At 59.7% G+C, this 57671-nt stretch carries 52 protein-coding genes (1 of these 52 running past the window's edge); 35 read left to right on the top strand and 17 right to left on the bottom strand.

Annotated elements, in window-relative coordinates:
- The 9 genes from F812_RS0105120 to F812_RS0105080 all read left to right on the top strand — a co-directional run.
- Positions 1–576: the end of a tyrosine-type recombinase/integrase gene (locus F812_RS0105120; protein WP_020084888.1), read on the top strand. 795 nt of this gene lie to the left of the window's left edge; only the last 576 of its 1371 coding nucleotides appear in the window; its start codon lies beyond the left edge, outside the window; the stop codon is at positions 574–576.
- Positions 577–662: 86 nt separating this feature from the next.
- Positions 663–1142 (top strand): helix-turn-helix transcriptional regulator, encoded by a 480-nt coding sequence (locus F812_RS25975; protein ID WP_083929080.1) that lies wholly within the window; start codon positions 663–665, stop codon positions 1140–1142.
- 65 nt (positions 1143–1207) lie between these two features.
- On the top strand, positions 1208–2242 hold the full coding sequence (locus F812_RS0105110; protein ID WP_020084886.1) for a DUF2493 domain-containing protein: 1035 nt from the start codon (positions 1208–1210) through the stop codon (positions 2240–2242).
- Positions 2243–2329: 87 nt separating this feature from the next.
- A complete protein-coding gene (locus tag F812_RS0105105; RefSeq protein WP_020084885.1) occupies positions 2330–3379 on the top strand; it encodes a hypothetical protein in 1050 nt (349 codons plus the stop codon).
- A 129-nt stretch (positions 3380–3508) separates the two neighbouring features.
- Positions 3509–3910: a hypothetical protein gene (locus tag F812_RS0105100; protein ID WP_020084884.1), complete on the top strand. Its 402-nt coding sequence runs from the start codon at positions 3509–3511 to the stop codon at positions 3908–3910.
- A gap of 761 nt (positions 3911–4671) precedes the next feature.
- Entirely contained in the window at positions 4672–5340 is a 669-nt protein-coding gene (locus tag F812_RS0105095) for a ParA family protein (protein WP_020084883.1), read from the top strand.
- Positions 5341–5351: 11 nt separating this feature from the next.
- Positions 5352–5771, top strand: a complete 420-nt coding sequence (locus F812_RS26400) for a hypothetical protein (RefSeq protein WP_156827269.1) — start codon at positions 5352–5354, stop codon at positions 5769–5771.
- A 75-nt stretch (positions 5772–5846) separates the two neighbouring features.
- Positions 5847–6905 (top strand): hypothetical protein, encoded by a 1059-nt coding sequence (locus tag F812_RS0105085; RefSeq protein WP_156827268.1) that lies wholly within the window; start codon positions 5847–5849, stop codon positions 6903–6905.
- A gap of 846 nt (positions 6906–7751) precedes the next feature.
- Entirely contained in the window at positions 7752–9209 is a 1458-nt protein-coding gene (locus F812_RS0105080) for a replicative DNA helicase (protein ID WP_083929078.1), read from the top strand.
- Here the strand turns inward: F812_RS0105080 and F812_RS0105075 are convergent, their stop codons facing one another.
- The 3 genes from F812_RS0105075 to F812_RS0105065 form a co-directional block, all read right to left on the bottom strand.
- Positions 9210–9629, bottom strand: a complete 420-nt coding sequence (locus F812_RS0105075) for a hypothetical protein (protein ID WP_198011141.1) — start codon at positions 9627–9629, stop codon at positions 9210–9212.
- 168 nt (positions 9630–9797) lie between these two features.
- Complete coding sequence (locus F812_RS0105070) at positions 9798–10265, bottom strand: hypothetical protein (protein WP_020084878.1); 468 nt, start codon at positions 10263–10265, stop codon at positions 9798–9800.
- A 9-nt stretch (positions 10266–10274) separates the two neighbouring features.
- On the bottom strand, positions 10275–10814 hold the full coding sequence (locus tag F812_RS0105065) for a hypothetical protein (protein WP_020084877.1): 540 nt from the start codon (positions 10812–10814) through the stop codon (positions 10275–10277).
- Positions 10815–11210: 396 nt separating this feature from the next.
- Here F812_RS0105065 and F812_RS26395 point away from each other — a divergent pair, with 396 nt between their 5' ends.
- From F812_RS26395 to F812_RS25970, 4 genes are all read left to right on the top strand, one after another.
- Positions 11211–11360, top strand: coding sequence for a hypothetical protein (locus tag F812_RS26395; protein ID WP_020084876.1), 150 nt, complete (start codon positions 11211–11213; stop codon positions 11358–11360).
- Positions 11357–11791 carry a hypothetical protein gene (locus F812_RS0105055; RefSeq protein ID WP_020084875.1) on the top strand — a complete coding sequence of 145 codons (435 nt, stop codon included), beginning with the start codon at positions 11357–11359 and terminating at the stop codon, positions 11789–11791. The genes F812_RS26395 and F812_RS0105055 overlap by 4 nt, the downstream gene beginning before the upstream one ends.
- Positions 11792–12366: 575 nt before the next feature.
- Complete coding sequence (locus F812_RS0105050) at positions 12367–12624, top strand: type II toxin-antitoxin system CcdA family antitoxin (RefSeq protein ID WP_020084874.1); 258 nt, start codon at positions 12367–12369, stop codon at positions 12622–12624.
- A gap of 3 nt (positions 12625–12627) precedes the next feature.
- The gene (locus tag F812_RS25970) at positions 12628–12936 is read left to right on the top strand and encodes a CcdB family protein (protein WP_020665364.1); all 309 of its coding nucleotides are present in this window, start codon (positions 12628–12630) and stop codon (positions 12934–12936) included.
- Between the two features lie 176 nt (positions 12937–13112).
- Here the strand turns inward: F812_RS25970 and F812_RS22630 are convergent, their stop codons facing one another.
- Both F812_RS22630 and F812_RS22625 read right to left on the bottom strand, forming a co-directional pair.
- On the bottom strand, positions 13113–14405 hold the full coding sequence (locus F812_RS22630; protein WP_020084872.1) for a type II toxin-antitoxin system HipA family toxin: 1293 nt from the start codon (positions 14403–14405) through the stop codon (positions 13113–13115).
- The gene (locus tag F812_RS22625; RefSeq protein ID WP_040497922.1) at positions 14398–14691 is read right to left on the bottom strand and encodes a helix-turn-helix transcriptional regulator; all 294 of its coding nucleotides are present in this window, start codon (positions 14689–14691) and stop codon (positions 14398–14400) included. Before F812_RS22625 ends, F812_RS22630 begins: the two co-directional genes overlap by 8 nt.
- 556 nt (positions 14692–15247) lie before the next feature.
- Between F812_RS22625 and F812_RS0105030 the strand changes: the two genes are divergently transcribed.
- Both F812_RS0105030 and F812_RS0105025 read left to right on the top strand, forming a co-directional pair.
- Complete coding sequence (locus tag F812_RS0105030; protein WP_020084870.1) at positions 15248–15553, top strand: hypothetical protein; 306 nt, start codon at positions 15248–15250, stop codon at positions 15551–15553.
- 85 nt (positions 15554–15638) lie between these two features.
- Positions 15639–15848: a hypothetical protein gene (locus F812_RS0105025; protein WP_020084869.1), complete on the top strand. Its 210-nt coding sequence runs from the start codon at positions 15639–15641 to the stop codon at positions 15846–15848.
- 205 nt (positions 15849–16053) lie between these two features.
- On the opposite strand, the gene F812_RS26390 is transcribed toward F812_RS0105025, so the two are convergent.
- Positions 16054–16269: a hypothetical protein gene (locus tag F812_RS26390; protein ID WP_156827266.1), complete on the bottom strand. Its 216-nt coding sequence runs from the start codon at positions 16267–16269 to the stop codon at positions 16054–16056.
- Between the two features lie 253 nt (positions 16270–16522).
- On the opposite strand from F812_RS26390, the gene F812_RS26385 reads away from it, so the two are divergent.
- Positions 16523–17116, top strand: a complete 594-nt coding sequence (locus F812_RS26385; protein WP_156827265.1) for a hypothetical protein — start codon at positions 16523–16525, stop codon at positions 17114–17116.
- Here F812_RS26385 and F812_RS0105020 read toward each other — a convergent pair.
- Positions 17113–17538: a hypothetical protein gene (locus F812_RS0105020; protein WP_020084868.1), complete on the bottom strand. Its 426-nt coding sequence runs from the start codon at positions 17536–17538 to the stop codon at positions 17113–17115. The two genes, F812_RS26385 and F812_RS0105020, sit on opposite strands and share 4 nt — an antisense overlap.
- Positions 17539–17807: 269 nt before the next feature.
- Between F812_RS0105020 and F812_RS0105015 the strand changes: the two genes are divergently transcribed.
- The 3 genes from F812_RS0105015 (at position 17808) to F812_RS0105005 (ending at position 24481) form a co-directional block, all read left to right on the top strand.
- Positions 17808–22124 carry a strawberry notch family protein gene (locus tag F812_RS0105015; protein WP_020084867.1) on the top strand — a complete coding sequence of 1439 codons (4317 nt, stop codon included), beginning with the start codon at positions 17808–17810 and terminating at the stop codon, positions 22122–22124.
- A gap of 84 nt (positions 22125–22208) precedes the next feature.
- Entirely contained in the window at positions 22209–23234 is a 1026-nt protein-coding gene (locus F812_RS0105010; RefSeq protein ID WP_020084866.1) for a DUF7146 domain-containing protein, read from the top strand.
- 305 nt (positions 23235–23539) lie between these two features.
- The gene (locus F812_RS0105005) at positions 23540–24481 is read left to right on the top strand and encodes a DUF2493 domain-containing protein (RefSeq protein ID WP_020084865.1); all 942 of its coding nucleotides are present in this window, start codon (positions 23540–23542) and stop codon (positions 24479–24481) included.
- 317 nt (positions 24482–24798) lie between these two features.
- Here the strand turns inward: F812_RS0105005 and F812_RS0104995 are convergent, their stop codons facing one another.
- Positions 24799–25590 carry a hypothetical protein gene (locus F812_RS0104995; RefSeq protein WP_020084863.1) on the bottom strand — a complete coding sequence of 264 codons (792 nt, stop codon included), beginning with the start codon at positions 25588–25590 and terminating at the stop codon, positions 24799–24801.
- Between the two features lie 552 nt (positions 25591–26142).
- Here F812_RS0104995 and F812_RS22620 point away from each other — a divergent pair.
- The 4 genes from F812_RS22620 (at position 26143) to F812_RS0104970 (ending at position 29958) form a co-directional block, all read left to right on the top strand.
- Complete coding sequence (locus F812_RS22620) at positions 26143–28557, top strand: ParB/RepB/Spo0J family partition protein (RefSeq protein ID WP_083929076.1); 2415 nt, start codon at positions 26143–26145, stop codon at positions 28555–28557.
- 157 nt (positions 28558–28714) lie between these two features.
- Complete coding sequence (locus tag F812_RS0104980; protein WP_020084860.1) at positions 28715–28960, top strand: hypothetical protein; 246 nt, start codon at positions 28715–28717, stop codon at positions 28958–28960.
- 10 nt (positions 28961–28970) lie between these two features.
- Positions 28971–29369 carry a hypothetical protein gene (locus F812_RS22615; protein WP_020084859.1) on the top strand — a complete coding sequence of 133 codons (399 nt, stop codon included), beginning with the start codon at positions 28971–28973 and terminating at the stop codon, positions 29367–29369.
- A 175-nt stretch (positions 29370–29544) separates the two neighbouring features.
- Positions 29545–29958 carry a hypothetical protein gene (locus F812_RS0104970; protein WP_020084858.1) on the top strand — a complete coding sequence of 138 codons (414 nt, stop codon included), beginning with the start codon at positions 29545–29547 and terminating at the stop codon, positions 29956–29958.
- Positions 29959–30067: 109 nt separating this feature from the next.
- Here the strand turns inward: F812_RS0104970 and F812_RS26380 are convergent, their stop codons facing one another.
- Positions 30068–30337: a hypothetical protein gene (locus F812_RS26380; protein ID WP_156827264.1), complete on the bottom strand. Its 270-nt coding sequence runs from the start codon at positions 30335–30337 to the stop codon at positions 30068–30070.
- A 1419-nt stretch (positions 30338–31756) separates the two neighbouring features.
- Between F812_RS26380 and F812_RS26375 the strand changes: the two genes are divergently transcribed.
- From F812_RS26375 to F812_RS22605, 7 genes are all read left to right on the top strand, one after another.
- Entirely contained in the window at positions 31757–32047 is a 291-nt protein-coding gene (locus F812_RS26375; RefSeq protein ID WP_156827263.1) for a hypothetical protein, read from the top strand.
- Between the two features lie 738 nt (positions 32048–32785).
- On the top strand, positions 32786–33181 hold the full coding sequence (locus F812_RS0104945; protein WP_026867856.1) for a FixH family protein: 396 nt from the start codon (positions 32786–32788) through the stop codon (positions 33179–33181).
- Between the two features lie 10 nt (positions 33182–33191).
- A complete protein-coding gene (locus tag F812_RS22610) occupies positions 33192–34751 on the top strand; it encodes an efflux RND transporter periplasmic adaptor subunit (protein ID WP_020084853.1) in 1560 nt (519 codons plus the stop codon).
- Positions 34748–37900, top strand: a complete 3153-nt coding sequence (locus tag F812_RS0104935) for an efflux RND transporter permease subunit (protein WP_020084852.1) — start codon at positions 34748–34750, stop codon at positions 37898–37900. The genes F812_RS22610 and F812_RS0104935 overlap by 4 nt, the downstream gene beginning before the upstream one ends.
- Positions 37901–38043: 143 nt before the next feature.
- Positions 38044–39240 carry a TolC family protein gene (locus tag F812_RS0104930; RefSeq protein ID WP_020084851.1) on the top strand — a complete coding sequence of 399 codons (1197 nt, stop codon included), beginning with the start codon at positions 38044–38046 and terminating at the stop codon, positions 39238–39240.
- A gap of 29 nt (positions 39241–39269) precedes the next feature.
- Positions 39270–39707 carry a DUF411 domain-containing protein gene (locus tag F812_RS0104925; protein ID WP_020084850.1) on the top strand — a complete coding sequence of 146 codons (438 nt, stop codon included), beginning with the start codon at positions 39270–39272 and terminating at the stop codon, positions 39705–39707.
- Positions 39708–39820: 113 nt separating this feature from the next.
- On the top strand, positions 39821–40153 hold the full coding sequence (locus F812_RS22605; RefSeq protein WP_020084849.1) for a DUF305 domain-containing protein: 333 nt from the start codon (positions 39821–39823) through the stop codon (positions 40151–40153).
- 57 nt (positions 40154–40210) lie between these two features.
- On the opposite strand, the gene F812_RS0104915 is transcribed toward F812_RS22605, so the two are convergent.
- The 6 genes from F812_RS0104915 to F812_RS0104890 all read right to left on the bottom strand — a co-directional run bounded on the left by F812_RS0104915 (position 40211) and on the right by F812_RS0104890 (position 47872).
- Positions 40211–40993 carry a formyl transferase gene (locus tag F812_RS0104915; RefSeq protein WP_020084848.1) on the bottom strand — a complete coding sequence of 261 codons (783 nt, stop codon included), beginning with the start codon at positions 40991–40993 and terminating at the stop codon, positions 40211–40213.
- Positions 40990–41382 carry a hypothetical protein gene (locus F812_RS0104910; RefSeq protein WP_020084847.1) on the bottom strand — a complete coding sequence of 131 codons (393 nt, stop codon included), beginning with the start codon at positions 41380–41382 and terminating at the stop codon, positions 40990–40992. Before F812_RS0104910 ends, F812_RS0104915 begins: the two co-directional genes overlap by 4 nt.
- Positions 41383–41399: 17 nt before the next feature.
- Positions 41400–44522, bottom strand: coding sequence for an efflux RND transporter permease subunit (locus tag F812_RS0104905; RefSeq protein WP_020084846.1), 3123 nt, complete (start codon positions 44520–44522; stop codon positions 41400–41402).
- A gap of 10 nt (positions 44523–44532) precedes the next feature.
- Entirely contained in the window at positions 44533–46011 is a 1479-nt protein-coding gene (locus tag F812_RS0104900) for an efflux RND transporter periplasmic adaptor subunit (RefSeq protein WP_198011140.1), read from the bottom strand.
- Positions 46012–46310: 299 nt separating this feature from the next.
- On the bottom strand, positions 46311–46652 hold the full coding sequence (gene copM, locus F812_RS22600; RefSeq protein ID WP_425337461.1) for a CopM family metallochaperone: 342 nt from the start codon (positions 46650–46652) through the stop codon (positions 46311–46313).
- Positions 46653–47596: 944 nt separating this feature from the next.
- Positions 47597–47872 (bottom strand): metal-sensitive transcriptional regulator, encoded by a 276-nt coding sequence (locus F812_RS0104890; protein WP_020084843.1) that lies wholly within the window; start codon positions 47870–47872, stop codon positions 47597–47599.
- Between the two features lie 74 nt (positions 47873–47946).
- Here F812_RS0104890 and F812_RS0104885 point away from each other — a divergent pair, with 74 nt between their 5' ends.
- Positions 47947–50328, top strand: coding sequence for a heavy metal translocating P-type ATPase (locus F812_RS0104885; RefSeq protein WP_051113769.1), 2382 nt, complete (start codon positions 47947–47949; stop codon positions 50326–50328).
- A gap of 48 nt (positions 50329–50376) precedes the next feature.
- Here F812_RS0104885 and F812_RS0104880 read toward each other — a convergent pair whose 3' ends face one another.
- Complete coding sequence (locus F812_RS0104880; RefSeq protein ID WP_020084841.1) at positions 50377–51504, bottom strand: acyltransferase family protein; 1128 nt, start codon at positions 51502–51504, stop codon at positions 50377–50379.
- A gap of 386 nt (positions 51505–51890) precedes the next feature.
- A complete protein-coding gene (locus F812_RS0104875; protein ID WP_083929074.1) occupies positions 51891–52553 on the bottom strand; it encodes a tetratricopeptide repeat protein in 663 nt (220 codons plus the stop codon).
- Positions 52554–53224: 671 nt separating this feature from the next.
- Between F812_RS0104875 and F812_RS0104870 the strand changes: the two genes are divergently transcribed.
- The 4 genes from F812_RS0104870 (at position 53225) to F812_RS0104855 (ending at position 57664) form a co-directional block, all read left to right on the top strand.
- Positions 53225–54673 (top strand): TolC family protein, encoded by a 1449-nt coding sequence (locus tag F812_RS0104870; protein ID WP_020084839.1) that lies wholly within the window; start codon positions 53225–53227, stop codon positions 54671–54673.
- 23 nt (positions 54674–54696) lie between these two features.
- The gene (locus tag F812_RS0104865) at positions 54697–56112 is read left to right on the top strand and encodes a multicopper oxidase family protein (protein ID WP_026867851.1); all 1416 of its coding nucleotides are present in this window, start codon (positions 54697–54699) and stop codon (positions 56110–56112) included.
- A 39-nt stretch (positions 56113–56151) separates the two neighbouring features.
- On the top strand, positions 56152–56721 hold the full coding sequence (locus F812_RS0104860; RefSeq protein WP_198011139.1) for a DUF305 domain-containing protein: 570 nt from the start codon (positions 56152–56154) through the stop codon (positions 56719–56721).
- Between the two features lie 436 nt (positions 56722–57157).
- Positions 57158–57664: a cupredoxin domain-containing protein gene (locus tag F812_RS0104855; RefSeq protein ID WP_040497921.1), complete on the top strand. Its 507-nt coding sequence runs from the start codon at positions 57158–57160 to the stop codon at positions 57662–57664.
- Positions 57665–57671: the final 7 nt, after the last annotated feature.

The raw sequence follows: 57671 nt of genomic DNA, 5'->3' as shown, positions 1-57671 counted from the left end.
GGCGAAGTCGTCGGCATGCGGTGGGAAGAACTTGATTTTGCCGAAGCAATCTGGACCATTCCCGGTACGCGCACCAAAAACGGCGAGCCAAACATCGTCCCGCTATCTACGCTTTCTCTCTCAATTCTTTCCGAGATCAAGCGCATGACAGCCTTGTCACGCGATCAGGCCGCCGGCACTTCGGAAACCTCACTCCGCGACCTCTATACCTATTACTGCCCGGCGCCCTCGCCCTACGTTTTCCCCTCGAAAATAAACCCTCGCCGGCCATTCGCCGGCATCAACCGCGCTAAAAGGCGCATCAACAACGGCGCACAAATCGATCACTGGGTGATCCATGATCTGCGCCGCACCACCACCACGCAATTGGGAAGCCTGAACGTTCCTAAAGACATTCAAAAGCGGATAATCAACCATAGTCAAAACAGTGACGTCACCGCCATCTACGATCTGTACCGATACACCGAGCAACAACGAAAAGCGTTGCAAAGCTGGGCCGACAAACTGCTAACTATCATCGAGCACCAGACCAAAGACGAGAACGAAACCTTGCTTCTACCCTTCGATACTCCCTGACCCTTCGGCCCCCGCGCTCAACCAGCCGGGGGCCATTTTTTGATTCAGAGCTTGATGAGGGAGATTGGGTTCTCAAAAAGCTCTTCATGAGCAACACAGATAACATCTTGCCCTCTGAAGCGCTGTCACCCCCCACAGCGTTGTTCATTCCCGCCAATCTCATTTCATCGTTCGTCGTTTATTCCTATCCCAACATCCTGCGACTCGAGGCCCAAGGGCTATTTCCCGCCCGGATACGATTGAGCCCCCGTACATCTGTCTGGTCCGCCGACGAAGTCGTTGGCTGGATGCAATCAAAAATCGACACTCGAGCAGGCTATACTTCTCCAATCCTTACCATTCACGATCGCTTCCTCGACCTGAAGCGGCTGCGTCGCTTGGTTCCCTATTCACGAACCCATCTCGACCGGCTCGAAGCCGCGAAACGCTTCCCCCGCCGCCTCTCGCTCGGAGAAAAGCGCACCGTCTGGCTCGAGCGCGAGGTACGCGAATGGATTGCTTGTAAAGCCCACCACGATTCGCCCCAGCGTCCGTTTTGCCATTGTTCGCCACACCCCGAAACTTGAGCCTCGCGAGGCGCGCCTTTTCTACGACGACGAAGACATCCCCTGGCATGGGAAAGGAACTAGCCATGCGCCTCATCGTCTGCGGTGCCCGCGATTTCGACGACTATCACGCCGTCAAGGCCGCCATCGCGCAGATAAAGCCGACCGTAATCGCCCACGGCACCGCCAAGGGCGTCGATAGCGTTGCCGACGAGGTCGCCAAGCACCTGCGCATCACGGTCCGCCGCTATGCACCAGACGGAAAGCGGCACGGCCGCTTCGCCAAGCACATCCGCAACGGCCAGATGCTGAAGGAGTTCAATCCCGATGCCGTGCTCGCCATTCTCGGAAAGCCCGCCGTGCCCGGAGCCCTTGACAACCCCGACGACCCCGGCATCCCGAGCGACGCCGGCAACTATGGCGCAGCAACGATCGCGCTGCGCGCCCTCAAATGCGGCGTCCCCGTCTATACCGTCGACAAGGACCGCCAGCTCCTTAAACTGCCCACGCTGGATCGCGACCGCCTCAACAACGCCAGCTCGCCGCGCAACGTCAGTCCCGAAAACGTCATGCGCGGCCTGATCGCGCGCGCAAAGCCGGCATCATCGGCCCCTGCCCCCGAAGCCGCACCATCCGCCGCCAAGGCGCCTGAGCTAAAGAACGTGATCGGCGAGCCGCCATATCTCGAAACCGGCCCGCATGGCCGCGGAGAATTCAATCCTTATACCGCCCGGCTAGAAAGCCACCAGGGCCGCTCGATCCACGAAGCCTTCACGGCCGCCAAAATCTTCGAGAACGGCGCCACCGGCCAGACGCCCGAAAAAGCCCAGGGCCGCACGGCCATCAACCGGGACGAACTCAGCGATATTTACACCGCACTTTGGGGCCAATGGCTGCGCGAGAACCCTAAACAAATGGACGCCCTTCTCTCCGCACGCGGCATTGCCAACGTCAATGCGCCCAAAGAAGACGTCTGCCCGGCACAAACCCTTTGGCGCATCCGCCAGGCCGAGATCCGCCGCCGCCATCTTCTCAGGTTGGCGATCCCGCAGCACAGCCTATCGCTCGCCCCCTCGTTCAACACCAACCACGGCGCCGAGCCCGAAAACACGATGGAATGATTTCGACTAGGTGTGAATGAGAGAACTCTTGAGACACCTTCCCTACACCACAACAGCATGGGAAGCACATATTCAATCGGATCAGCTATGAAACCCCTGCTGCTCTACGACATCGAAATCATTCCGCCTTTCGGCGACGAGCTCGAGATCGTTCTGCCCGGCCGCACCTACGAGCACGCCAAGCGCGCCGCCGAAATTCTCCTACTCACCCGAGGCGAAGCCCCATTCGATCCTCTCGACATCTCGCCCAACCGCAATCTGAGAGACATCTACGCGCGCAAAGCCGATAAACTCCTGCATCACCTTTTAGCCGCCTACGATTCGGTCTACGACAAGGCGCAGGAGCGCCGTTTCATGACGGAGATGTTCGATCACCTGGAATACCAGATCGAAGCCGCCTTCCCCTTCTCGCGTAACGTTGATCGCAGACTGCTGGAAAAATTCATCATCCAGCGCACCGCGCGCCAGCTCCCCGATCAGGTCATCGAAGCCGATCCCCTCAAGCGCAAAGCCAACAACGCCAACACGCCTTCGCCCGCCTCGAAAGACAGAGGCCTCCGCGCCGCCAAGCGGCTGATCGAAAGCATCGAAACCGACCTTCACGAAACCGTACAGCTTATCAATCAGGTGAAGCACGAGCATATCCACACTCGCATCGCGATTTCCCGGGCAGCCAGGGACCGAGCCACCTCCGTGCGCGCCTGCGTCAATATGGATTTCGACCAGCACTATCGGGAGGTGAGACGGCTTTACGCCGGCAAAACGCAATCGGGCGACAATGACCACCAGGGTACGCTAAAAGCCGTCGTCCGGTCCCATCAGACCGTGCTGCGACAGACCCTCAAATCCGTTCGCGATCACAAGCACGAAGCACTCGCCACCGCCGACAAGGTGCTATCGGATTTTCATGCCCGCAACCGGCAACTCTCCAAATGGGAACACGACTGGCTGCGCCAGCAGTGGCGCGAACTCTCGGCCACGCACTATCGCGAGAAACACGCACCGGACCAATCCGCCCAGACCAAAAGACCCGCCGCCCAACCGTTCATGGAACGGCTCGCAAGCCGCGCCCGAGAGAGCGCCGCGCCTGCGCCGTGCCGCGAGCAGAACAATGGGCACGAGCCTGAACCATCTTGAGGCTGACCCGGGCCGGTATGCCAGCAATCCCCTAACGCGCAGAGGAAAAGCGGTCTTCGGATGCGAGTGATCGGGCACGCCCTCTCAGAGAGAGGGTGAACCCCGCCTGCCGCAACAAAAGGAAGACCCATGCTAGATTTCCCGAAATTAATTGCCGCCGCCAAACTGCCCGCCCCCTTCGATTGGCAAAAGCCCACCCAATACGACGATTATCAGAAAGCCGCGTTCCACCGCGCCGCTTCCAGTCGGCTAAAGCTCTTGGCCGCCCAGCTTGACTGGCCAAAGGCCGATTTCGACCTCCGCAGCAACAAGGCCGGCATCGCCGTCTCGGGCGAAATCACCCTTCATCACGAGCGGGTCTACATCAGCGTTTCCCAATCCGGCATGGGCAGCCAGCACGGCATTCTCATCCGCACCTGCAAAGGACGCCGCGACTTCACCGGCGGACGAAACCACTTCGCCACGCTCGCCCTTCTAGATGACCCCCCTGCCCTCGCCGAACGTGTGATAGCCGTAATGGCCGGAGGCTGACCGCATGGCCGATCTGTTCCCTCCCCGCGCGGAAACCTCGGCCTCAAACTAAACCGTCACTTGGCTTGACGAGCAGCCCGGCACCTGAACTCCAACCTACAAGCGAGGAGCATTCCCACGATCCCCGCCTTCGACAACGTCGATGAAAAAATCAAGCGAATCCGCCTTGAGGCCCGCAAAGCATCCGGCCCGCGCAGCGGCGACCTCGTCCAGTTCCCACTCACCCACGCTCGCTTCTTGCCTTGCCCCCTCAAGCCGCGCCGCTTTGCGCCCTTATCCGATCCCATCATCCGGATGTCGCCTCGCCTATTGCCCGTTTGCCGTTTTGCCTCTCTGCCGCATCGCCTTTTTTTGGCCTTCATGCCTTTTATCCCAGCCTCCTAACGCTCAGGCTCGCCAACCACGCACAGCGGCATCGCGTACGGCGCAACCCCGGCTTCGACACCTCCGGAACTTTGCCATTTCTTTCCGCTTCGCCATTTTGCCCCTTTGCCAACTGCGCCGCATGACTCATTGCCCATTTGCCTTCTTGGCGTATTGCTCTTTTTCCTTCTCTCCTATTTGTTTATTTTCCCATTTACCATTTTTTCTCTTTTTCGTTTGGCCACCATTCCACTCAGCCCACGATACAATTTGCCGTTTTGCCAAAAATACTCTTTGCCGATTAAATTAGTGTGGTATGATTCCAATGTGTCGTTCGACATATTCAATTTTTCTACGGCGAACCCGCCAAACCAGAAAAGGAGCTGGCCACCGCTTTTATGATTCTTGTCTTTGCATCCTCAAAAGGGGGCGTCGGAAAATCGACAATCTGCGCATCCCTTGCCGCAGCCCTCGCGCTCCGCGGTCAACGCGTCATCATTCTCGATCTCGACCAGAACCGCACCATTCATAGATGGGCAACAAAGATTGCAATCGCGGGCCTGACAGTTGAAGCATTGCCAGCGCAAGACATATCGGCCCGGCTGCGGGCCATCACGGCAAGCCAGAACTACGATCACATCCTGATCGATCTGGCAGGGGCCCGCGAAGTCAACCTATTCAAAGCCATCGCGCGCGCCGATCTGGTCATCATACCGGCGCAAGCCTCCGAGCCCGACATCCGCGAAGCGATCGTCATCTCGCAAGACGTCAAAGACGTTGAGGAGACCGCGGCCCGCAAAATCCCATACCGGATGCTGCTCACCAAAATGCACCCCTTGCGCACACACGTCACCGATTTCGTGTTCTCCGAACTCAAACGCAAGGGAATGCCGATCTTCCGCAGCGTTACTGTCGAGCGTACCGCTTACCGCGAGATGTTCCTCAACGGCGTGCCGCCAACAAAGGCCGAGCCAACCAAAGGCGCAGGCCTCGAGATCAATAACCTTCTCGGCGAGATCGAAGACATCCTGACCGCCACCGCAGCAAACCCCTCACAAGCAGCATGACGACGACTCCGATGACCAAAGAACCATTCCAGCCCTTCAATCTAGACCTCGACGATCAATTAGAACGGATCGCGCAAGCCAAAGGCGTACCGGCTCTTACCACCAAGCCGGCCATCGCGGCTCAAGCAACGACGCTGAACCACACCGCGGAGGAGGGGGCGCAGCAGACCTTGCCCCCCGCATCGCAAGGACCGCCGACCTTACCCGCAGAGCCGCCGCCAAGCGAAAGGATGGAGGCCCGCGTGAAAGTCCCAGATTACCTGATGACGGAACTCAAAATCGCAACCATTCATCGCCGCGTCTCCCTCAATCACCTTTTCCTGTCGGGACTTCGCGCCATTGGCTTTACAGTCCACGACGAGGATATGATCGAAGATGGGCGCCGCCTTCGCGGCAAAAACAGCCCTAATCATACGAGCAGAAGTCCATAGCTTATTGCTGCGGATAACTTTGCCTAACGCATTGACCTCGCCTGTCTAAATCCCCACCATGAATTTATGTTGGAGTTGTCCCATTCCATTGTCGCGCCCAATAAAAAGGTTCTTCCGTCCGCCGATAGAAGTCCCCAATACGACCTCTTCGCCACTTTCTTTGGAAACCCCCGCGACCTGTCGAATTCGATCGAGCTCTGGGATGCGATCCCCAAATATTCAGTCAGCGCTCGCGCCCAAAATATGCTGCGCGACGACAACGGCCGGCTGCCTGTGCATAAGCACAATTTTCACTATCATCCCGCACCCAAGGCAGCCAATCCGACCTTCAAATGCACCATGTCGCTGCAGCCGGCCAGCATCGAAACCGAGCACGGCCGACAGGACTTCTTCCCGAGCGCCGACGAAGAGCTGGTCGAGGAGATCATCAAGAAAATCTTTTCCGATCAACACTACGGCCTTCACGACGTCACCAACAAGGAAAGCTGGGTGCGCTTCTCTCTCAACATGATCCGCAAGGAGCTCAAAGCCCGAGGCAAGACACGCTCGATCCAGGAAATCAAGCAATCGCTCGAAATCCTGACCAGAACAGTCCTCGAGGTCGAAATCGAAGGGCAGGGGAACCGGAAAACCGCCTATACCGCGCCTATCCTCAACGATATGACGCGCGTCAAGCGCTCAGACTGGCTTGAAGACCCCGACGCCATGTGGACGGCCCGCCTGCCCGCGCTCCTGAGCCACGCCATCAACAATCTGAGCTACCGCCAGTTCAATTACCGCGTCCTGATGCAGCTGTCCTCGCCTATGGCCCGCTGGCTGCACAAGCGCCTCAGCCACGAATACACAAACGCCTCCATTACCACGCCGTACCAGATCCTCTTTTCCACCGTATCCCGCGACAGCGGCCTCCTGCACCACAACCGGACCTCCTCGAACATCCAGACCCTCGACCGGGCTTTGACCGAGCTCGTCGAGCATGAAGTCCTCCATTTCTTCCAATCCAAAAAACGAAATTCTGGCCGCGCCATCACAGACGTGCTCTACACCCTCACCCCACATTCCAACTTTGTCAGCGAGATGAAGGCGGCCAACGCCCGCGCGCGCGACGCCCGCACCAAGCTTGCCCACAACTGAGCCTTCTGGATTCCCGTTACGATAGTAGGCGGATGATGCAACGAACCCAAAAGCGCGGCCTGCCATGGTAGGCAGTTCGTGCAGATCGCCATCGGCCCTCCGCCACATGGTAGGCGCTAGCTGCAATACCCCTGCAAAGTGCGTTTCCACGCCACCTGCTCACCGCTTGATTCCTCATCAAGAGATCAAATCCTGCGATTTTAGGAGCATAGTAGGCGCAAGCTGCATTACGCTCTCACACCAAGCCATCCGCCCCTTTGCCAATTTTCAATGTATTTTCGCCGTTTTCGAAGTTTTTCCGCCCGTAGTAGGTGGACGCTGCAATAGATTTACTCTGTTCCTTGACATGGTAGGTGGAGGCTGCATTTCCCCAACCCTAGGAGATAGGCGGACGCTGCAATGGTTGGTAGGCTAAGCCTGCAACAACCGAAATTCCGCACAGCCAACCCCGGCTTTGCAGGTGTCAACTCAGTAGGTGGATGCTGCAATGGACGCCCAACATGGAAGGTAGACGCTGCAATGCCCGGCTTTTCGGACGGGTGCACGCCTCAAATATAGGAGGCGGAAGCTGCAATACCCTTGTGGTTGATAGGTAGACGCTGCAATGCCATTCCCGAAACAACGCACTTTTCCTCAGAGTCGCACAGGATTCGACTCGCCCTATTCTTTTCCCTATTTATAATTCTTTTTTCTTTCCCTATCCCACAATGAATCACGCGCGGCTGCTTCCACAAAAAATGCTGACAGGTGGGTGCTGTCCGAAAACGCATCACACAAAGCAGGTCTCGTTTTTTTTGGAGAGCTTTTTAAGTTCTATTCCCAGAAGAATCTGATAGTCTGAAATTCATGTTGCGTGCTTTATCCTCTGCCCGATTGCAAAATCAGGATCTCACCACCGTCTCCGCGTTGCCGCTGCCGCACAATATCGAGGCGGAGCAGGGGCTGCTCGGCGCGCTGCTGGTCGACAACAACGCCTACGACCGCATCGCCGATTTTCTCGTCCCCGAGCACTTCTACGCCCCGGTTCACGCCCGCATCTTCGAAGCCATCTGCAATTACCTGCAAAAGGGCCAGAATGCATCGCCCGTCACGCTGAAATCGTTCTTCCAAGCCGACCCCGACCTCGAAAATCTCGGCGGAGCAAGCTATCTCGCCGACCTGGCTGCCAACGTCGTCTCCCTGATCAATACCGTTGACTACGCAAAAACGATCCGCGCCTGCCACCAGCAGCGCTGTCTCCTCGATATCGCTGACGACATGACCCTGGCCGCGCGCGGTCACGATATCAATGCCACTCCCGCTCAGATCATAGAGGAGGCCGAGCAGCGCCTCTATTCGCTGGCCGAGACCGGCACCGATAGCCACGGCCTGAAACCGTTCTCGCACTATTCGCTCTCCGCCCTCGAGGAGGCGGAACGCGCCATCACATCATCCGGCAAGATTACCGGCATCACGACCGGACTTCCCTCCATCGACCGCAAGCTCGGCGGGCTTCAACGCTCTGATCTCATCATCCTCGCTGGCCGCCCCTCGATGGGCAAAACCTCTCTCGCCCTCAACATCGCCTACAATGCCGCCCGCGCGCGCCTTGAAACCGCAGGCGAGCAGGGGGGTATCGTCGCCTTCTTCTCGCTCGAAATGTCGGGCGATCAGCTGACTACCCGCATTCTGGCCGACCAAGCCCAGCTGCCTAGCGATTCCATCCGGCGAGGAGCCATTGACCAGACAGCCCTCAAAGCCTGCATCGAGGCCGCCCAATCCAACGACAGGCTGCCGCTGTTCATCGATCAAAGCGGAACGCTCTCGCTGGCAACACTCAGAAGCCGCGCCCGCCGCCTCAAACGCACCCACGGCCTACATCTGATCGTCATCGACTATCTGCAGCTGATGCACTCGCCCTCCCGCCGCAGCAGCGATAACCGCACGACCGAGGTGTCCGAGATCACCCGCGGCCTCAAGCAGATCGCCAAGGATCTCGATGTTCCCATCCTTGCCTTGTCCCAACTCTCCCGCGCCCCCGAAATCCGCGAGGATAAGCGCCCGCTACTCTCGGATCTACGGGAATCGGGTTCCATCGAACAGGACGCCGATGTCGTCATCTTCGTCTACCGCGAGGAATACTATCTCGCCCGCACCGAGCCCCAGCCCGGCACAGACGATCACCTGACTTGGCAGCAGGCCATCGAGGCGGCCGCCAACATCGCCGAAGCCATCATCGCCAAGCAGCGCCATGGGCCGATCGGAACCATCAAGCTCAACTTCGAACCGGCTTTCACACGCTTCACCGACATGGGCGATCTTTGATCAGCGCTCGCGATTGCGCTCACGCTCAAAGCCCCGAAACGGCAGCGGATCATCACGCTCTGCCAGCTCCTTTGCCCGTGCCCTCAGCCCGGCCATAAACGCACTTTCCTGCCGATCCTCTCCATCCCGCTGCAAAGAGTCCCCGGAAGTAGGAGGAGGGGGGGTGTGCGGTTCGGCCCTAGCGCGCGTGGCGTCAGCTTCCTGGCGCTTATCCGCCCGCCCCACATACCTCAAGGCGGACTGAAATTCCGGCTTCACGGACCGCAGCCTGTCAATCGAGGCGATCTTCACTGGGCGCTTTTCGATAACCCCTTGCACCCAGCGCGCCTCCGCCAGTTTCACCCGATCCCAGTCACTGCGCATCATATCCGGCATGCCGCGCGCCTCTCCCCGCACCTGCGCTTTCGTCACTTCGCGCAAGAACCGGCGTTCGACATCGCTGCGCGGCTCGATCCTGTAGCCCTGAACGTGCGGCTTCCCGCCCGAAAACCCCGGAGGATGCAACTCCGGAGCAGGGGCCGCGCGCGGCCGCCTGCGCTCCCGCGATCTCGTCCAGCTGGCCGAGCTTCTTAGCGTTGCCATGGACCTCTACCCCTCAAACTGGCCATTACCGGCACCGCAAAAATCCTGGCAGACGACAGTCGGCGGCTCTGTTCTTTCAGCAACGATCCAATACATCCCGTCGTGCATCATCCAGATGTCGAACAAAAATGTCGCGTTCAGACAGTGATTACAGCTCAGCACTTGGCGCAATGACAACCACGTCGCTTTCACGTCCGTTGCAAGCTGCTCCTCAAGCACGCCGCGCCGATCTCCCTTCAACTTCAGCGCCGGCTCGCCAGCATGCGCTTTGACAATCACATCGAGCACGTCACTGTAGGAAAACTCGCAATCCAGGGCATCGCTTCCCAGCTTCTCGCCCATCGCCCGGAACAAGGATTGGACGGCGGCCGCTGCGCAGGTTTTGCAGCCATAGAGTTCGACCGCCGTGAACCAGACGCGCTCCGCGCCCCTGTCATACGCCGCGCGCGCCGATCCAATGTCGTCATGACCCATGGCAGCTTCCTACACCAACCCCTGCACATCCGTTCGGCAACGCTTGCAGACGCGCCGATAGCCGTGCCGGCCGCCACCCGCCGGAATATGCGCCCGCGCCTGGTCGCCGAATTTTCGCACCTGCCCTCTAATCAATGCCCGCGCGCAATCCTTGCACCCCACCATCAGCATCGCGGCTTCCCAGGCTTCCCCCAGACAAACCGAAATATCGAGCAGCAGCCTCAGATCAGCAGACTTTTCCGCCTTCGGCCCAACACCCGAAACGCCGCCCACGCCCGCCACTTCGCGCGGGCCGACCGCCCGCAGCACCAGTGAGGGATCGTCGCAAAATTCAAGGCACTCACCCAGATGGGGCGCTTCCGCCTCCCAGTTAATCGCGAGCTTTTCTTCGATATCCCTGACCGCGCAGGCCACGCAGCGATGCAGCCTGAAGGCCTGTATCCAGGCCGCCATTGTGCTCTTGACCACCTCATCGACTCTGGTCTCGAGGAACGCTTTCTCTTCGTCATGTGAGCTCATCGAAATCCCGGCTCCGACCCGCGGCAGCATTGCCAATCCTCCAATCCTGAGAAAGCCAGCCTTGAAAATCAGCCCGGCCTGCGCAAATTTTCGCGCCGCGCTCCGGCACTCCCTCAGAGAAGAGGCCTGCCGGAGCGGCCCCGGGGGTGCAGAAAGAGAGTAGTCAGCCCTCAGGGACGCCCCTCACAGGCTCAGACCACGCGCCCGCAGCGCAAGCCTCATCGCGCCCATCTGCGAAAACCGCGCAGCGAGCTGCCGTTGCGATTGATGTTCGATTTCAATCTTCCAACAACTTTGAATAGCCGCCGCATACAGCCGATATCTGCAACGGCAACCCCCGGCACGCACTGCTTTTCGATCGGGACCGTACATCGTCGTCCGGCCGAAAACCCGGGACGCCAAGCCCCTCATCGCTCCGGAGATCGAATGATGCAGGACCTGTCCGATCACCCGAACCCGCCAGATCCCAAGCCGCCGGCTTCGTTGCAAACGCACTGGATGCGCCTTGCTGATGCCGAGCGCCCCACCATCAAAGCCCTCATGACGCAATACAGCGATTGCGAGCCCCGGCCATGAGCACCAACGAGAAAGTCAAAGGCATCCTGCGCACCTATCTCGAGCTGCCGCCGATCGAGCGCCATCCCGTGCTCGACCGCTTGGTCAGGCCTCAGCTTCTCGAGATAGCCGCGCAGCCCGAGGCAACGCTGCTCTCACGCCATATCCGCCTGAGCCTGCTGGTCGGCGATCTGTACGACGAGCTCGGGCATTACAGCGCGCCCGAGAATCAGGACAGCGCCGAATATTTCCACGACGGGTATGGGCGCACCAAAGGTAGGCTGGACCGCGCCCACGCGCTTCTGCGGGAAAACGCTCGCCGCGCCGAGCAGCTTCTCGGCGAGCGGCAGGACGGCGCCCCCGGAAGCTTCCTTGAACGGCTTCGCCAGCAGGCCAACCAGCGCGGTCAGCAGCGTGCGCCCCTCTACATCCCCGAGCTGGAGGTCGACTGATATGCCCATCGCTATCGGCACTCCCGCCGGACACTGGTTCGCGCTTCTCGAACAGTGCCGCATCGTCGAGATCCGACAAGATCATTGTCCGGGCTTTCTATGCGGAGGAGGGGGCTCGGCCCTCATCTGCCATCTTCAATCGCATCATCGACCCGCACCATGCGCACTTCCCGAGCTTCAAACACACCGCTCTCATCAATCTGGCACGATATCTAGCCGCGCATTTTGACGGATCGCCCTTTGCCCGAGAAACACTTCGGGAGCTCACCCGACTAACCCAACCGAACTGAGCAGGCCCCATGAGCCCCAGCGAAGAACAGCGCGCTGCCACCGAGGCGTTCCAAACCACCCAGCCAACGCCAGATCACGATAGGCACCGCGCACAAAGCCAAAGGCTGCGAATGGAACAGCGCAAGTTTCAACGCACACAGCGGCTCCCAAACCCGAGCGCAAAGCTGTTTCATGAACACCCTGTTCAACAAGACGTCCAGGCGCAGGGCCAACGGATCGCTTGCATTATGTCATGACCGCGCCAACAACTTGCTATTTATTCTTTATACTGATATTATATACGTATGAGTGCTGAAATAGACATCATCGCAAAGCCGCGCCGCAAACCCGTCACCCTTACCATCCGCGAAGACATCATGCGGGAAGCCAAGATGCTCGCACTCAACGCCTCAAAAGCTGCCGAAGCGGGGATTTTCGAAGCCGTGCGCAAGGCCCGCGCCGAGGCCTGGCTCGCCGAAAATGCCGAAGCAATTGAAGCCCACAACCGCAGGGTCGCAGAACGTGGCATCGCCATTCCCCCGATCTGGACCACCCGCACGTAATCCATGGCTCAGTTCGATGTCTATGAAACGCCCTACCCCTACGCTTCAAAGGTGCTCAACATCCAGACCGACCTGCTGCGGCATCTGAAAACCCGCGTGGTCATCCCGCTCGAGCCCATAGACATCAACCAAGGTCCCCTCATATCCCGCCTGCATCCGGTCATCGCCATACGAGGGATAAATCACGTTCTCAATACCGCCGAACTGGCAGCGATCGATGTAGCTCAACTCAACGGTCCGATCGCTTCCCTTGACACAACACATCGCCAGATCATCGTCGAAGCTTTGGACTTTCTTGTTCATGGCTATTGAACAAGTCGATTCTAATCCCGGATAGATCTCAAAACCGGTTTAAAGATGCCGCTGCGAAGCCCATCTCATAAGACCCGCTCGCCGCAAGCAGCGCCTGCTGAACCGAACCGCCCACCGGCCGCCGCGCACCCTTTACCGACCTCACGTGCCAATCCCACAGCTCCAATACGTGTTCACTACCCGTAGAGCTTGCGCAAAGTCTCGCAGCGTTTCGTTAAGCGATCAGTCAAAAGCGTTATGGTATCGAGCGCAAGCCCGCCGGTACGGCACTCCGCCAACACTCCCTGCGCTGCGTCCGGCAGGGCGGCGATATAGTCGCGCACGTGCTGGACGGCCTTCTCGGCATCGTAACGGCACTCAGCGGCCGTCTTTTCCCAATGGCTCGGAAAGATCTTGCCGTGCTTGCGCTCTCCGCCCACTGCCATCGCTAATCGATTGTAAGTCTCGCGATCATAGGGCAACGCGCTGATAATGTCGTAGAACGGTGCGAGCCGGAACCGCCCTCCGGCTTCCATCAGAAGACTATAGTTCTTGCCGTGTGCGTCTACCCCTTCGATCATGTAGTTGAAGGCGCAAGCGCGCATGAATCGCTCGCGGTCAACGTCCGGGTTGCCCGAGCCTTCCAGCAACCGCATCACCTGCTTCATGCCGGGGCCGCCCTGATGCTGATACTTGTTTGCCGGATGCACCGATAGAGCCGAGCACACGTCTTCCTGATGGATGCGGTAGACCTTGCCGCCGGCGGCATCAAGCGGCAACCGCTGCCGGCCTTTCAGGCGCACGCGGTCATAGCGCGGGACCACGATGGTCTGAAGAGCGCCGATCCGGACAACTTCGCTCTTGATGACGTGCAGGCCCACAGCCTCAGCAAGCCGCAGGCAAAAATGTTCGTTCTCCACCTGCTGCTGAAGATCGGGGATTGAAGGCTTCACAATATGGGTGGAAGGCGTATAGCCGCGCTGCTCGTACCAGCGTCCGCCGACCCGGCAGACCGCCACTTTCGGCTGCGCCCCGGCGAGGCTAAAGAAACCGCTGTCCTCGCCGATACGCGTCTTGCCCGAAGCGCGCTGACGATTGCGCAAGACCTCCGCGAGCTGTTCCTCGCTTACTCGCGCAATGCGTTCGCGTTTGCGCAGACTTCCGATGCGCTCCGGCGGAACGATCTGCACTGAACCCGGAAGGTCTTCCCCGCGCGCGCCTGCCAGCGCGAAGGGATTGCGATGCGAAATGTCATGCTCCGCAGCAATCTGCCGGAGGGTCTCTTCGCGGTCGGGAAGCAGGTTCCAAAGATACGGCTCGATGGCCTTGTGCGAGTGTTCCTTGGCGGTAAGCGGCATCGATAGCGACAGCGGCACGGCATCGATCCGGTTTCGCCACGCATCGTCATAGACAAAGCGCAACTTCCCAGCTGCACCCGGAAAAATGGAGCCAACCTCTTCTTCGTCGATCAAAACCCGCAGCTCACTCATCGACGATCTCATCGATGCTGATGCGCGGGCGTGATTTGCCCTCCGCTGACTTGGTAGGAGCGAGTTCCGGGGTAGAGGTGTCATCATCAAGGACGAGCGACAGCCCGAGCACGTTTAGGGCCCGCAGGACAATGCCGAGCGTGATGCCAGGATCGCCTTTTTCAAGGCGCGATACCGATTCGCGGTTCACCTCGAGCCGCGCAGCCAGTTCGGTCTGGTTCATCCCCCGTTTGCGCCGGGTTTCTCTCACCGCCGCGCCAAGGTCGTTGGGTCGCCTGATATTCATTCTGTGTCGGCCGATCTTCGCTGGATATATCCGACATCAATATACTGTCGGATATATCCGACGTCAAGTATTTGTCGGATATTTCCGGCACACCGTCGTTGGCGCATATATCCGCCAACGAACTCCGGGTCGACGGCTAGTACCTTTTATCAAGTTTCGGGCAGTAACCCGCGGAGGTAAAAACATGCCGGACCAAACATTAAGTGGCCACGTCGCTCCTGAACGGAAGCCCGGCGAGCCTCCAGGATTCTTCACGGTCGCATCGCCCGAGGCGTCTGCAGACTAGTTTCGCGACGTAGCGGCGAACAGCACATAGATTGCGAGAGCCTAACTAGGCGCAATTTTATTTGCCGAACCATCATCTTCCGGAAGCAACGCTATCGCGTGCTCTCGTAAAAAAGGTATCTCGACCAGCGAGGTCGCACGGTTCTACGACGCCTTACACGCAGCCGTCACGCGCGGCTTCAAGCGGGCACGGCTGGGATGGATGCATTGATAGCAAGCAGATGTTATTGTCCAACGGCACCAACTCGCGCGAGTTCAAGGGGGGCACAACATGTACTGGAAGCAGATCGGGCTAGGCCTGTTCGCAGCGGCAGTTTACAGCTCTTTTTCTTTTCTCAGCCTTGCGGACCGCGCACCTTTAATTCCTGAGCCGTTTTTATCAATTATCATGATTGGTGGAATTGCCGCCCTGCCGGTTCATTTTATTTTACGACTATTCGTCCAGCGAGCCGGTTGGACAATCGAGGACAACGGCGTTATCCAGTTTGCGCTGGCTGCGACTCTCGTCTGGGGAGTTGCTGTTTTTACTACGCTTATTGTTTGGCTGATTGCGATCAATGTTTTCGGAACCAATTAGAACTTTCCGCCATTGAAATTCACTATTGACAATGATAATCATTTTCAACTAATTGAATAAAATTCACCTAAATGAGGAGATCTAATTGTTTTATGAAAACGTCAAGCAAACCGCAAAATATGTTGGCGTGGGACTAGTTGCGTCCTTCGCCACCGTAGCCGGCATTCAGGATTCTGCTTACATTGATAAAAATTTCCGTGGCAAAGAGAGCAGCACCGCATGTGAGAAGCTAGAGGCTGATCAATTGCCTAGGGGGCCACGGCTGCTCTTGGACATGTGGTTCGATAAGAAATAGCCGATGCTAAATTTCCATCGGCAGCCGGAAGGAAAAAAGATGCCTTAAGGTGTTCTGCAAAGCGCAGCAAAGACTAATAATTGTTCAGGAGCTTGGGCAGCAGTACTTCATTGTTGTGCTTAGCGCAAAAGAGCCCCGCATAATAAGAGCATTGATTTATCGCTTATCAAATCCACCCGGACTCTTTTGGCCTCGCCGTAGGTGTCTAACCCAATGCATTTATCAACTTAGACGCCGCCCTCGCAATCAATGCACTGCCAGCTGCAAGAGTAGGACTTACCGCCGCCCCAATTGCTGCGGTGCTGCTGAATGGAAAAACGGCTGCTGAAAGACAGAAAATAAAAGCCAAAGTATTAGGATTGCTGGCGAACTTTTGCTGCTCGTCTGCAAATCGTAAAAAGGTATTGGATAGTTTTTTCAAAATTACACCTGCGCAATTAAATTGTTAAATAAAGTAATCAAAATTATTGCAGTTATGTGCTTTCGTCAATTGGAAAGTCGCGAAGGTTTTCACATATCGGGGCATGCAGGCGATCAAAGCCGCAGCAGGCTGCCTGAGAAAAGCTCCGCTGTAAAAACTTTGTAGAATCAATTTCAGGATGAAAGGGCTGAATTGACATACCGAGCATCTGTTACTCTAAGTGTGATAATGTATCTTATGGAAATTATGTTGTTTGGGCTTTTTATTCACGTTTCTGAGCCCGTTCTATCAGACTGCCGCCAGTAACGGCACACACAAAGTCTGGCTTGCGTCTTGTCGTATCGCGCGCTGGCAATGGACCAATCTGCGCCTTTCAGACAAGGCCAAGCCTTGCTGGATCCGAATTGACTTTAGTCTTTACGCTGATCATAATCAGACTATGCAGTATGACGACTTAAGCAGTGAAATACTTGAGAGCGCATTTTTTGTTGCCGGTGTTCCGTCATTTTTTCGAAGTGACGAGGACGTGTTGGCCCGTCGTGCTGCTGAAACGGCGATTGCATTTTTATCGCTGATTGACGATGCGTCCGGCAGACCGGTTGTTTTTAGCGGAACGCTTGCGAGGCCCGAGGCCATCATCAGCCTCGTTTGGACAGGGTCCGAGGGGATGGAGGACCAGACTGTGATCGACTTTCTTTACGATGGTACATGGATGGCGCATTGGCAACTGGCGGGTACTCGGGCTTCATGCGCCGGTAGAGATTTAGAGACACTGAAGGTACTAGGGCTGCCCTTGGTTTTTAGAAATCATGCACCTCCGTCTGCCTTCGGCCCGTCAGGGCCTTAGTCCCTGCACCGGTAAGACTTCCAATAGTCATTCAAGAGCTTGCTGTCGGGCAAACTCCCCCCATTATAACGCTTGGTATCGCGCAAAACGCTGCACATGCACTGTGCGGCTTCGATGTCGGCATCATCTTTATCCGTGTGACCTTTAGCCTTTTTCCGGTCGCCAATGTGATTGCGCTCGCATTTTCGGGCTTCGCGAGTGAGCTGGTCCAGAAGGTCATTGGAAATCACAGTCTGAGCGAGGAGGAGAACTGCCTCTCGCGTGTCCGGATCGGCAAGGATCTCGCGAGCTAAGCCGTCGCTACCAGAGAGCTGATCAACGGCAGCCCCTGCAGTTGCGCCGCGCGAGGCCATCAGCTCCTTCACCGATGCGGCTATGCTAAGGATCGACGAAAGTATGGATAGAGATTCCCCGATGGCCATTCAGAGCTTCCCTCGACAGAGCTGCAGACAGTGACCTGAGAGCCTTCCTTCTTTCACTCAGAGGTAGAGTCCTGGGCTGCAAGGTCAATGATTAAATGGCTACCTCAAAATAATCCCTGCTGGTTCTTCCCCACAGGACGCGGACCCAACGGCCCTACCCCAAACGTTCTCCCCGAAAAGAAGAGGATGGCATCGCATGCGGCGCCGCAGAGCGGCTTTGCAGAGGGCAAGGCAGCTCCAGCGGCTCAAACCGCAACGATGGAGCCATCATGCAAAATTCCAACATCCTTCAGGAGAGCCCTGCACGCACCCAGTCCAACACACACGCCCCCGCGCAAGCCAAAGGCACCCGCATCCTTGAGGCGGCCCAGCTGCTTGTCCCGCTCCTCGAGAAGGGGACCAAGATCGAAACCCACGCCCTGCGCGATACGATGCGTAGCGTATTTCAGGCAAACGACAATGAAGGCCTATGGCAATGGAAGGATGCGTACGAGGCCTGCGAAGCCGCACTCGTCATCTTCCTGCAGACGTACCTTCCCGCCATGCGTCAAGGCGCAGGCGCGCCGCGCAATGTTCTGCCGATGCTGCGCTCCCTTGCCGATCTCATCCCAACGCACACCCGCCGCTCGGAAGACAGCCAGGCCTTCCAGCAATTCTCCACACCCCTCGAACTCGCCTTCATCACCGCCGAAGCCGCCGCCATAACTGAGACCGACAAAGTGCTCGAACCCTCAGCCGGAACCGGCATGCTGGCTGTTCACGCGCACGCCCTGCAGGCCAAGCTCGTCCTCAACGAGCTTGCTACCACACGCGCCGATATGCTGGCCGCATTGTTCCCCAACGCCCACCTCTCTCGCTTCAACGCGGAAAACATCGACGACTACCTGCCCCGCGCGCTGCGCCCCAGCCTCGTGCTCATGAACCCGCCATTCTCGGCCAAGGCCAATGTCGCAAGCAAACATCAGGGCATCGACGCGCTCCATGTCCATGCCGCCCTCAAGCGCCTCGCCCCCGGCGGACGCCTGGTCGCCATCACGGGCCGCGGATGCGTTCCAGCAAACCCCGCGTATCAACATATCTTCGGCAAGATTGGCGATCTCGGCCAGATCCTGTTTTCAGCCTCCCTCGACGGCCGCTTCTTCGCCAAACACGGCACGGCCATCGAAACCCGCATCACCGTCATCGAAAAGGACTCCGCGCTCGCCGCGCCCCCTACCTATCATAACGACATCACCGATCCGGCCCTGCTCCTCGATCTCATCCAGAACTGCCTTCCACCGCGCAGCGTCCCAAACATTCCGGCCCTTAGCGAACCTGCCGCTTCCCCGATCGCGCTGCTCTCCACAACAAAGCCCCGACCCGCACCGCACGTGCCGGCCGCCAAAACCCCCGAACCGCAGAACATTGTCGAACTCGACTACCACGAGCGCGCGGACGCCGCCGAAATCCGAGCTACCAGCGACACTATTTACGAGCCGTACCGTCTCGATTCCATCGCAATACCCGGCGCCAAACCACATCCCTCCAAGCTCATGCAATCGGCGGCGATGGCCTCCGTTAAGCCCCCTGTTCCCACTTACCGTCCGCATCTTCCCGCGAAGCTGATCGAGGATGGCATCCTCTCCGATGCCCAGCTTGAAACTATCATCCTGGCCGGTGAGGCCCACAGCCACTATCTCTCCGGCAAATGGCTCCTGGGCGATAATCCCCACACCCTTCAGTCCGCCAAAGACGATGACGCGGCGGCCATCACCTACCGCAAAGGATTCTTCATCGGCGATGGCACCGGATGCGGCAAGGGCCGCGAGGCCGCCGGCATCATTCTCGACAACTGGCTTAAAGGCCGCCGCCGCGCGCTCTGGATCTCAAAAAACGACGCACTTCTGGAAGACGCCCAGCGCGACTGGTCCGATCTTGGGCAGGAGAAGTTGCAGATCGTCCTGCAATGCAAATTCTCACCCGGAAAGCCCATCGTCCTCGATGAAGGGATCCTGTTCACCACATACGCTACGTTGCGATCCGCTGGCACCAACAGCAAAGGCTCCCGCCTGCAGCAAATCCTCAACTGGCTTGGTCGCGATTTCGATGGGCCAATCATCCTCGATGAAGCCCACGCTCTTGCCAACGCCTCCCCCGGCGAATCCGATCGCGGCAAGATCGAAGCCTCGCTACAAGGCATCGCCGGCCTTTCCCTACAAAACGCCCTGCCCCACGCCCGCATCACGTACGTGTCAGCAACCGGCGCAACCGTCGTCGAGAATCTCGCCTACGCTTCCCGCCTTGGATTCTGGGGCGGGGCCGACTTCCCGTTCGTCACCCGCGCCGAATTCATCCAGGCCATGCATGCCGGCGGCATCCCCGCCATGGAAGTCTTGGCACGCGATGCCAAAGCTCTGGGCCTTTATACCGCCCGCACGCTCTCGTTCGAGGATGTCGAGGTCGACATACTGGAACACGCGCTCACGCCCGAGCAGATCCGCATCTACGACTCGTATGCCGAAGCCTTCCAGATCATTCATCACAATCTGACCGACGCGCTCGATGCCGCCAACATCACAAGCCCGGTGGACGGTACCCTCAACGGCCAGGCCAAGAGCGCAGCCAAAGGCGCCTTCGAATCAAACAAGCAGCGCTTCTTCAACCACCTGATCACGGCCATGAAGATCCCGTCCCTAATCAGGGTTCTGCAGGCCGATCTCAATCACGGTAACGCTCCTGTTATCCAGCTGGTCACAACATCGGAAGCCCTCTTGAAGCGCCGCCTAGCCCTCATTCCGCCCTCCGAATGGGGCGATCTCGATATCGACATCACCCCCCGCGAATACGTGCTCGACTATCTGCATCATGCTTTCCCAATCACGCTGTACGAGACCTTCTCCGACGACGACGGCAAGCTCCATTCCCGCCCCGCCATGCACGATGGCCAACCCGTCATCTGCCGCGAGGCCGAGCGCCTGCGCGATGACATGATCGAAAGCCTCGCAGCCCTGCCGGCCGTCCAATCGGCCCTCGATCAAATCATCCAGCACTTCGGAACCGATATCGTTGCCGAGGTCACAGGCCGCAGCCGCCGCATCGTCAAAAAGACCGGCGCTCAGGGCCGGTCCGTGCTCGCCGTCGAAAATCGCTCCGGCTCGGCCAACCTCGCCGAAACCGCCGCCTTCATGGACGATCGCAAGCAGATCCTGATCTTCTCCGACGCCGGCGGCACCGGGCGCAGCTATCACGCCGCACTCACCGCCAAGAATCAGCGCCGCCGCATCCATTATGTGCTGGAACCCGGCTGGAAAGCCGATGCCGCCATTCAGGGCCTCGGGCGCACCAATCGCACCCATCAAGCCTCTGCTCCCGTTTGCCGCCCCGTGGCCACAGACGTGCGCGGTGAAAAGCGCTTTCTCTCCACCATCGCCAGACGCCTCGATACCCTCGGCGCTATCACCAAAGGCCAGCGCCAGACCGGCGGCCAGGGCCTGTTCCGCCCGGAAGACAATCTGGAAAGCCCCTACGCCCGCACCGCCCTCAATATCTTCTACCAGCAGATCATCCTCGGCAAGATTCCGGAGTGCTCGCTCGAAGACTTCGAAGAGGCGACAGGCCTTACGCTTTCACTCGACGCCGGCGGGATTCGCTCCGAAATGCCGCCCATGCAAACCTTCCTCAACCGCATGCTGGCGCTCAAAATCGAGATGCAGAACGCGCTCTTCGCGCATCTGGAAAACATCCTGGCCGGCATAATCGAACACGCGATCTCCGAAGGCCGCTACGAAATCGGCCTCGAAACTATCACCGCGCACAGCCTTCTGATCACCAAACGCCAGATCATCGACCGTCACAAGAGCGGGGCCGAAACCCTGCTCTATGAGGTTGAGCGCAAGAACCGGACCGCGCCCATCACCCTCGAGCGCGCTATCGAGATTGCCATCGACGCCAAGGCCAAATTCGTCCGTAACGAAAAATCCGGCAGTGCCGCTCTTCTGGTCAACGCCCCCTCGCGCACAATCGACGACGGCTCGGTCGAACGCCGCTATCGCATCCTGCGCCCGCTCGAAACCGATTACCTGAGCGAAACCAGCCTGCACCTCTCTTCCTGGAAAGAATGCGGCCGCGAGACGTTCGAACATCTCTGGGCGGCCCAGCTCGCTAAAATCCCCGAGTTCGTCACCTCTCGTCTGTTTATCGTCACGGGCCTCCTGCTCCCGATCTGGAACCGCCTGCCCGCCGATCACTGCCACATCTATCGCTTCACCACCGATGACGGCGAAAAAGTCATCGGCCGCCCCGTGAACCTGACCGATCTTGCCAATCTCGGGCTCACGCCCACCTTCGAACAGCCGGGCGAAGCCTACGACCACCTGATCACCGGCGGCATTATCGACCTGGCCGAAGGCTTGAGGCTGCGCAAGGTCAGCGTCATGTACGCCCCGCGCATCGAACTCACCGGCTTCAACGACATCAGCCTGCCCGGCCTCAAGGCCATGGGCCTCACTACCGAGATAATCGCCTACAAACTGCGCCTGTTCGTGCCTATGGGCGATGACACGAACGACGTCCTCGACAGACTCCTCAAACGCTATCCCCCGCGCTGATCCCTTCTCGCTGCCTACCCGCGCCTCTCTCCGGCCGAAGCCGCGGAGGGGAGGAGGCCACATGGCGCTCGAAAGGACACGCGTATGAGCAAAGATGCCAATGAAATTGCCAGGCTGCTTTCCCGCCATGCCTTGGCGGTCTGCCAGACCTATCTCCCCAATGGCCGCAAGACCGGAAATCACTGGATCATCGGCAACCTCGCCGGCGCCAAGGGCCGCAGCATGCACGTGCGCTTGCAGGGCCCCGATTACGGACCCGGCGCTGCCGGGAAATGGGCCGACAAAGCGACAGGCGAGCATGGCGATCTTCTCGACATTATTGCCGCCGCCAACGGCAGCATCTCCTTCCCCGAAACCCTCGAGGAAGCACGCCGCTTTCTGTCCCTTCCCCAACCTCTACCCGCGCGAGAGCCAACACCTTTCACGCCCTCCAATAACGCCGCGAAGGCCATGCGCCTTTTCCACTCGGGCAAAAACCTCCACGGCACCCATGCTGAACGCTATCTGCGCGGCCGTGCCATTACTGCATCGCTACAATACGAGGCGTTGCGTTTTCATCCCCATTGCTACTATCGCGAAGACGATGATGCGCCCCTGCAATCCTTCCCCGCTCTTCTCGCCGCAATCACCGATCTGTCCGGCACGCTGACCGGCGTCAATCGCACCTGGCTCGATCCGGCAACGCCCGCCCTTGCTTCGATACTCGATCCGCGCCGCGCCATGGGTCGCATGATCGGCAACGGCGTGCGTTTCGGCCTTGTCCGCGACGTCCTTATCGCCGGCGAGGGCCTTGAGACCGTTCTCTCCATCCGTACGCTTCTGCCCTGGATCCCTGCCGTATCGGCCCTGACAGCCGACCACCTCGCCCTTTTACACCTGCCGCTCTCATTGCGCCGCCTCTACGTCGCCCTCGACAACGATCCCGCCGGCGACATGGCCTGGGCCACCCTTTCGCGCATCGCTCGTGCCCAAGGCACCGCCGCCTTTCCACTCGTCGCCGCGCTCGATGACTGGAACGGCGATCTGCGCCGCCTCGGCTTTGCCGCATCGCGCGATCGGGCCCTCGCACAATTGCGCCCGGAAGATATCGCCCCGGCCCTGTCCCTTTGAGTCGATCACCCCCTGCGAGCCAAGCCCGATCCGTGCTCGCCTGTCGGCATAGCCACTGTCGGCATCCGCACCGACCGCGCGGGACTGTTCTCCCAGCAAAGCAGCGCACGTGGGACCACGGCCTTTTGAAGACGCGATCATGCCAGAGCCAGCGCGGGGTCAACCCAGAGGGTCGGCGCGTTGCGCCGCCTTGCGCGCGGACAAGTCCGCCGCGCTGCGGTGACACCCGCTTACTGGCTCAGGCAAGAGGATCGCGAAAGGCCGTGGTGGTCCACGGCTCACAACTTTATCCAAGGAGAAATGTCATGTCCCACTACGATCATTCCGAGCTTGCCTCCTACGAAGGCTCCGCTACCGCCGCCGTTATCGAAGGTCTCCAGACCTTCGGCTACACCCCCTCGGCTGACGAAATCGACCACCGGCCTTTGCCGGAAACCGAGGATATGGACCAGGCGATTTCCGCAATGTTCCAGATCATGTCCGATACCCTGCAGGACACCGCCTTGGAGCCCGATCTCGAAGATCTCCTCTGGTCGCTCGCCAACCTCTTCCACCGCAAAGCCGGCACCGTGCAGCGCCAGCTCGATGATAACGAATCCCGCCAGCGTTACTCGCAAGACCAGCAAGACGGCTCGGAAGTCCGATCCGTCGAGCTCGAAAACCTCATCGCGCACGGCCTGGCCATCCTGCAAAAGCGCGACCTCTTCGAATCCTGCCGCGATCTTGCAGGCGCGCATTTCGAAGCCATCACCGGAAGCGCATGGCGCCCCAAGGCCGGCTCGCTTGCCAACCGCAAGGCCATGACCGCCGCCGTCATCGACTCTAAGGACTTCATCAAAGCGAAGAAATACAAAGAGACCAACACGCTCACCCCTCCCGGAACGCTCTTCGCCCTCTCTGGCGGAATCGACTTCAACAACGTCGCGCTCATCTACGAAAAACTCGACGTGCTCCTGCAGCGCTTCCCCGACATGATCCTGATCCATGGCGGCGCCTCCAAAGGCGCAGACCATATCGCCGCCACCTGGGCTTCGGCCCGCGGTGTGACACAGCTGCCGTTCAAGCCCGACTTCACCCGCTGGGGCAAGAGCCGCGCCGGCTTCATGCGTAACGATGAGGTCCTCAAGCTAGAACCGCGCGGCGTTCTTATTTTCGACGGCACCGGCGTCCAGCACAACATGGCCGACAAGGCCAAAGCCGCCAAAATCCCGCTCAACGATTACCGCACCCAGAAGGTCGCGCGGTGAACGATGAGCGCCCATGCCCTGAGCGCTTCGCGGCGCTCTGGGTTTTTCAGCAGACGTCTGCCGTGGGCCGGCTGACTTCCTGCAAATCGCGATGATCCGTTCCTCGGTGAACCTGCTCTTACGCATCGTCCGTCACCTTTTCGGAGGCTACGGACTCTACCTAAATCAGCAGGAGAGCGAGAGTTTCAGGTCGCAGTCAGTGCTCGCAATCTAACCCTGCCCGTTTAAAGTCGCGCGTGACGGCTCTATGCGAGACTTCATAGAACACCTTTTTGCCGTCACACACAGATGCTGCCGGAACACTTTAGGCGTCTTTTTTAGTTTCGGCTGTCGCTGGTCAGCAGTTGATTGAACAATTGTTTGGATCGCGTTTTGTAGGCTTGCTCCACACAAGCATCTTCATGTGCCCCACCTGCGTTTTGGCACATTACGAAGTCCTGCAGGATCAGCAGGCGCTCCCGCGCAACCGTTGGCACATCGGGCATTGCCGGGAGTACTATATCGCCGGCGGTCGGGCCGTTCGGGTTCAGGCTGCAGAGCGTGCGATAGGTGTCGTAGACCGCGAGGCTTACGGGCAGGCGTGACTTGTGCATGTTATCGCTTGCAAGACGCTCTGCTTGGGTCCGTGTGGCTTCATCTTGAGCGCATTGAGCGGATGTTTGGACTCCGCGCATGCGTTCGTATGCAACGATCATATCTATGGCCGGGCCTATGGCGGGCTTGCCCACCTCCAGCAGGATGGATTCGGTTGCGGTGCGCAGCCAAGTTTGGCGGTCGGAGGCTGTTATCTCGGGCGAGGCTTGGGAGCAGGCCGATTTGGTGACTTCGAGAAGCGAAGGCGCAAAATCTCTGCTCGGGCCGTTCCAGACTTCCCACAGCGTACGTCTCAGCAGCAAGGGCGAGCCGAAATAGCGGTCGTGCATGCATTGGGCGAGCGTATGCTGTCCCGAGGCTGCCGTGAGGACGACCAACATTCTGGCGTATGTCTCGGCTGTAAAGTCTTTACGTTCGAGCTGGGCCCGAACATCGGTCGCAAGCGTCACCTCGATGCCGAACACAATGAAGCATCCGACAAGAGCGGCACAGGCAATGCGCTGTCGCAGGTTCATGGCGTGGCCCCGATGCTAGTCAAAGCGGGAGTACCATTGGTCGGCACCACGCCCAAATTTAGGCTCGACGGTTCATCGCGTGGTATCTAACAACGAAATTAACATTGGCCTCGAACTGCCAACATGCGACCCCCGGCGAGTTTAACACCCCATGAACGCTGCGCCACTCGATCTCGGGCCCGAATCGCCGCTCCGCTTCAAAAAGAAACATGCCGCCTGAAAACGATCCAACGCCGAACTCCGCGTCATCTCTGCAGGCCGACACCTAACAGCACCGCATACGCCGGTGTGCCCCCTTTTCCTGTGCGTTCGGATACGTCACACTCTGTATTGTGAAATCAGGCTTTCCGAAAAATTCTCGAAGCTCGTCTGCCCGTCGGCGATCCCCTTCAGTCTATTCTGAGCCCCTCAAAATCAAGATTGCTGGCAAGGATGACGCTCCGCTGTCCATATCCCAGCTCAGGGACGGCGTATATGAAGCCGTCCGCCAGCTCCTACCTTATGACAAGCATTACCGCGTCAAGCGCGTTGCGCTCTATCTGACCGTCATCGATGAAAACGGCCAGCCTGTGCAGATCTCGCCGACCGGTGAATGGACCATCTATCCCTACCAGTGCGCCGCCGAGGACTTTGACGACTAACAACCCCTTACATCGGCGTCTGGAAACCGGCCCAGCCCGCACTATTTGCTCCGAACCTGACCAGCCAACCTCCAATCATCACACAGCAGAGGTCGAGCCCGCCCCCGAGGGGGCGAGCCGGAGGCTGCGCCAGAGAAGAGACTCGATCGCCTTGCTCCCGGCACCCCCCACCCCAACCAGGAGCTTTTCCATGACCAAACCGAAGACCCCCGACGCCGCGGAGCCCGTGCAGATCTATCCAATCCGTATGATCCCGCTCAACCTCCTCGATGTCGATGAGGCCAACGTCCGCCAGACCAAAAACGGCGTGACCATCGACATGCTGGCCGACGACATCGCCCATCGCTCGCTGATCCAGTCGCTCAACGTGCGGACCGCCAACGATGCCGATGGCAACCCAACCGGACGCTTCGGCGTCAAAGCCGGCGGTCGCCGCCTCAAGGCGCTGCAGATCCTGGTCAAGCGTAGCCACATCGAGCCCGACCAGCCGATCCCCTGCATCGTCAAGGACAGTGGCAACGCCACCGATGACAGCCTGGCCGAGAACGTATTCCGCGAGCAGCTGCACCCGCTCGATCAGTTCAAGGCATTCAAGGAACTCGCCAACCAGGGCATCGCCGATGCCACCATCGCCAAGCGCTATCACGTCACCGAGCGCTTCGTGCAGCAGCGCCTGAAGCTCGCCAAGGCCAGCCCCAAGCTGCTCAAAGCCTTCCAGGACGAGGACATCAGCCTGGAACAGTTGCAGGCTTTCTGCATCACCGACGACCACAAGCGCCAGGACTCTCTCCTCAAGCTGATCAAGGGCGGCCAGCGCTACGGCGCCTATGACATCAGAAGGACGCTGACCGAAGATTCCATCGAAGCCGACGATCCGCGCGCACGTTTCGTGGGGCTTGACGCCTACAAGGCCGCGGGCGGCACCCTGATGCAGGACCTCTTCAAGGAGGAAAGCGGCCCCTGGCTGCAGGATCCTGTCTTGCTCGATGAACTCGCCACCGCAAAACTGGAGGCCGTGCGCGCCGACATCCTCGCCAAGGGCTACAAATGGGCCGAAATCTGCTTCATCGGCAGCTCTATCTGGGATCTCAAACGCAACCTGGCCACAATCCCCAACCTTCCCTCCTCCCTCACCAAGGAGGAGACCGCTCAGGAAGAGCAGCTCTGCAGCGAGCACGACAATCTGATCGAGGAGATCGAAAATACTGGCGAGGAGACCTCTCCGCGTAAGGCCGCCCGGCTCGAAAAGATCCGTGCCATTCTGATTGAACTCCGCAACCGCCCGCCACGCATGTCGGCCAAGCAGATCGCGCGCTCCGGCGTCCTCATCAGCATCGATAGCGACGGCGATCTCAGCATCGAGTACGGCTTTCTCAAACCCGAGGACGTCAAGCAACCGAAAAAAGCCGCCACCAAATCCTCAAACGCCGCCGACGGCGGCGCCGAACTCGACGCGGACGCTGGCGAACCCGGCGAAGACCAGGATGAAGACGACAGCGCCGAGTATGTCCGCGCCGATAACAATCCCGGTGCCATCATCGCGGGCAAGCCTCTCTCCGACAGCCTGGTGCGCGATCTCACCTCCTACCGCACCGTCGCGCTGCAGAACGCCCTCGCTCAAGACTTCAACACGTCCTTCCTCGCTGCCCTGCACGCGTTCTGCCTCTCGCTCTTCTACCGGCGCGGTCAGTTCCACCAGAGCACCGACTCTCACAAGGCCTGCGCCAAGATTGCCCCGACGCTGACCGAGTTCCGCGGCGTCCAGGGTCTGGAAGAGTTCGAACCGCAAAAGCAGATCACCCAGCGCCAGCAGCACTGGCGCGAACGCCTGCCCGAGACCTCGGACGCGCTTTGGAATGCCTTGAACCTGCTCTCCAACGAGGAGCGCGGCGATCTCTTCGCTCACTGCGTCAGCCTGACCCTCGACGCCGTGCATGGCAATCAGGCCCGCTCATCCTCGGCGCTGCATTCTGACCAGCTCGCCGAAGCCGTCCACCTCGACATGGCACAAGCCGGCTGGATCTCCACAGCGGCCAACTTTTTCAGCCGCATCAACAAGGAGCAGATCATCCAGGCTGTGAAGGAAGCCGTCCCCGCCAAGGCGGCCCTCATCGACCACCTCAAAAAAGGGGTAATGGCCTCCGAAGCCGAGCGCATCATCCAGGATATCAACTGGCTCCCACCCTTGCTGCGCGCCCCGTTCGCAGCAATGCCTGAGACTCACACCAATGCCTCTGCCGAGAACACCCCGGCTGATGCCAAAACCGAGTTACCGGCCTTCCTGAAAGGCGGCCTCAACGGCGCGTCCCCCCCGCCTGCCGCCTAGCCGGAACGCCCCGCGCCTCAAACCCTACCTCCCACACACACCGAGGCGCGGGGCGCTTCTTTACAACCTCGATGGCTCGGGACGCATGGCCGTTCTCGATCGCTCCGATACCCATTAACCCGCCAACCCGAAAAGGAGACTGCTTGCAGCACCCGCAATGACCACCACTCCCCGACACTCCCTCTATCGACGAACCCATTCCCTCACCACGGAACTCCTGTCCGCCGCGATCGCCGCCCACCATATCCACGGCCTGCTCCTGTCCGGCAACGACACCGATGCCCTCGGCCAGATGACCAAGCTCATCCAGCACATGCACGTCGCCATGCAAGACCGCCGCGAAATTACCCGCCTCATCAAAAAAGGCGTGCTCTCCCCGCCCTCCGCCCGGCCGCGCGGTTAGGAGGCGAGCCATGACCGACCCACAATCCCAAGAACTCTGGATTACCCTGCGCTTCAAAGGTTATGCCGAAGCCTCCGCACCGGCCCTGCGCGTCGCAGAGCTCACCCTTGCCGACCTGCAAGCTCATCTCGAGCGGCGCCATGGCGCGTTGCCGTTCGCGATCACGCAACCGGGCGAGATCATCGAAGTCGAGGAAGATGCCCAGATCTACGGTACCCAAGAACTGGAGCCGCTCTACGATCACGCCATGACCATCGGCTTTTCGCTGCGCTCGGCCCATCCGCTGGGTGAAGACCTCTCAGCTCCGCAGATCCGCAAAGCCCTCTATCGCCGCCTTGTCAGCCTTACCGACAACGAGCTTGTGGAAGCCGCCGGCGCGCCTTTCGATACCTACAAGGTCGATACCTAAGAAGTCGATCACTCCACCGATCCAATCCCATCGCGTCGGAACATCTACGACCACGCCCGGAAAAACTCGGCGGCGATCTCTGCATCACGGAATCGATTTGCTAGACCCCCGTTAAAATCCGCCCCCGCTTGCTCAACAAACAGTTTGACCCCGCAGCTTTGCCGCCGAGGACCGCATGCACCGCTTTCTCAACGCGCTCGCGTACCTTGCGTTCGTTGTTTCCAACGCCCCCGCCGCCGGCTTTGCCGCGCTCGGCACGGCTTTTGATCATCCCTCTCCATTGGCTGTCGCCGCTTTCGGTGCTGCCGTGCTCCTCGCTCCTGCTGCCTTGAGCGCCGCCTGCTACGTTAAAATCGATGCCCCTGACCTTTTCGGCATTGCCTCCGGAGAGCTGCGCTACACGTCACTCTTTACCCTGCCCGTCATCCTGATTGCGCTCTATCACTTGGCGATCGCCGACTATTCCCAGGCCGTCCACGATTTCGATTTCGCGGCGATCCTCTGCGGCCTTGGCGTTGTCATCGCCCTGTTCGGCGAGGCGCTTCCCCTCCGCCCCGACGATGACCGGGGCGACAGCCAGAGCCTTTAGAGGAAGAGATGCGTGCCAGCCGGGCAGGCCGGCTGCGCGCCAGAGAAAGCCCGCGCCCGGCTGTGAGCACCACCTCTACGGATCGTCCATCAACAGTTGACAGCAGGAATCATCCTAGCGACCACCAAAACTCCGCCTCGCCCGTCACGGAAAGACTGGCCCAGCCTTCACAGGCCCAAAGGCATGGAAACCAGCCCGCTGTTTCGCTCCATCCTCGCCGGTCTGGGCTGACCGTCATCACGGATATGCTTGAAAAGTGCTCCTTTGGGAGATCGTCAAAACGTAATGCCCGGATGCCGCGCCTTCTCTCCCGTTCTGTCAGTCCCTCCAGGCTCAGCATCGACGCAAAACGATCAACCTCGGCAAGGATGAGATCCATACTGCACGTCTCGCAGGCGCGAGATTGCGGCCTTGATCTTGCTTACGCGCGTGGCAGAAACTATCTCTCCTCTAGGGCGCCGGATCCGCGCCCGCCGAGGTAGTGCGCATGAAGCTCGTTCGCACCATCCTTGCTATTTTTATCAGCGCGGGGCTTGCTCTGGCGCCGGTGCAAGCTGCGTATGCAATGCGCATGGTGCCGATGGCGTCGATGGAAATTGCGGCCGACGCGACACCGCTGACCGATCAAGAATGTTTCTGTTGCGACGTTAACGTCCGGTGCCCCGTGAATATGTGCGCAACGCACTGCGTGCAACCGGCCCCGGTTTCCGATTTTACCTTTGGTATGGCCCTGACCCGCTACGCGCTGCGTAGTTGCGTGCCATACTTGCACGACGGGCTCAATTGGCAGCCCCCCACTCCGCCTCCTCGAGCTTGATCCTTCACACATGAAAAATGCGAGCGGCGACGCTCGGCATTGACGCTGCGCAGCTCGACGCTGCGCGGCGCGTGAAGACCTTCCAAACTCGGGAGTAACAACAATGCTGAAATCTTTAGCCGTTGCCTTGGCATTGGCCTCGGTGGCCTTTGCGGGCTCCGCCGGGCTGGCGCCGGCGCAATATCAGCCAGGTAAGCAGTGCGCAATGCCCATCACGAAGGGTGGTTGCCCAATATGGATACCGGCGCCGCAGCCGGGTCCGACGCTGCCCAAGCCGCCACGCAAATAGCTGCCGGTACGCCAGGCCCGTGGCCAAGCTGCGGGCCTGGCGCGCAGCGCAGCTCAAGTCTGCGCGGCCAAGTTATTCAAAAACTCGGGAGTAATAGGCAATGCTGAAAACTCTAAGGATCGCTTTTCTCGTGAGCACGCTAACGGTCACGGGATTTGCAGCAGTAACGCAGGCTCACCACAAGGTTGGGCACTGCATACCGGGCATCTTCAGTGTCGGGTGTCCAGTAACGCCGCAGGTACCGCAACTACCGAAACCCAGGTCGTAACCGCTGAGCGGTAAAGCATCGAGCGTGCGTACTCGGCGAGTGCAATTTGCCGACTGAGATCAGCTTTGCAGTGATGCGGGAGATCAATGTGGAGCGATGGCCAGGGAGACGACAGCCGCATTCCGAAGCTCGGCTCTGATTTCGCGGGACAAAGGCAACCTTCTGAACTGCCATGGGGCCTCCAACTGCCACTCATGTCCGTTTGCCGACGGATAGCACTCACTTGCCAACCAAATCTCTTCGCACGCTCGACGAGAGCGTTTGTGCCAGACATCGAACCTGAACCGCGTATGAACGCAACGTTCGGGTTTGCTTCACGTGCGCTCTTCTTTGCTGGCAGATCGACTGCGGGAACCGGTGGGCACACCGGCAGTTAGCGTGTGCGACGCGCCGGAAGGATCAGTCGAGCAATGGAGATAAACTCATGAACAAGACTATTCTGGCAAGCAGCGTGTTGCTGTTGTTGGTGACCACACCCCTTGTGTCTGCATTCGCGCACGACGACTATGACAGGCACACTCGCAATCACCGGAAGCACTACCAGTTCCACAGCGGCGTTGGCGAAACCCATGCGCGCGCCCACGAGGACGGGTTCTCCAGCAGGCGAGAACACCGGGCCTATCATCGAGCTCTTAAAGATCTGCACGGAGAGTTCCACGAAGATCATCCCAATACGCGGCATGATCATTACCCATCATCCAGCCGCTATCGGTGAAATGTAACAACAAGGCAGGAGGGCTTGCGTCCTCCTGCAGCCATGGCTGGCGACAGCCGCACCGTGGTCATTCAGTGCCATGTGGCCATTCAGCTTTCCATTGCGGGCCCGCGATTGATCTCTCGCATTGGCCCCGCACCTGCTCGCTAGGCGCTGAGAGATTGCTGAAAAATGAATCGTATCCTTCTAATTCAAGATGGAACGTAAAACTCAGGCAATTAATGCTCTTAAGTGAATGAACTCCGGAATTGACGAAACCCCGGCCCTACCCCATCATGTAACGACCTGCAATTTGAGCCAATCATGTCGTTGAGGCGCGCCATTGCTATGTTGCTGCTCACCGTGGGGTTTACCCTGGGGTCGGTGATCGGTGTAGCCGTGGCCACCGAGCAGGCCTTGGCTCAGCCGTGTCCGATGCATGACCAGGGTACCGATGGCCCATGCTGCAAAGGTGATTGCACGGGTGCCATGGCAGGCTGCTCCGTTAAATGCTCGGTGCCGTTTGGTGCGGCCTTGGTGCCGGACACTGCGCAGCTTGTGCAGGGTGCAAGTGCGCAAGTCCTCTTCTGGGATGCAGATGCCTACAACCCGTTTGTAGCTGGGCCTCCCCCACCCATACCCATCGTCTAATCTCCTGATCGATCGCGCGAGTCTGCGGGCCGCTCTCCGAGCGCGTCCGCTGCTGATCGCGTGCGCAGCGCATCGCTGCTGCCCAATTACATAATCGAGGAAGATGAGATGAGAACCGACATCAGAGCGCGGCTGCTCGCTGGCCTTATGGTGGCTTCCAGCCCCATGGCAGCTTTCGCAGCGGCTCAGGACTACGCCTTCGAGGCGGTCAAGGCCGAGGTCCGCAACGGTCCCGGCAGCGATATTGCTATACGGCTCGTCCACAAACCGAGCGGCAAACCCGTCGAAGGAGCGATCATCTTCCGCACGCGCCTCGACATGTCTCCCGATAACATGGAGGGCATGACGACCAAAGTCGAACCGCTGACCGAAAGCGAGCCTGGGGTCTATAAGTTCAGGGCCGACTTCACGATGGCTGGCGGCTGGGCTTTGAAGCTCCAGGCCAAGGTGCAGGGCGAGCCCGAGACCGTGCAGGGCACCGTCGTCTTCACCGCAAAGGATTGAGGACCAATCCATGCGCAAGTTGGCGTTCGTCCTGGCAGGTCTTTTGACAATCTTGGTGCCGACCGCGGTCGGCTACCGGATCGGCACCGGCCATTGGCCCTCCGTTCCGTCCTCGCTCATGGGCGAGGACGCGTATCAAGCTGAGTCTCCAGGCGCAATGCCTCAAGCAAGCCGTCGGGTTCTCTATTGGAAGGACCCCGACGGCAAGCCCGCTTATGCGGCCAACCCTGCCAAGACTGCCGAGGGCCGCGATTACGTGCCCGTCCATGAGGACGAAGAGCCGCTTTTGCCGGGTGATAAGCCTTCCGCCGCGCCGGCCGCTGGCAGCGAACCTGGCTCCACGGGCGAGCGCAAGATCAAATATTACCGCAATCCGATGGGTCTCCCTGACACGTCACAGACCCCGAAGAAGGATTGGATGGGGATGGACTACATCCCTGTCTATGAGGGCGAAGAGGATGAGGACGGCTCGTCGGTCAAGGTCAGCCTCGACAAGATCCAACGCGCCGGCGTGCGCTCCGAGCCGGTCGAAATGCGCAAGCTCTCGCATCCCGTGCGCGCGCCCGGCGTCGCCAAGATCGATGAGCGCACCATCCGTGACGTTGTACTGAGAGCAGACGGCTACATCGAGAAGCTTTACGTCGCTGAAACCGGCAAGCACGTTAAAGCTGGCGAGCCGCTGTTCCGCGTCTACAGCCCCGACATCGTCAGGGCGCAGGTTGATTTCCGGGTTGCCAAGGAGGCAACGGCCGGTCGGTCGCGCGCCGACGCCGAGAGGGATCTCGCCGGCGCCGTGCAGCGACTCGAAAACCTCGATGTGCCTCAAGGTGTGGTCGAGGCCTTGCGGTCGGGCAAGGACCCGATGCCGACCAAGATCGACTGGCCGTCGCCGGTCGGCGGGGTCATCATCGAAAAGAAGGTCATCGAGGGCCAGAGGGTCAACGCCGGCGACCTGCTGTACAGGATCGCCGACCTCGGCAGCATCTGGGTTGTGGCCGACGTGGCCGAGCAGGAGCTCGGTCAGATCAAAATCGGGGACCCCGCAACGGTCATGTTCCGCGCGTTTCCGGGCGAGAACTTCACCGGCCGCGTCACCTTCATCCTGCATGAGCTGGAAATGCAGACGCGGACCGCCAAGGTGCGCATCGAGGTCGCCAACCCCGAACACCGCATCCGGCACGACATGTACGCCGATGTCACGATCGAGGTCGGTCAGCAAGACGGAGAGCGTCTTGCAGTACCCCGGTCGGCTGTCCTCGACACGGGCGTCCGCCAGGTCGTGCTGATCGACAAGGGCGAAGGCCGGTTCGAGCCCCGCCCGGTTAAGCTCGGCATGCGTGGCGACGGATATATCGAGGTTCTGGAGGGACTGATCTCCGGTGACAAGGTCGTCACGACCGCCAACTTCCTGATCGATGCCGAAAGCAATCTCAAGGCTGCTCTCAAAGGCTTTGGGGCGGATACACCTGCCCCGGTCGAGCCGGCGTCACCCGCTGCGGCACCGACGTCCGAGGACGAGAAAAAGGATAAAGGCCGTGCCGACGCGAAGCCCATGGGGACCACGCCATGATCGCAAGGCTCATCCGCTGGTCGGCCAATAACCTCTTGCTCATCGCCATCGGCGTCATCCTCGCGACAGGGTTCGGCGTATATGCGGTCAAGAACGTACCGCTTGATGCTATTCCCGACCTCTCCGATACCCAGGTCATCATATACACCGACTACCCCGGCCAGGCGCCGCAGGTGGTCGAGGACCAGGTTACCTATCCTCTCTCAACCGCGATGCTCTCGGTGCCGAAGTCGCGTGTGGTGCGCGGGTTCTCGTTCTTCGGCGTGTCGTTCGTCTACGTCATCTTCCAGGACGGAACCGACATCTATTGGGCGCGCTCGCGTGTCATCGAGTATCTGAGCGCCGCCCAACGCAATCTGCCTTCCGGCGTGACGCCGACGCTCGGGCCGGACGCGACCGGCGTCGGCTGGGTCTACCAATATGCGGTCGTGGCGGCTAAGCGAACGCTGGCGGAGTTGCGCGCGACGCAGGACTGGCAGATCCGGTACGCGGTTGCAAAAGCAGAAGGCGTCGCCGAGGTGGCGAGCGTCGGCGGTTTCGTCAAGCAGTATAGCGTCGTCGTCGATCCGGCCCGCCTGCGCAGCTTCAACATCCCGCTCACCAAAGTGCGCGAAGCAATCCGCGCCAGCAACACCGACGTGGGCGGACGCGTTGTCGAGCTTGCCGAGACCGAGTTCATGGTGCGCGGCCGCGGATACATCCGCAGCATCGAGGACCTGGAGAAAATCGTTCTCAAAGCACAAGAGGGCGCGCCGGTGCTGCTGCGCGACGTGGCGCGCGTCGAATTGGCGCCGGACGAGCGGCGCGGCATCACGGAGCTGAACGGCGAAGGCGAGGCGGTGAGCGGCATCGCAGTGCAGCGTTACGGCCAGAACGCCCTCGACGTGATCGAGAACGTCAAAGCGCAACTCCAGGCCATCCAGGCGAGCCTGCCCGCAGGAACCGAAGTCATTCCGGTCTACGACCGTTCCGAACTCATTCACCGCGCTATCGACACCCTGAAGCGGACACTCATCGAGGAAAGCATCATCGTTGCCATTGTCTGCGTCGTCTTTCTGCTGCATGTGCGCAGCGCTTTCGTGGCCATCCTGACGCTGCCGCTGGGCATCCTCATCGCCTACATCCTTATGCACGCGTTGGGGCTGTCCTCAAACATCATGAGCCTGGGCGGCATTGCGATCGCCATTGGCGCAATGATCGACGCGGCCATCGTGATGGTCGAGAACGCTCACAAGCATCTGGAGCGCGCGCCACCCGACAAGCCGCGCACGGAGGTGCTGATCGAGGCGGCGAGCGAGGTGGGTCCTGCGCTGTTCTTCTCTCTGCTCATCATCACCGTGTCGTTCCTGCCGATCTTCACGCTGGAAGCGCAGGAAGGGCGGCTGTTCCAGCCGCTGGCCTATACCAAAACCTTCGCCATGGCCGCGGCAGCGTTTCTGTCGGTCACCCTGGTGCCCGCGCTCATGGTCATTTTCGTGCGCGGACGAATCATTCCGGAGCAGAAGAACCCGATCAACCGGTTCCTGATCTGGATCTACCGGCCGATGATCCGCGGCGTGCTCAAGGCTAAGACGCTGACCATTGCGCTCGCCTTGGCCGTGCTCGCCGTGAGCGTGTGGCCGGCGACGAAGCTAGGTTCCGAGTTCATGCCGAACCTGAACGAGGGCACGCTGTTCTATATGCCGGTGACGCTACCGGGTCTCTCGATCACCAAGGCGGCAGAGCTTCTGCAAACCCAGAACAAGATCATCAAGTCGTTTCCGGAGGTGGACTCGGTGTTCGGTAAGGCCGGCCGCGCGGCGACCGCAACCGATCCCGCTCCGACCGAGATGTTCGAGACCATCATCAACCTTAAGCCCGAGGACCAGTGGCGGCCGGGCATGACGGTGGAAAAGCTCACCTCTGAAATGGACAAGGCCCTCCAGTTCCCCGGCGTCTCGAACGCCTGGACCATGCCGATCAAGGCGCGCATCGACATGCTGGCCACCGGCATCCGCACCGTGGTCGGTGTCAAGGTGATCGGCAAAGACCTGAAGGAGATGGAAAAGCTCGCACGCGAGATCGAGGGGGCGATCAAGACGGTGCCGGGAACGGCAAGCGCCTATGCGGAGCGCATTATCGGCGGCTACTACCTTGAGATCGAGCCGGACCGCGACCAGCTCGCCCGCTACGGGCTGATGGTCGGCGACGTCCAGGATGTCGTCGCCACCGCGCTCGGCGCTGAAACAGTGACCACAACAGTCGAAGGCCGAGAGCGCTACGCGGTTAGCGTGCGCTATCCGCGCGAGTTGCGCTCCGATCCGGAGGCCATCGCCCGCGACGTCTACGTGCCGATGGAGAACGGATCGTCAATCCCGTTGAGTCAGGTGGCGAAGGTCAAGCTCACGACCGGCCCAGCCAGCATCCGCACCGAAAACGCCCAGCTCGCCGCCTACATCTTCGTCGATGTGCGCGACCGCGACCTCGGCAGCTATGTGGCGGATGCGAAACGGGCGGTTGAGGCGAGCGTCCAGTTTCCAACCGGCTATTACGCCGTCTGGAGCGGTCAGTTCGAGTACTATGAGAGGGCCAAGGCGCGCCTCTTGATCGTCGTGCCGCTGACGCTCGTGATCATCCTCCTGCTGCTCTACCTTAATTTTCAGCGCGTGACCGAGACGCTGATCGTCATGCTCTCGCTGCCCTTCGCCCTTGTCGGCGGACTCTGGTTGATGTGGTGGTTAAATTTCAATCTAAGCGTCGCTGTCGCGGTCGGCTTCATCGCGCTTGCCGGAGTCGCCGCCGAAACCGGCGTGATCATGCTGATTTATCTGGACCACGCCTGGCAGCATAAACGCGACCAAGCCGTCTTGTCGGGACGAGCGTTGACACGCACCGATCTCTACGACGCCATCATGGAGGGCGCGGTCGAGCGCGTGCGGCCCAAGATGATGACCGTGATCGCCATCATGGCCGGCCTGCTGCCGATCCTGTGGAGCCACGGCACCGGCTCCGAGGTCATGCAGCGCATCGCCGTGCCAATGATCGGCGGCATGGTGTCCTCGACCGTGCTCACCCTCTTGGTCATTCCGGCCATCTACGCCCTGGTCAAGGGCTACCGCCTGCCCAGGACGGCCGCCCCAGAGGTCGCGCAAGCTGAGGGCGTAGCATGATGAGGCGTTGGGTAAGACGTGAGCGCCGGCGACTCCCAGTCAGGGTTGCCTATGATTGGGCACTGATTCGTTTTTCTTGGGCCGCCGCAGCGGAAGGGATGCAGGTTGGTCGCTTCGAACCGTCGAAGATGGGGGATAGTGGCATGCGAATCGCGATGATTCTGATGACGGCCGCGGCGACGTTCGGACTTGCCACGAAGGCACAAGGCTCCGAATTGAGAGCGGCCTTCGAGGCGGCTTGCCTGCGCACCCCTGAGATCCCGGCCCTCGTTGCCCGCAGAGCCGAAGTCGATGCCCGCGCACGCGCTGCTGATGCTCTGTTACCCGGCGGCCCCTGGGCCACCGTCATGCACCGCACCGACGCACTGACCAACGACCGCGGCACGCGTGAGTACGAAGCGGAATTCGGTATCCCGATCTGGCTGCGCGGTGAGCGGGGTGCAAGCCTTGCGGCAGCCCTGACCGAAGGCGAACGGCTGGAAGCTGAGATCGGAGCTAGAAGGCTCGAGGTCGCAAAGCGCGTGCGCGAAGCCTATTGGATGGTCGCGGAAGCCCGAGAGAGGGTCGCAATCGCCGAACGCCGGCGGTCGACGGCCGCAACTCTTGCCAAAAGCATGCGCGAGCAGGCCGGGGCCGGACAGGTCGAGTTGGTGGAGACCAAGCTCGCCGACGCGGACGCGCGCGATGCCGAAGTCTCTCTTGCCGGGGTACGCAGCGAGCTCAATCAGGCGCGCATCGCGTTCGGCGTACTGACCGGTTTCGAGGCACCCGCGGGCTTTAGAGAAAGCGAGAGGAGCGGTGCGACCCCAGCCCATCACCCACGCATCGTCCTGCGGCGCGCCGCCACCGAGAAAGCACTCGCGGACGAGCAGCTCACCTGGACCGTGGATCGCGAGCGCCCCGAGCTCAGTGCCTTTGCCAATAACAACACCGATACCTCGGCCGAGCCGAACGTCACCTCGCTGGGTGTCCGCTTCAAAATTCCCTTCTCCTATGACGCCGTCAATGAACCTAAACGGGCCGCAGCCGCCGCCGAGGTCGTCGTAGCCCAGGAGGAGCTTGCTCTTGCCGAGCGGGAGGTCGGGGGCGATGTCGCTCAAGCTCGCGCCAGGCTTGATGGGGCCCGAAAGCAGCTCACCGGGCTCGAAGCCCGCCGTGCCGATCTCGCGGCTGTCTTGAAGCTCATCGAGGACGCGCAACAGACCGGTCAAACGACGTTCAACGACGTCATCCGCGCGCGGCTGCAGCTTTACGAGGCCGATCTGGCGCGGGCTTCTGCCCGCGTCGCCGTCGAGCGCGGCCGGTCCGATGTCATCCAGACTCTGGGATTGGAGCCCTGAGTCCAACGTCAGTACAGGAGCGTAGCAACATGATCAGACAAACGCTTGCCTTCGCCTTCTTCGCCTTGCTCGCAACAAGCGCTGTTGCCGAGGACAAAATCCCGGCCACCCTTTTCAAGAATGCTGGATGCGAATGTTGCGACAAGTATGCCGACTATCTCAACGCCAACGGGTTTAGCGTGAGTGTCTATGCGCTTCCCAACATGACCGTGATCAAGGACAGGTTTGGCGTGCGCGACGATCTCGAGGGCTGCCATACTACGGTCATCGACGGCTACGCGATCGAAGGCCATGTGCCCGTCGGACCGATCAAGCGCTTGCTTTCCGAAAAGCCAGCCATCAAGGGCATTTCGTTGCCGGGGATGCCGGCAGGGTCGCCCGGCATGAGCGGGGAAAAGGCAGCACCCTTCGAAATTCTCTCCATTACCGGCGGCGAAGAGCCCGCCCCGGTCTACGCAACTGAGTAATGCGCCTAAGCGTTGCCTGTCTGGGCGTGCATCCGGTACAGGAGCGGTACAACGTTGGAACTTAAGTCTCGCTCAAGCGTACGTAAGCAACAACGTACGCAAAGGAACAAATCATGAAAAAAACAATTCTCGCCGCGGCTCTGCTTTCGTCCATTTCTTTGGCCTATGCAGCCGAAGATCATACCATGGGTCGGGATGCAAGCGGCGGCTACGAACAGGCAATGGAGTCCATGAATAAAAAGATGGACGCCATGAAGCCAAGCGGCGATCCGGACGCTCACTTCGCGATGATGATGTCGATCCACCACCAGGCCGCGATCGAGATGGCGCAAACGTATGTCGCGAGCGGGAAGGATCCTAAGCTCAAGGCAATGGCCGAGAAGATGATCGCCGACCAAAAACGCGAAATCAGCGAACTCAAGATGTGGTCAACTGAGAAAAACTAAATTGCCATCATTGCGCGAGTTCCGGCAGTTTGGGCAACCGCTCACGCGATGATTTAGCTACCAGACGCCGCTGCGCAGACCATTGCGAACATACGTCCATATCGTTGGCGGAAAGTACAGCTGTGACGAAACGTTGGTTTCAGTGACCGTCTCACGGCTGGCCGCCCAGTTATCAATGGCATCCTCAAGCAGCGGCAACGCCTCCGCGAGCTGTACCCATTGATACGTCCATATGGTGTCTTGCTCCGAGAACCTGACCGTTCTCTGAGCAAGAACTTTTCCCGTATCGACGCCGTCATCGACCAGGTGAATAGTTACGCCTGCCCGGCTTCGATCCGCGGCAGCCAGCGCCCAGTAGGCAGGATGCTGGCCGCGATATTGGGGGGTTATGCCGGCGTGGTAGTTGATAAATGGTGCCGCGACTTTTTCCATAAGTTTGGGTTTGATTATTCGAGTTCCGTAGACTGCGACAACGTCAGGTTTGAGACTTGTAAGCAAAGCCTGGCAGTCGGGTCCGTTAACCGATGACACGTGCTGGACATTCAAATCGGATCGCAACGTAGGCAACAATCCAGCGTCGGAAAGCACGCGTTGACGCCGTAGTTTGTGCTTCGGCTCGCCGAGCTTGTAGACGACGCCGAACGCTGCCTGGCCGATCGCAGCCCCCCAGCCCAGAAACCGCGCTCGTCGACGCACGATATCCCATTTCCGTTCGGGCTCTTCTTGAATAACGGTCAAGTTTTTGAACCGCTCGGCAAGGCGGTTTGCTACACAATAGCCGAGCGGTCCTCCAGCGATCAGTAAAGCGACGATAGGCGATTTCGCCGTTTGAGAGATCATGGGGTCTCGAACCGTGCCTGCAGGTTGTGCCCATCTGCCAGAGTGCCCGTCACGACAACCTTCGCACCCGGAGAGAGTGGTGTTGCTAACTTGCCGACCAGCTTGTTCGGTTCGGCGGGGGCCAAATCTATTTGCGCTGTCCTGCCCTGATCCTGGACGATGGCTTTCATTTTTGCGCCCGCCGACGCTATCGGCGCGTCTTTCTCTCCTGTCAGATAAAAGGCCAGCTCTTCCGCTGAGGGTACAAACTCGACGTGATGACCCTCGACGTCGATGAGCGCGCCGCCATTCGGGCCTTTGGTTGCCTCATGGGCCGTTGCTCCAAGTGGAAGCGTTACAGCCAGCGCAGCGGCGAGGAGCCAGGGTGTCAGTTTAGATACTATTTTCATGCGTATTTTCCTTTGGGTTAGTAGGCTTCTACGGTTTCTCCGCTCGCCACAGGCGGACGGCTTTCGGCGAGCCGCTTCACGGCGGGCGCACCAAATTTCAGGAACAGGATCGGGGTCAGGATGGTATCGAGCAGCGTCGCGCTGATGAGGCCGCCGAAAATCGTGACGGCGACCGGGTGCAGGATTTCCTTGCCGGGTGCGTCTGCTCCGTAGAGCAAAGGAACCAGCGCCATACCCGCCGATAGAGCGGTCATCAGAACCGGCGTCAGCCGCTCCAAACTCCCGCGCACGACAAGCTTCTCGCCGAAGCTCTCGTTCTCATGCAGCACGAGGTTGATGTAGTGACTGATTTTCAGAATACCGTTGCGCGCGCTGATGCCAGTCAGCGTGATGAAGCCAATCATCGAGGCGACGGATAGGGGCTGATCCGCGATCCATAGAGCTAGGACGCTTCCTATGAAGGCGAGCGGCACGTTACCCATAATGATGAGCGCGAGCACGGCTGAGCGGTAGCGGCTGTAGAGGACGATGAAGATCGAGGCGAGCGAGATCAGCGATAGGCCCAGGATGAGCTGCGCGGCGTCTTCCTGTGCCTGAAACGTCCCTTCAAGGCTTGTCGAATACCCACTCGGCAAAGGCGTCGCAGCAATCACCTCGCGGATGCGAGTGACAATCCCCGCCATGTCGGAGCCATCGGTATTGGCGAGTACGACAATCCGGCGGCGACCATTTTCACGCGCGATCTGGTTGGGCCCTTCGGTTTCTTCGACGGTCGCGATCCGGTTGAGGGGGACCCGGCCCCGCGGGGTCTCGATCAGAAGCTCGCTTAAGCCTGCCGTCGTACGGTCGGCCTCGGACAGCCGCATCACCACATCGAAGCGCTTAGCCCCGTCGATAACGGTGGAGACGGTGCGGCCGTTGGAAAGGCTTTCTAGCGCTTCCGTGACGGCCGCAGGGGTGACGCCAAACAGAGCCGCCCGGTCTGGATCGACGCGGATTTCAAGCTGCGGGATAAGAACCTGCTTTTCAGTTTGGAGATCGACCAGACCGTCGATACCGGACAGCTTCGAGCGCAACGTTTCCGCAAGACTGCGCAGCGTGTCGAGGTCATCACCATAGATCTTGAGAGCGATTTCCGCCCTAACGCCGGAGAGCAGATGGTCAAGCCTGTGAGAAATCGGCTGGCCGACATTGATGGTCGCCGGAAGCACGGTGAGTTTCGCGCGCACGTCGGAGAGGATGGCTTCGCGCGTGCGCTCCGATTTTTCCAGATCGACGTCGATTTCGCTCGAATGAACGCCTTCGGCATGTTCGTCGAGTTCGGCGCGGCCCGTGCGCCGTCCTGCGGTTTTGACTTCTGGCACTTCAGTCAGCAGCTTTTCAGCAATCAGCCCGATCCGGTCGCTTTCTTCGAGCGAGATACCTGGATTAAAGGTCATGCTGATCGTGAGCGTGCCTTCGTTGAACGATGGCAGGAACGCGCGCGGCAGGGCGGAGGCGGCTACTCCGGCGACGAGAACTGCCACAGCGATGGTTGCAATGATCGCCTTGGTGTGCCGGAAGGCCCAATGCAGCAGACGCTCGTTGCCGCGCTTCAGCCCCCGCACCATCGCCCCGTCGTGATGGTCGAGCTGCTTGGCTCCACCCAGAAAATAAGAGGCCAGGACAGGCGTAATTGTGATGGAGACCACCAAGCTCGCCAGGATCGAGACGATGTAGGCCACGCCGAGCGGGGCGAAGAGCCGTCCTTCGATGCCCGAGAGAGCGAAGAGCGGAATAAACACCAGCACGATGATAAAGGTCGCATAGACGATGCCGGAGCGAACCTCGATGCTGGCGTCGGCCACCACCTGGAGCAACGGTCTTGGCTTGGCCTTGGCGCGGTTCTCCCGCAAGCGCCGGAAGATGTTCTCAACGTCGACGACCGCATCGTCGACCAGCTCGCCGATGGCAATAGCAAGGCCGCCCAGCGTCATCGTGTTGATCGACAATCCGAAGGCTTTGAAGATCAGAACCGTGATCAGAAGCGAGAGCGGAATCGCGGTCAGCGAGATCAGGGTCGTCCGCACATTCAGCAAAAACAGGAACAGGATGACGGCCACAACGATGGCCGCTTCCATCAACACGTTTTTGACGTTGCCGATGGAGGTCGTGATGAAATCCGCTTGCCGGAATAGAATCTGATCGACTTTGACGCCATTGCTCAGGTTCTTGCCGATTTCAGCCAGTGCAGACTCGACCTCACCGGTCAGTTTGACCGTATCGGCGCCGGGCTGCTTTTGAACTGAGATAATGACGGCCGGTGCGCCGTTGAAGCCCGCATCGCCGCGCTTAACGCGCGCCGCGTATGCGACTTCCGCCACCTGGCGCAGGAACACGGGCTGATCCTGCTTCGTGGCCACAACCACACTGCGCAAGTCTTCAAGGTCGGTCGTGCGCCCGAGATTCCGGATCAGAAACTCGCGGTCGTGCTGATCGACGAACCCGCCGCCCGTGTTGGCGCCGAAGGCGCGGATTGCGCGCTCGATGTCTTCCACCGCGATGTCGAGCGACGCGAGGGCCGCTATGTTGGGCGTTACGCGGAACTGGCGAACCTGACCGCCGATCGGGATGACCTGACTGATACCGGAGATAGACAGCAAGCGCGGGCGGATCACGAAGTCCGCCGTCTCGCGCACGGTCATTGGATCGGCCTTATCGCCGCCCGTGACGGCAATCAGCATGATTTCGCCCATGATAGAGGACACGGGGCCCATCTGCGGGGCGATGCCGGATGGGAGCTGCGATGCGATGCTAGCGAGCCGTTCGGCCACTTGCTGGCGGTTGCGGTAGATATCCGTGCCCCAATCGAACTCAGCGTAGACGATGGAAAGGCCAATGCCTGCCACCGATCGCACGCGCGTCACGCCGGGAATGCCGTTCAAGGCCGTCTCGATTGGATAGCCGACGAGCTGCTCGACTTCCGGCGGCGCCAGCCCTTCCGCCTCGGTCATGATGGTGACAGTCGGTTTATTCAGGTCCGGGAACACATCAACTGGCAGCGTGCGCAATGCGAGAGTGCCCCACACGACGAGCAAGGCCGCCGCCGCAAGTACGATCAGGCGGTTGTTGAGGCTGGTCTTGACGAGGAAATTGAACATCTTTGCCTCCTCACCGGACCTGATTGATGAGTTCGGCCCCGCGCTTCACTACGCGCGCGCCCGGATCGAGCCCGGCCGTCACGCCAACGCGCTCGGTATCGATCGGCGATGTTTTGACGACGCGCGCCTCAAATCGCTCCGCCTCCACATGCGCCCAGACAACGGACTGTCCGTTTGAGCTGCGCACAACGCTCGAGCGGGGGAGTGCAACGGCGGATACGGGCTCGTCAATTGCGGCATGAACCGTGACGGATTCGCCCACGCTCAATGGCGCGCCTTCACCCTTCAGCTTAAACCGTAGTGGCACGGCCTGCTGGCGGAGCGCCGGTGAACGCCCGGCAAAGGAGACCGATACTTTGCGCCCGTCTGCCGTCTGGGCGAGCGCGTCCTTGCCCGATTTCTCGATGCTCGCAGCGGTCACGGCGTCAAACGCCAGGGCTTCGATCCAGAGATTGGCTGGGTCTACGATTTGAAAGAGCAGAGATTGCGCTTCGACCACCTGACCCGCCGTGACGTTCGCTTGAGCGAGAATGCCGTCCGCCGGGGCGCGCAATTCTTCGCGGTCCTTCAGAACCGGATTGATGGCGGCGCGCCGCTTGCGGATGATATCGAGCTCGATCTTCGTATCGACGATCTGGCTGGCGGGCACTGCGCGACCACTCAAAGGCTCGATCCGCTTGAGCTTGGCTTCCAGGAGCGCAATCTGCTTGTCGAGATCGCCTTGCGTTTGGGTAATGTCGCTTTGATCAACGACCGCGACGGCAGGAACCAGATAACCCAGCACATCCCCCTTTTTCACTGAGGCACCAGTGATCGGGAAGCCGCCTTCCGGCGGTTCAATCCGGCCGGCGAGCAAGGACTGCACGACGCCGCTGCGATTGGGGTCTGGAATGACTTGGCCAATCAGGCGAACTGATTTTTGAATCGTTTCCGTTTTGGCGGTCTTGATTGTCGCAATGCCAAGCAGTCTCTGTGTGGGCTTCGGCACGAATACCGCGCCATCTTCCGTTCGCCGTGAGCTTTCAGGCAGGTCGAGAACGGCCTGAGCTGTGACACTTGCCTCACTAGCGCCCCCCACACCATTGGTCAGAACAACGGCGGCCATAGCGACAGTGCTGAGGCCGGACGCTGCGGCTACCACCAAAACGGCAGTGCGAATGGAGCGCGGGCCTTTGAGCGCCAGCAGGGAGAGGAGCACTACAAATCCCAGGCTCCCGGCCAGCATCCAAAGTGGAATGTCCGGCAATTGCGTTCCGTGCGGGACGATGTGGTCCCACACGCTGTCATGGGTCGCTTCAACTGGCGGCGGGGAAGGGATATCGAGGCGTCCAATCAAGAGGTCGGACTTGTCACCCGCTGAGATCGAGAAGGTAAGGTCGTAGTGACCGGGCGTGATCACCCATGGAGCTTTGAACTCATAGGCGCCCTTGGAGCCCGTTGCGGTGATCGTTTCATCGCCGCGCGTCATCTCGATCGAAGCCCCGGCCACGCCTTCGTTCGACCAGAACTCAGTCAGATAGACGATGAGCTTGCCGCCATCCCGCGCAGTTGGGATGCCGACCAGCTCGAAATCGTTGGAATGCGCATCGATGCGCGGCCCTGACGAGGAGGCAGCGGCGGGTTTTTCATCGCCGTGATCCTCGTCGCCATGAGCGAAAGCAAAGGTCGGAGCGAGCGATAGGGCTGCGATGAATAGTAACGCGGCCAATGCCTTCACGGCACCGCGTCCGCGTTCGATTGTGTTTATGTTTTTCATCATGACCGAATCCTCGCTCTCGCCCTGCCGCGTTACTTCTGACGCTTAGCGAGCCAGTCTTTCATCATGGCGATCTCGCTTTCCTGCGCCTTGATGATGTCCTCGGCGAGCTTCTGTGTAACGGGGTCCTTGCCGTACTTCAGAAGCACATTGGCCATATCGATCGCGCCTTGATGATGCGGGATCATGCCGTTCATGAAGTCGACATCGGCATCGCCGGTCATCTCCATGGTCATGTCCTTGTGCATCTTCGCGTTGACGGCTGCGAAGGCCGCTGCGGCTTCACTTTTCGGGGCTTCAGCGGCCTTCATATCGTGCATGCCATGCATGTCGTGCGAGCCGCCGGCATCCGCCATCTTTTCCATACAGTTCATGTCGCCGCCTTTGCCCATAGTCTTGCAGCAGCCGTCTTCGGCGTTAGCTACGGCAGGCGCAAACAGCAGGGCCGCTGCGAGGAGGAGTGTTCTAGTTTTCATCGTGGTGTCCTTTCGTGAGTGAGTTTGTTTATGAGTGTTGCTTCTACGGGTGCGCCAGGATGGCGACGCGGTTCGCTCGCAGCGCGCAACAGCACGTACTTTTTCGAGTTCCATGACGGAACTCCTTTCGTTTGACGGTTTCAGCTCACCGTCCGACATGCGGGGGCTGTAAAGCCACGGGCGCGGATCGGAGAGGCTGGCGGTCAGTGACCGAGGTCACGGAGCCGCAAAATGTTAAATCGAGGAATGGGGGCGCCGGACCGCAGACGGCGTACCAAGCGGCGCACAAGCCCTGCCGCAGCAGAGCAGCAATCAGACCTTAGGCGGTCGATCGAGACCGATGACGACGTCGGGCAACACCCGGCCCAACCGCGCCAAATAATACCGCATGTGGTTGCCGAGATTGTGTGTCCAATCGGATTGGCCGGGAAGCGCGGAGGCACCGCAATGCCCGCCCGCTCCGCACGAAGATGCGCCCTGACAGCAGCAGGCTCCCGTCGTACAGATCGCCCCGTCCGGATGTGATCGCGCCGGCTTTGCCGCCTGATCGAAGTCAACGGGTGAATGCGTTTTGGTGGATGAAACTTTTAAAATCGCGGCGGATCTCTGAGCCTCAGCTGGCGCCGTTACTGGTGCTGCACGGGTGGCGGCCACCACTGAGGCGGGTGACATCTGCGCGTGGGCGTGGCCGCCATGGGCAAAGGCGTTCGCCATGGTGCCGAACATAACGGCCACCACCACGATAAATCCTTTGATTGCCAGCCTTAGGCTCACGCCTCGTCCTCTCAGTTGATGTCTCTTACTCAAATACCAGAATACGCGTCTACACTCACTCTAATCGTTTATCTGTCCGAACGGGCCAAGACCTCCATCAGTTCGGCTACTTTTTTACGCTGCTCGGTGGCATTTCCGCTTGCGATGGCATGTTCGACGCAATGCCCGACATGATCCTTGAGAACGGCCTCCTCGACCTTCCGCAGGGCGGCACGAACCGCTGAGATCTGCGTTATGATGTCAATGCAGTAACGCTTCTCTTCGACCATGCGCGAAATGCCGCGCACCTGGCCTTCGATCTTTGTCAGCCGCTTGAGACACAGCTCGCTCGTCTCTTTTTCCATTCTTGACTTATACCCCTACGGGGTGTAGGTGTCAAGTGAATACCCCCAGGGGGTTTAGGTGCAGTGAGGTTTTTATGGCTAGTTCTTCTGATAATGGCTCCCAGCCAAAAGCATCCTGTTGCTCGCATGATCATGGCGGTCATCACGACCACGCGCAGCCCGCGTCGTCGCCGAATGTCATCCGGGATCCTGTCTGCGGCATGACCGTTGATCCTCACACGGCGCAGCACCGCGCATTGCATGAGGGGCATCCGTTTTATTTCTGCTCTGCGGGCTGCAAGTCCAAGTTCGAGGCCAACCCGGCCAAATACCTTGAAGACCGAGTCCCGCCGCCTGTTGTCGAAGGCGCTATCTACACATGCCCGATGCACCCCGAAGTGCGCCAGGAGGGTCCGGGCTTCTGCCCGATCTGCGGCATGGCGCTCGAACCGGAGACTGTCAGCGCGGATACGGCACCCAATCCTGAGCTGGCCGACATGACGCGACGGTTCTGGATTGGTCTTGTGCTAACCCTTCCGGTTTTCGCGCTCGAAATGGGAGGGCATTTGACCGGGCTACATCAATGGATCGGCTCGTCGACATCCAACTGGCTACAGCTGTTTCTCGCCACGCCGGTTGTGCTCTGGGCCGGTTGGCCGTTCTTCGAGCGCGGTTGGGCATCGCTCAAGACACGCAACCTCAATATGTTCACGCTGATCGCGATGGGAACCGGCACCGCCTGGGTCTACAGCGTGATTGCAACCGCATTTCCACACCTGTTCCCCGCCTCCATGCGGATGGGGGATGGCGCTGTACCAGTTTATTTCGAGGCCGCTGCCGTCATCACGGTTCTGGTGCTCCTAGGACAGGTATTGGAACTGAAGGCACGCGAGCAAACAAGCGGTGCTATACGCGCGCTTCTCGACCTCGCTCCCAAATCTGCGCGCCGCATTGCTGCTGACGGGTCGGAATCCGATGTCGGCCTTGATGTCGTTCAGGCCGGCGATCACCTCCGCGTGCGTCCGGGTGAGCGCGTGCCGGTCGATGGTGAAATTTTGGAGGGACGCAGCGCCATCGATGAGTCGATGGTGACCGGCGAGTCCATGCCGCTCACGAAAACCGCAGGCGATAAGGTCATCGGCGGCACGATGAACCAGTCGGGCGCATTCATCATGCGCGCCGACAAGGTTGGCCGCGAGACCATGCTCGCGCAGATCGTGCAGATGGTCGCGCAGGCACAGCGAAGCCGTGCCCCTATTCAAAAACTCGCCGATCAGGTCTCCGGGTGGTTTGTCCCGGCCGTCATCGCCATTGCGCTGTTGGCGTTCGCCGCCTGGGGCCTATTTGGACCCGAGCCGCGCTTCACTTATGGCCTGATCGCCGCCGTCTCGGTGCTCATCATCGCCTGCCCCTGCGCTCTTGGCCTCGCAACGCCCATGTCGATCATGGTCGGCGTCGGACGCGGCGCTCAGTCGGGCGTTCTGATCAAAAACGCCGAGGCCCTCGAACGCATGGAAAAAGTCGACACGCTTGTGATCGATAAGACCGGCACGCTTACAGAAGGCAGGCCGAGCGTGGTTGCCATTCGCACAACGTCCGGTGTCGAGGAGAACGAACTTCTGCGCCTGGCTGCCAGTCTCGAAATTGCCAGTGAGCACCCACTCGCAGCAGCCATCGTCCGCTCCGCAAAGGAGCGAGGATTGGAACTCTCTGCTGTTTCGGAATTCGACTCTCCGGTCGGCAAGGGGGTCACCGGCCTCGTGGATGGCAAGCGCATCGTCATCGGCAATGTCCGCATCATGGAACAGGCAAAGATTGAAACGCGAGCCCTTGACGACGCAGCTGACGACCTCCGCAGAGATGGAGCGACAGCCATCTTTGTCGCTATCGATGGGAAAGCAATTGGCATTCTGGCCATCGCCGATCCCGTGAAGGCAACGACGCCCGAAGCCGTCTCTGCGCTCAAAGATGCCGGCATCCGCGTGATCATGCTGACAGGGGATAACGCGACAACGGCGAAGGCCGTTGCCGAGAAGCTCGGTATTGCCGATGTGGAAGCGGAAGTCCTGCCCGAAGACAAGGGCAAGATCGTCGAACGTCTGCGCCGAGAGGGGCGCGTAGTCGCCATGGCGGGAGATGGCATCAATGACGCTCCCGCTCTGGCGGCCGCCGATGTCGGCATTGCCATGGGTACGGGAACAGACGTTGCTATGGAAAGCGCGGGCGTGACCCTCCTCAAGGGCGATCTCAATGGCATCGTGCGCGCGCGGCATCTCTCGGCCGCCACCATGGCGAACATCCGCCAGAACCTTTTCTTCGCCTTCGTCTATAACGCTGCCGGCGTTCCGGTGGCCGCGGGCGTTCTCTATCCGGCCTTCGGCATTCTCTTGTCGCCTATCATTGCCGCAGCAGCCATGGCGCTGTCTTCTGTCAGCGTCGTGGCAAACGCACTGCGGCTTCGGAACAGCCGCGTCTAAAGTTGTCCGTCTTTGAGCACGTGAATTCCGGTTCCCGGTCCCCGCGTGTTATGTTTGCTTTACGTTTGCTGCGGTCGCAAGTGCCGGCCACCCCACGCGCGCCCTCGCCCATGCACCAGACGGTCGCGGTCGCGCCAGCTTGTGCCCAAGACGCTGGGCCGGCTTCTCGACCAAATGCCATGAAGCGGCAGCAATGGGGACCAGAATGAGGAGCGTAAGGGCGGCTATCTGGACCGGCATAGCATTGGGCATAAGCTGCACCAGCGCCTGGGACACCGGCCATCCATAGAGATAAATTCCGTACGACAAATCATGCTTCATTGTGACCCTGGCCAAGGATGGGCACCGCAGGTTCGCGAGCCAGAACACCACGCTGGCTTCAAACCAAACCATGACTGGCACCATGAGCGGCGTCGACCAGAAGGCGAGCAGCGCGACCAAGCTTATGACCACGAGCCAAAGCTTTCCCGTGTAGTGTCGGGCGAAAAACGCCGCAGAGCCTAACGCGAAACAAAGTCCGAAGCGGCGGATCACGTCGGGCCCAGTCTTCGCTTCGATCAGGCCAGGAAGCAAATAAGACGCGGCGAACACAAATATCGCCAGCCACAGCCAGGCTTGGCTCCGAAATCCGGTTCGCAGCATACCCGCAGCGAATGCAAGCCCCAGACCGGCATAGCAAAGCACCTCATACTTGAGCGTCCAGACCGAATTATTGACCTGGCCGGCTAGCGGATTGCTGGTGAAAACACCGGGCAGTTCCGCCCGTCCCGTGATTAGCAGGGTGGTCTCTGCGAGGTATTTCAGAATGCCTGTGTCGGCAAAATAGCTTGATAACGGGCAAACCGTTATCAACGGTCCCAGCACCGCCACCGTGAAGATCGCGCACACGATGAGCCCCGGGAAAATCCGCATCACCCGCGCGACAGCGAACCGCGTCAGGTCCGACGTCCGCATGAGACTTGCCGTCACCAGGAAGCCGCTCAAGATGAAGAAGACATGCACCGCGTGCTGGCCGAGCGTATAGCCGGTGGTCTGTTGCACATAGTCCCAGGACAGGTTGCCGACCGTGATCTCGACAGCATGACTCACCGCCACGGCCAGAGCCGCAGCCAGTCGTACCGCGCCGAAGCTGTTGTCTTCCGGGATGAGGCTTCCGGCTTGCCGGTTCTCGTTCATGGGTTCGGCCTTTACATTTTTGGCCGAAGGTCGCACGGGAGCCTTCCAAAATGATTGAGGAAGACCGAGGCCGCCGTCAAACAGTGTCCGATGGTAAAAAAAGGACAAATCAAAGGGGGAGCTGCCGCTTGGCGGCGAGTCGGTATCGCGCGATGGTTGTGACCCGGTCGTTCATCAAGCGCACGAAGCTCAGACATTCGCGTGCCGTGCCTTTGCCATCGAAAATGCCGATACAGCCGGTACTCGAGGCCAGGACACATAATTTTGAAACATCTCGGCGTGCTGGCGCAGCAATCGAACGCGAAACGCCGCTTCGGCAGCAATTTCGTCAACGATTAGGTGGTTGACCGCTCGTGCACTCCCCGATCACTTGAGTGCAATGCCGGTTATTTTGCGTTGGTCTTCTTGACTGACCCCAACCTCAGGGCAGTGTCTCGGTCCTGCAATGCCCTCGCCATATCCCCGAGGGATGCGTAGGCAGCGGCTCTCATGCGATAGGCATCGCCATCGTTGGGGTCGCGCTCGATCACGCGCGTAAAGTCTGCGATCGCTTCCCGGTATTCTTTCCGCTTTCCGCGAAGGAAGCCGCGATTGAAGAGTACGTAGGTGTTGTTTGGCTCCCGGGCAAAGGCAGCATCGTAGTCAACGAGCGCCTCATCGAGGCGGCCAAGCGCTGAGAGGGCGCTGCCGCGGTTGACCATCGCCATGACATGATCGGGGCTGCGGCGAAGGGCTTGAGAGTAGTCCTCCACAGCGCTCTCGAATTGCCGCTGCCGGAAATGAACATTGCCGCGGTTGTAATACGGTAACGATGCGGCCGGCTGCACCTCGATGGCCGTGCTTAATTCCTCGATGGCTTTGTCGAGGCGTCCCGTTTGATAGAAGCGTAAGCCACGATCGTTGTGAAAGGCGGCATGAGCATCGCGATCCGCGAAATCGCCATGCCAGGCTTCGACGGCTGGCGTATCGGTTTCCACTCCAGCACAGGGTGTATCCAGGGCATTGGTGGAGAGTAGCAAAACAATGGTGATCGCTGTTCTACTGGTCATGGAAGGCTATCCACGATGACCGTCTGCGGGCGGGGCTGCGTCCGGTGATCGCTTAAGCCGCGTGGAACGCCGCCGTCAGGGCTCGATCCTATCACGATCTTCAGCGATGCAATTCGCCTGCGTGCCCCTGAAACATTTTGTAATAAACGCGAAACACCGCGAATCGTCTTCACCGACTAGAGTTCGGTCCAATCTTGCTTTTTCTAACGGCATGGCGGCCGCATGCAGAGCTAGGACCTCCTCATGATCAGACTGTGGATTGCCTTTTTCGCGCTGCTGGGCCTCACAGGCTGGGGTGAACGGGAACCAGCGTGGCCGCAGGTCGGTCCTATGCCTGATGAGCCCGTTGCTGTTCCGGCCCAACCCTACCGATCGATTGCGGCGGGTATCAAGAGCTATCGGCCTGTTGAACCGCGGCCTTGGGGTCAGATCAATCGCCAGGTGGCGCCACCGGGCGCACTACCGCCCGACCAGCAGCAGCCGAAGACGACGCCCGATCCTTCGCCAGCCCCGGCTCAGCCGAAAGCGATGGAGCCCATGCCGGGCATGCAGCACTGAAGAAGCAGATTCGTTGACGACGTGGGCCTTCGGGGGAAGGCGTCGCGATAGTACGGACCACCGGGGGATTGCTCATGGGTTGGGGCAGGCATCGTAGCGTTTGGAAGAGACTGATGATGGTGTCGGCTTCAAGTTCGATCGTTGTGTCGGGAGGCTGTGCGCAGTTCTCGCCTGATGGCGGCATGAGCCTTGTGAGCGACCTTTCGACCGCGGCGATTGGCCAGCCCGCCGCGAAAATCCACGATGAGCATGACGCCGCTGCGGCGGAGGCGCGCGTGGCCGAGCTACTCTCGCGCACGATGACGCCCGATGCGGCCGTGCAAATCGCGCTTGTGAACAACCGCGGACTGCAAGCCGCCTACAACGAACTCGGCGTGTCGGAAGCCATGATGGTTGAGGCGAGCCTGCCGCCCTCGCCAACCGTCACGTTGTCGCGCCTCATCCAGCCCTCGTCGATCGAGATCGAGGCGCAGATCCTGCAGAATGTGTTGGGTCTCCTGACACTGCCACGCCGGCGCGAGATAGCAGAAGATCGATTCCTTCAGGCACAAAAACGCGCGGTCGATGAGACACTCAAAATAGCGGCCGATGCGCGCCGCGGCTACTATCGGGCAGTGGCGGCAAACGAGCAGGTCGTCCTCTTGCGACAGGCTGTAACGTCGGCCGAAACCGTATCTGATTTCGCCAAGAAGCTTGGCGAGACAGGCGGCATGGCAAAGCTGGATCAAGCACGCGAGCACGCTTTCACGGCTGAGGTTGGCGGCCAATTGGCCCAGGCGCGCCTGACACAGCGTCTGGAACGCGAGCGGCTCAATCAGAGCCTTGGTCTGTGGGGCGTTCAGCTCCAATATAAACTGCCGGATAAACTGCCCGCCCTTCCCGCGAAACCGAAAATTGAAGACGACATTGAAACCGAGGCTGTGCTTTCTCGCATCGATCTGGAAATCGCACGTATGGAGATCGCTATCCTGGCCAAGGAATTCGGCCTCACGCGCGCAACTCGATTCATCGATGTGCTGGAGGTGCGGGGCATTCGTCGTATCGAAAAGAACAAGGTTTCGGACATCGACTACGCGCTCGGACCGGGCCCGACGCTGGTTCGCACAGAGACGCAGCGGACCGAGAAAGTTCGCTGGCGCGGCTTCGATGTCGATTTCCAGATTCCAATCTACGACTTCGGCGAAGTGCGGACCCGACGGGCCGAAGAAACCTATATGGGCACCGTCAACCGGTTGATCGAAAAAGCGGTGAATGTGCGGTCCGAGGCAAGGCAGGCCTATCAGGCTTATCGCGGGACGTATGATGTCGTTCGTCACTACGAGCGGGAGATCCTGCCGCTTCGGCAGATTATTACCGAGCAAACCCTGCTGAATTACAATGGGATGCTTGTCGATGTCTTCCAGTTGCTCGCGGACGCCCGGGCCCGGATCGACACGAATGTGCAGGCTGCGACCGCGCGGCGCGATTTCTGGCTGGCCAAAGTCGATTTGCACACCGCCGTGCTCGGAGGACGCGAGAGCGGTGTCGCACCAACAGCAGTGGCCGCTGGTTCGGGCGGATAACGGCATCGCGAAAGGAGCTCAAGATGACGGTATCTCGTAGAGACATGATGGCCGCGACGGGCGGGCTTGCGCTGCTGGGTGCGGCCAAGCTCTCCGGGCGCTCGGCCCATGCTGCCGTGCCAGAAGCGCAGTTTCAAGGGTCGCCGGCCACTCAGGCTCCGGTGGCTCCAGCGAGCGGACCGGACTATCAGCCGGTCGTAACGCTGAACGGCTGGACACTCCCACCGCGCATCAATGGCGAATGGAAAGAATTCCATCTGGTCGCTGAGCCGGTCGTGCGCGAGATGGCGCCCGGAATGAAAGCGCACCTGTGGGGCTACAACGGTCAGTCCCCCGGCCCGACGATCGAGGTGGTCGAGGGCGACAAGGTGCGGATTTTTGTCACCAACAAACTCCCCGAGCACACGACCATTCATTGGCACGGGCAGATCCTGCCGAGCGGCATGGATGGCGTTGGCGGATTGAGCCAACCCCACATCAAGCCGGGCGAGACATACGTCTACGAATGGCAGATCGCGAAGTCCGGTACATTCATGTATCACCCGCACGCCGATGAGATGGTCCAGATGGCCATGGGCATGATGGGGTTCTTTGTCGTCCATCCCAAAGACCCGAAGTTCATGCGAGTCGACCGTGATTTTGTCTTCCTGCTGAACGCCTATGATATAGATCCGGGTTCCTATGTCCCGCGCGTTGCGGAAATGCTGAACTTCAATCTGTGGAGCTGGAACAGCCGCGTATTCCCTGGAATCGACCCGCTTGTCGTACGCAAGGGTGATCGCGTTCGCGTCCGCTTCGGGAATCTCACGATGACGAACCACCCAATCCACATGCACGGCTACGATTTCGAGGTCACCTGCACGGACGGCGGCTGGGTGCGTCCCGAAGCCCGGTGGCCTGAGGTGACGATCGATTGCGCTGTTGGACAAATGCGCGCCTACGAATTCGACGCGATCTACGAGGGCGACTGGGCGATCCACTGCCACAAGGCGCACCACACGATGAACGCTATGGGGCATGAGTTGCGCAATTTCATCGGCGTCGATCAATCCGAGCTGAAGAAGCGTATGTCCCAGATGGTCAAAGGCTATATGCCGATGGGGGGCGCCGGCATGGCGGACATGGGCGAGATGGAGATGCCGCTTCCGGACAATACGTTGCCCATGATGACGGGGTTCGCTCAATTCGGCCCGGTCGAGATGGGCGGCATGTTTTCGGTTGTCAAAGTACGGGAGGGGCTTGACCGCAACGACTACAAGGACCCCGGCTGGTACAAGAACCCGGAAGGTACCGTCGCCTTCAAGTGGACGGGCGATCCGTCAAAACTTTCCAATCCCGTTCGCGCTCCGGCAGAACCAGCGGCGACGACCGAACCTGGCGCGCCCGCCTCGGAAATCGAATTGAAGGCTGTCAAGCCGGGCGGGCATTCTGGTCACTAAGTGCAATTGTCAGTGCTAGAGAGTAAGGAGCTGTCGCGTATGAGCGATCAACACACGCCCCACAATCCCGCCGCTACTCCTCAAAAAACCGGAACTGCGCGGCATGGATCGGCTGCTGGCAGCGGCGACAACGCGACGGGCCATGGCGCCCACGCGGGCAGTCCGTATTGGCGTCTCGCACTCATGCTTCTGATTTCTTTCGCGGCAATGTTCACGCTGATGTACGCGATGGTCAACACTTTCGAGAACGTCGTTCCTAACATAAACCAATTTTACATGGCTGGCTTGATGACTGCGCCAATGCTGCTGATCGAGCTATGGCTGATGCGGTCCATGTACCCCAATAGCCAGCTGAATATTGCTTTAACTGCTGTCGGGCTGATTGCACTTCTTGGTTTCTGGCTGGGAATCCGAGAGCAAGTCGCAATCGACGATCAGCAGCTCTTAAAGTCGATGATCCCGCATCATGCCGGCGCCATCCTCATGTGCGAAGAGGCCGAACTTCAAGTTCCGAAAGTGCAACAACTCTGCAACGGCATTATAAGCGCCCAGAAGAGCGAAATTGCTCAGATGCGAGCGATAATAGGGGAACTTCAGGCACAACGTTAAGCTTGTGCAGGCTCCCGCGAAGCTGCCGCGTCGGTTCGATCTCCGGTTCTTGTTCAGCTGCCATCTCCTGCTTGATTATCTCTACTCACGTAGGCTGCTCACCTGAGCCCAGGTTGATTGGCGGATCTCGTCCCTACCGTTTCGCGTGTGTTCGCAATCACCATGAGCGACGGGCGATCCGTCTGTGCGGCCGCTGATGCCGTGCGTGCTGCACACGTCCGCTGTCTAACGCCCCGCTTCCGGTTGCAGCCCGATGCTCCCCTCTGAACCGGCTGTTACGCATCGCCCGTCCCCCTTTGCGAGCTCACAGACCGGCCCTCGTAAGGACGCGATAAGCGCTGCCTAGAAACAATTTGTAACAATCGAGACATAAAGCGGTAGAGCGCGGTCCTTAGCGTCATCCAGCGCGATTGGTGCAATTGGTTGAGGGATATTCATGAGAACGCGGATCAAGAAGTCGAAGTGTCTGCTGTTAATGGCAGCAACCCTGGCTCTGCCGTTTGCCGCTACGAAAGTCGCGGCAGAGCCGGGAGAGACCGGGCATACGCACAAAGCCTTCGACGCGGGCGAGCCTGGTGATCCTGCTAAGCCGGCGCGGACCATCGCTATCGCCATGACCGAAGGCAATGGCGCCATGGCCTACGATCCGCACGAAGTGATCGTGAAGACCGGTGAGCAGGTCAAGTTTGTAATCACCAACAGCGGTGCGCTCGATCACGAGTTCATGCTCGACAGCGTCGAGAAGAATGCGAAGCACCGCATCGCCATGCAAAAAAACCCGGAGATGGAGCATGACGATCCCAACGGACGCCGCTTGAAACCAGGCGGCTCGGCAGAGATCGTGTGGAAATTCTCCAAGTCCGGAACCTTCGAGTTCGCCTGCCTCATTCCCGGCCACTCCGAAGCCGGCATGAAGGGCGTTGTCGTCGTATCGGACAAATAAATCAGTA

This window comes from Hyphomicrobium zavarzinii ATCC 27496, from assembly GCF_000383415.1.
GTDB classification, from domain to species: Bacteria; Pseudomonadota; Alphaproteobacteria; order Rhizobiales; family Hyphomicrobiaceae; genus Hyphomicrobium_C; species Hyphomicrobium_C zavarzinii.
This window is presented reverse-complemented; position numbering and strand designations above follow the sequence as displayed.

What these genes read in the sequence shown, in the direction of transcription:
- F812_RS0104890 (WP_020084843.1), bottom strand. Translation starts at nt 47,872, where the DNA reads ATGGAAAAAGAGACGAGCGAGCTGTGTCTCAAGCGGCTGACAAAGATC.
- F812_RS0104865 (WP_026867851.1), top strand. Translation starts at nt 54,697, where the DNA reads ATGACGGTATCTCGTAGAGACATGATGGCCGCGACGGGCGGGCTTGCG.
- F812_RS26400 (WP_156827269.1), top strand. Translation starts at nt 5,352, where the DNA reads ATGACCAAAGAACCATTCCAGCCCTTCAATCTAGACCTCGACGATCAA.
- F812_RS0105020 (WP_020084868.1), bottom strand. Translation starts at nt 17,538, where the DNA reads ATGGCCATCGGGGAATCTCTATCCATACTTTCGTCGATCCTTAGCATA.
- F812_RS0105005 (WP_020084865.1), top strand. Translation starts at nt 23,540, where the DNA reads ATGTCCCACTACGATCATTCCGAGCTTGCCTCCTACGAAGGCTCCGCT.
- copM (WP_425337461.1), bottom strand. Translation starts at nt 46,652, where the DNA reads ATGAACTGTATGGAAAAGATGGCGGATGCCGGCGGCTCGCACGACATG.
- F812_RS0104980 (WP_020084860.1), top strand. Translation starts at nt 28,715, where the DNA reads ATGACCACCACTCCCCGACACTCCCTCTATCGACGAACCCATTCCCTC.
- F812_RS26375 (WP_156827263.1), top strand. Translation starts at nt 31,757, where the DNA reads ATGAACAAGACTATTCTGGCAAGCAGCGTGTTGCTGTTGTTGGTGACC.
- F812_RS0105030 (WP_020084870.1), top strand. Translation starts at nt 15,248, where the DNA reads ATGTACTGGAAGCAGATCGGGCTAGGCCTGTTCGCAGCGGCAGTTTAC.
- F812_RS0104945 (WP_026867856.1), top strand. Translation starts at nt 32,786, where the DNA reads ATGAGAACCGACATCAGAGCGCGGCTGCTCGCTGGCCTTATGGTGGCT.
- F812_RS0105055 (WP_020084875.1), top strand. Translation starts at nt 11,357, where the DNA reads ATGAGCACCAACGAGAAAGTCAAAGGCATCCTGCGCACCTATCTCGAG.
- F812_RS0104870 (WP_020084839.1), top strand. Translation starts at nt 53,225, where the DNA reads ATGATGGTGTCGGCTTCAAGTTCGATCGTTGTGTCGGGAGGCTGTGCG.
- F812_RS0105100 (WP_020084884.1), top strand. Translation starts at nt 3,509, where the DNA reads ATGCTAGATTTCCCGAAATTAATTGCCGCCGCCAAACTGCCCGCCCCC.
- F812_RS0105065 (WP_020084877.1), bottom strand. Translation starts at nt 10,814, where the DNA reads ATGCTGCCGCGGGTCGGAGCCGGGATTTCGATGAGCTCACATGACGAA.
- F812_RS22610 (WP_020084853.1), top strand. Translation starts at nt 33,192, where the DNA reads ATGCGCAAGTTGGCGTTCGTCCTGGCAGGTCTTTTGACAATCTTGGTG.
- F812_RS0104910 (WP_020084847.1), bottom strand. Translation starts at nt 41,382, where the DNA reads ATGAAAATAGTATCTAAACTGACACCCTGGCTCCTCGCCGCTGCGCTG.
- F812_RS26395 (WP_020084876.1), top strand. Translation starts at nt 11,211, where the DNA reads ATGATGCAGGACCTGTCCGATCACCCGAACCCGCCAGATCCCAAGCCG.
- F812_RS22630 (WP_020084872.1), bottom strand. Translation starts at nt 14,405, where the DNA reads ATGAGTGAGCTGCGGGTTTTGATCGACGAAGAAGAGGTTGGCTCCATT.
- F812_RS0105110 (WP_020084886.1), top strand. Translation starts at nt 1,208, where the DNA reads ATGCGCCTCATCGTCTGCGGTGCCCGCGATTTCGACGACTATCACGCC.
- F812_RS0104880 (WP_020084841.1), bottom strand. Translation starts at nt 51,504, where the DNA reads ATGAACGAGAACCGGCAAGCCGGAAGCCTCATCCCGGAAGACAACAGC.
- F812_RS25970 (WP_020665364.1), top strand. Translation starts at nt 12,628, where the DNA reads ATGGCTCAGTTCGATGTCTATGAAACGCCCTACCCCTACGCTTCAAAG.
- F812_RS0105050 (WP_020084874.1), top strand. Translation starts at nt 12,367, where the DNA reads ATGAGTGCTGAAATAGACATCATCGCAAAGCCGCGCCGCAAACCCGTC.
- F812_RS0104995 (WP_020084863.1), bottom strand. Translation starts at nt 25,590, where the DNA reads ATGAACCTGCGACAGCGCATTGCCTGTGCCGCTCTTGTCGGATGCTTC.
- F812_RS0104885 (WP_051113769.1), top strand. Translation starts at nt 47,947, where the DNA reads ATGGCTAGTTCTTCTGATAATGGCTCCCAGCCAAAAGCATCCTGTTGC.
- F812_RS0105105 (WP_020084885.1), top strand. Translation starts at nt 2,330, where the DNA reads ATGAAACCCCTGCTGCTCTACGACATCGAAATCATTCCGCCTTTCGGC.
- F812_RS22620 (WP_083929076.1), top strand. Translation starts at nt 26,143, where the DNA reads ATGAAAACGGCCAGCCTGTGCAGATCTCGCCGACCGGTGAATGGACCA.
- F812_RS0105010 (WP_020084866.1), top strand. Translation starts at nt 22,209, where the DNA reads ATGAGCAAAGATGCCAATGAAATTGCCAGGCTGCTTTCCCGCCATGCC.
- F812_RS0104855 (WP_040497921.1), top strand. Translation starts at nt 57,158, where the DNA reads ATGAGAACGCGGATCAAGAAGTCGAAGTGTCTGCTGTTAATGGCAGCA.
- F812_RS0105080 (WP_083929078.1), top strand. Translation starts at nt 7,752, where the DNA reads ATGTTGCGTGCTTTATCCTCTGCCCGATTGCAAAATCAGGATCTCACC.
- F812_RS0105070 (WP_020084878.1), bottom strand. Translation starts at nt 10,265, where the DNA reads ATGGGTCATGACGACATTGGATCGGCGCGCGCGGCGTATGACAGGGGC.
- F812_RS22625 (WP_040497922.1), bottom strand. Translation starts at nt 14,691, where the DNA reads ATGAATATCAGGCGACCCAACGACCTTGGCGCGGCGGTGAGAGAAACC.
- F812_RS22615 (WP_020084859.1), top strand. Translation starts at nt 28,971, where the DNA reads ATGACCGACCCACAATCCCAAGAACTCTGGATTACCCTGCGCTTCAAA.
- F812_RS26380 (WP_156827264.1), bottom strand. Translation starts at nt 30,337, where the DNA reads ATGGATCTCATCCTTGCCGAGGTTGATCGTTTTGCGTCGATGCTGAGC.
- F812_RS0105015 (WP_020084867.1), top strand. Translation starts at nt 17,808, where the DNA reads ATGCAAAATTCCAACATCCTTCAGGAGAGCCCTGCACGCACCCAGTCC.
- F812_RS25975 (WP_083929080.1), top strand. Translation starts at nt 663, where the DNA reads ATGAGCAACACAGATAACATCTTGCCCTCTGAAGCGCTGTCACCCCCC.
- F812_RS0104905 (WP_020084846.1), bottom strand. Translation starts at nt 44,522, where the DNA reads ATGTTCAATTTCCTCGTCAAGACCAGCCTCAACAACCGCCTGATCGTA.
- F812_RS0104935 (WP_020084852.1), top strand. Translation starts at nt 34,748, where the DNA reads ATGATCGCAAGGCTCATCCGCTGGTCGGCCAATAACCTCTTGCTCATC.
- F812_RS0105095 (WP_020084883.1), top strand. Translation starts at nt 4,672, where the DNA reads ATGATTCTTGTCTTTGCATCCTCAAAAGGGGGCGTCGGAAAATCGACA.
- F812_RS0104970 (WP_020084858.1), top strand. Translation starts at nt 29,545, where the DNA reads ATGCACCGCTTTCTCAACGCGCTCGCGTACCTTGCGTTCGTTGTTTCC.
- F812_RS0104925 (WP_020084850.1), top strand. Translation starts at nt 39,270, where the DNA reads ATGATCAGACAAACGCTTGCCTTCGCCTTCTTCGCCTTGCTCGCAACA.
- F812_RS22605 (WP_020084849.1), top strand. Translation starts at nt 39,821, where the DNA reads ATGAAAAAAACAATTCTCGCCGCGGCTCTGCTTTCGTCCATTTCTTTG.
- F812_RS0104860 (WP_198011139.1), top strand. Translation starts at nt 56,152, where the DNA reads ATGAGCGATCAACACACGCCCCACAATCCCGCCGCTACTCCTCAAAAA.
- F812_RS0104930 (WP_020084851.1), top strand. Translation starts at nt 38,044, where the DNA reads ATGCGAATCGCGATGATTCTGATGACGGCCGCGGCGACGTTCGGACTT.
- F812_RS0104915 (WP_020084848.1), bottom strand. Translation starts at nt 40,993, where the DNA reads ATGATCTCTCAAACGGCGAAATCGCCTATCGTCGCTTTACTGATCGCT.
- F812_RS0104875 (WP_083929074.1), bottom strand. Translation starts at nt 52,553, where the DNA reads ATGACCAGTAGAACAGCGATCACCATTGTTTTGCTACTCTCCACCAAT.